Raw genomic sequence first — 53,406 nt, 5'->3', positions numbered from 1 at the left:
GTTGATAGGCCGGATATGGAAGCCAGGTAACTGGTGGAGTTGACCGGTACTAATAGGCCGAGGGCTTGTCCTCAGTTGCTCGCGTCCACTGTGTTGGTTCTGAAACCATGAACAACCGTACCGGTGTTTGGCCGGTGGCTGGTTGACTGTTTCATAGTGTTTCGGTGGTTATAGCGTGAGGGAAACGCCCGGTTACATTCCGAACCCGGAAGCTAAGCCTTACAGCGCCGATGGTACTGCAGGGGGGACCCTGTGGGAGAGTAGGACGCCGCCGAACAATCGTTGAGAAAACCCCGTGCCTTTCGGCACGGGGTTTTCTGCGTTCAGGCGTTCAAGGGCTGGCCGACCGCGAACTGACGGCGGTCGGTGGCCGCAGGTCAGAGTCGGCCGGCCGCTTTCAGGGCCAGGTATGCGTCCGCCAGTGCCGGGGCCAGTTCCTCGGGCCTCGCGTCCACGACCGTAACCCCGTGACGGCGGAGTTGTTCGGCGGTGCGGTGGCGTTCGGACTGGGCCTGGGCGGCAGCGGCTGCGTCGTACACCGAATCGATGTCTCCTCGGGACGCTGCCATGCGGGTGACGTGCGGGTCCGCTACTGACGCCACCAGGACTGTGTGGCGTTGGGTGAGCTGCGGCAGGACGGGGAGCAGGCCCTCCTCGACCGGGGCGGCGTCCAGCGTCGTGAGCAGGACGATCAGGGAGCGGCGGGGGGCCGTACGGAGGGCCGTGGCGGTCAGGCCGCGGGCGTCGGTTTCCACGAGTTCGGGTTCGAGGGTGGCCATGGCGTTGACCATGGCTGGAAGGACTTCTCCGGTCGGGCGGCCCTGGACCAGGGCGCGGACGCGGCGGTCGTAGGCGAGCAGGTCGACGCGGTCGCCGGCGCGTGAGGCGAGTGCCGCCAAAAGCAGGGCCGCGTCCATGGAGGCGTCGAGTCGGGGGGCGTCGTCCACGCGGCCTGCGGAGGTGCGGCCGCTGTCCAGGACCAGGAGGATGTGGCGGTCCCGTTCGGGGCGCCAGGTGCGTACGGCGACCGTCGATTGGCGGGCTGTGGCGCGCCAGTCGATGGAGCGGGTGTCGTCGCCGGGGACGTACTCGCGCAGGCTGTCGAACTCGGTGCCCTCGCCGCGCTGCAGGACGCTGGTGCGACCGTCGAGTTCGCGCAGGCGGGCCAGCTTCGACGGGAGGTGCTTGCGGCTGGTGAAGGGAGGCAGGACGCGTACGGTCCACGGGATCTTGTGGGCGCCCTGGCGTGCGAACAGGCCCAGGGGACCGTAGGAGCGAACGGTGACGCGGTCCGCCTGGTGGTCGCCGCGGCGGGTGGGGCGCAAGCGGGTCGTCACGCGGCGGCGTTCGCCGGCCGGGACGGTCAGGCGGTGGCGGGACGAGGTCTCCGCACCGGGCTGCCGGCTGCTCGGCGGCCAGGCGTCGCGGATGTCGGCGCGGAGAAGGCGGCCGGAGGGGTTGGTGACCGTGAGGGTCACGTCCGCCGTCTCGCCCAGTCGTGCCGAGGTGTCGCCGGAACGGGTCAGGATCAGGCGCCGTACGGGGGCCGCGAGGGCGAAGTCGCAGGCGCAGGCCAGGACGAGTGGACCGTTCACGGCGAGGATGCCCGTCCAGCCGGGTTCCCACAGGCCGACGGGGAGGGAGCCGAGGGCCGCGAGGAGCGCGGCGCGTCCGGTGAGAGCCATCAGCGGGGCACGGGGACGTGAGTGAGGATCGCGTTGATGACGGAGTCGGCCGTCACGCCCTCCATTTCGGCCTCGGGGCGGAGCTGGATCCGGTGCCGGAGGGTCGGCAGGGCCAGGGCTTTGACGTCGTCGGGGGTGACGTAGTCGCGGCCGGTGAGCCAGGCCCAGGCGCGTGAGGTGGACAGCAGGGCGGTGGCTCCGCGCGGGGAGACGCCGAGCGTGAGGGACGGCGATTCGCGGGTGGCGCGGCAGATGTCGACCACATAGGCGGTGATCTCCGGGGAGACCGTCGTCTTGGCGACCGCGGCGCGGGCGGCGTCGAGAACGGCCCGTCCCGCGACGGGGCGCACGCCGGCGGCGCGCAGGTCGCGCGGGTTGAAGCCCTCCGCGTGCCGGGTGAGGACGGCGATCTCGTCCTGGCGGGAGGGGAGGGGGATGGTGAGTTTCAGGAGGAAGCGGTCCAGCTGGGCTTCCGGGAGGGGATAGGTGCCCTCGTACTCGAGCGGGTTCTGGGTCGCGGCGACCAGGAACGGCTCGGGGAGCGGGCGTGGGGTGCCGTCAACGGTGACCTGGCGTTCCTCCATGGCCTCCAGGAGGGACGACTGGGTCTTGGGGGGCGTGCGGTTGATCTCGTCGGCCAGGAGGAGGTTGGTGAAGACCGGGCCGGGCTGGAAGGAGAACTCGGCGGTGCGGGTGTCGTAGACCAGGGAGCCGGTCACGTCGCTCGGCATCAGGTCGGCGGTGAACTGGACGCGCTTGGTGTCGAGCTCCAGGGCCGAGGCGAGGGCGCGGACGAGGAGGGTCTTGGCGACGCCGGGGACGCCTTCGAGCAGGACGTGACCGCGGCACAGCAGCGCCACCACGAGGCCGGTCACCGCGGGGTCCTGGCCGACCACGGCCTTGGCGATCTCGGCGCGCAGGGTTTCCAGGGCGGCCCGGGCGTCACCCGGGGTCCCGCTCTGCCCGGCGTTGTCAGTGGTCGGGTCCATCATGGACGGCGTACCTCTCTTTCGAGGGCGTCGAGTCGGTCGGCGAGGGTGATCAGGCCTGCGTCGTCACGGGGCGGCGGGCCGAAGAGGAGGGTGTGCAGGGCCTGATCGCCGCCGAGTTCGCCGTGGAGGCGGGCGGACAGGGCCGGGAGCAGGGTCTCGGGCGAGTGCGCCCGGGCGACGGGGACGCCTACGAGGGGGGCGAGGCGGGTGCGGGTGGCGGAGCGAAGAGCGGTGGACGCGCGGTCGCGGGCGTTCGCCTTGCGGTAGAGGCGGGCGCGGCCTTCGACGGTCTCGGAGGCGCGGATCGCGACGGGGAGTTTCTCGGGCACCAGGGGGCCCAGTCGGCGAGCCCGCCACAGGGCGGCGAGGGCTGCGGCGATGAAGAGCTGGAGCGTGCCCCAGAGCCAGCCCGGAGGGAGCAGTTCGAACAGGGTGCGTTCGTCGTCCTGGCCCGCGGCGGAGGCGTCGGCCAGTGAGGGGAGGTACCAGACCAGATGCGGGCGCGAGCCGAGGAGTTGCAGGGCGAGCGAGGCGTTGCCGTGCTCGTCGAGGCGGTCGTTGTAGAGGATGTCGGGCGCGCCGAGGACGACGGTGTCGCCGTCGCCGGTCGGGGAGGGGAGCCGGATCAGGGTGGCCAGGCGCTGGCTGGCGTAGCACTGGTCGGCGTCGGGGTGGGTGGTGTTGTAGCGCAGGCCGCCGGTGTCGGCGGTGCCCGCGCGCCGGGCGGCGGGCAGGTCGCAGCCGGGGGTGAGGGTGGACTCGAGGCTGGTGGCGGGGTCGGCGGTGACGCCGGGGGCGAGCTGTTCGACGGAGGAGCCGCCGGGGGCGACGAGCAGGGTGCGGCCGCCGGAATCGGCGGTGCCGGCGTGCAGAAGGGCCTGTTGAGGGCGTGTCAGCAGGTCGGGGGTGGCGATCAGGAGGGTGGTGTCCGGGGCGGCCGCGGCGCGTGCCTCGTCCAGGGTGGTGACCACGCGGGTGGACACGCCGCGGTCGGCGAGGAGTTCGGCGACGGCTCGGCTGCCCTGCGCCTCGGCGGAACGCGGGTCGAGGGTGCCGCGCTGGGCGTCGGAGCGGATCACGGCGAGGACGACGGCCCCCGCGAGGAGCACGGCGAAGGCGAGGGCGACGCCTCGCGCGCGGGTCCACGCCTGACGGACCGTGAGCGAGACCGAGGTGGTGGCGGGCTGGGCCTCGGTGGTCATCCGGTGGCTCCCGGGCGGGCGTTGTGGTCCGCGCTGCGGGCGTGGCTGCTGCTCGCGGCGGCGGTGAGCCGGGGCTTGGTGCGCTCCAGGTCGCGGTCGAGTTCGGTGATGCGGCGGTACGACTGTTCGTCCGCGGTGCGGCCACCGTATGTCACGTCGTCGAAGTCCCGGGCGGCGGCGCGGAGTCGGTCGGTGTGGGAGGGCAGGACGCGAGCGGCGTCGGCGGCCGCCTCGTCGGCGGTGCGGCCGGGGCGGGCGTCGAGCAGGGCGCGTTCCTCGAGGGAGCGGACGACGGCCCGCATGCGTTCCTGGAGGGCCTGGCTCCAGGAAGCCTGGGCGGCGTGGGCGTCGGCTGCGGCCCGGTGTTCCGCGGCGCTGCGGGGGCGGTCGTCGAACAGTGCGGGTGCGGAGGAGGCGGACCGGCGGTGCGGGGTGCCCAGCCGCCACCACAGGGCGGCCAGGACGGCGACCACCGCGAGGACGACGACGATCAGGCCCGCGGCGCCGCCGGGGGTCGCGGTCGCGGCGGCGCCGAACAGGTCGCCGACCCACTCCCAGAAGGCGTCGAGGGCTCGCTGGAGGAGGCCGGGGTCGTCCTCGTGGTACAGGCGCTTGGACAGCTCGCGGCGGGCCGCCTCGCGGGCGGGGTCGCGCGGAACGGTCAGCGGCGGCGCGTCGTCCGAGCCGTCGGCCGACAGCACCCACAGCGCCTGCGGTGCCGGGAGCACGAGCGTGGCGGACGCGTCGTGCGGCGGCCGTGTCGCCGCGGTGGCGCCCGGCAGCGCCTGCACCGCGGTGAGGACTCCCCCCGGCAGGATCACCGCATCAGCTCCCCGGGGTGGGACCGTAGCCCTGGACGCCGGCGGCCCGGGCCAGTTCGAGGTCGAGGGCCTCGCGGCGGATGCGCTGGTCGATGTAGAGCAGCACGGTCACGCCGGCTGTGATCGGGAAGGTGATCATGGAGCCGATCACCGAGCCGATCCCGGTGACGATGAGGAAGGTCCAGCTGAGGTGGCCGGTGCCCTCGATGAAGCCGTCGAGGCCCTCCGCGCCGAAGACCGCGGCGAGCACGGTGAAGGGGATGACGACGATCGCCGCGACGATGTTCGCGATGAGCGTGGCCAGCAGCTGGATGCCGAAGACGCGCCACCAGGAGCCGCGGACGAGCTTCGCGGAGCGGCTCATGGCCTTGCCGATGCCCTGCTTCTCCAGCATCAGTGCCGGGGAGGCCAGGGAGAAGCGGATCATCAGCCAGAGGGCGACGATCGCGCCGGTCAGGCCGCCCAGAACGGCCAGGGCGCCGCCTGCCGCGCCGCCGCCGCCCGCGAGCACCAGGAGGCCCGGCAGCGCGCCGACGAGGGTCACGCCGAACGCGATGAGCAGCAGCAGGACGATCAGGCCGAGCAGCTTCACCACGAGGGGGCGGGCGTCCTGCCAGGCCTCCTTGGTGGTCACCGGCTTGCCGAGGACCGCGCGGCTGGTGACGGTGGTGAGCAGCGCGGTCGCGGCGACCGTGCCGACGAGGGTGACGAGGAAGATGACGCCGTTGCCGAGCAGGACGTCGCCCAGGGCGCCGGCGAGTTCGTCGGTGGTGGCGCTCGGGTCGTTGAGTGCCTCGCTGCTGAGGGCGTCGTTGAGGAAGAAGCCCTGGAGCAGGATGACGGCGATCTGCATGACGACGGCGACGGTGAGGGAGATGCCGAGGACCGTGCGCCAGTAGGCGCGCATGGTGGAGACCGCGCCGTCGAGTATTTCACCGATGCCGAGCGGGCGGAGCGGGATCACGCCCGGCTTCGCGGCGGGAGGGGGACCGCCCCAGGGGCTGCCCCAGCCGCCGTAGGGGGCGCCTCCGGGGCCTCCGGGGCCGGCGGGGCCTCCAGGGCCTCCGGGACCGAAGCCGCCGGGTCCGCCGTGGGGTTGGTCGCCCCAGCCGGGGACCGGGGGCGGTGGGGGAGCCTGGCCGGGGCTCGCGGCGCCGGTGGGCGCGGACCACTGGGCAGGCGGCGGCTGCTCCTTGGACCACTGCGCGCCGGGGCCCTGTGGGTCGTGGGCCGGCTGCTCCGGCTGGCCCGGCCGATCCGCGGGCTGGGCGGGGCCGTGCCGGTCACCGGGACCGGACGTGCCGGACGGCTGCCCGTCGGACGGAGTGGATCCGGGCGAGGCCCAGCCCGGAGTGTCGTTCATCGTCGCTCCTTCACGGTGCCCGTCCGCAGGCGCGGCGGCAGGTTGGCAGACATCGTGCCATGGCGCGCTCCCCCGGGGCCCGGCCGAGGTCGGGGGTGCGCGCCTTCAATTGTCCGCCGTTCACGGGGCAGACTGACGACATGGCAGATCACTACGCGCGAAGCGGCGAGGACACATGGCCGAGTGACATACCCGCGATCCGCTGGGAGGAGCCGCCCGAGGGCCCGGTCGTGGTCCTGCTGGACCAGACCAGACTGCCCGCCGAAGAGGTCGAGCTGGTCTGCACGGACGCGTCCGCGCTGGTGGAGGCGATCCGTTCGCTCGCCGTGCGCGGGGCGCCGCTGCTCGGGATCGCGGGCGCGTACGGAGTCGCGCTCGCCGCCGCGCGGGGGTTCGACGTGGAGGAGGCGGCGACGGCGCTCGCGGGCGCCCGGCCCACCGCGGTGAACCTCTCCGTCGGCGTACGCCGGGCCCAGCAGGCGCATCAGGCGGCGCTGACCGGCGGCGGCACCCTCGGGCAGGCCGCCGGGGCGGCGCTGGCGGCGGCACGGCAGCTGCACCGTGAGGACGCGGAGGCCAGCGCCCGGATGGCGGAGCACGGGCTGGCGCTGCTGGACGAGCTGCTGCCCGGCGGCAACCACCGGATCCTCACCCACTGCAACACCGGCGCGCTGGTGTCGGGCGGGGAGGGGACCGCGTTCGCGGTGGCCCTCGCCGCGCACCGCCAGGGGCGGCTGAGGCGGCTGTGGGTGGACGAAACCCGTCCGCTGCTGCAGGGGGCGCGGCTCACCGCGTACGAGGCGGCGCGCAACGGTATGGCGTACACGCTGCTCACCGACAACGCGGCCGGTTCGCTGTTCGCGGCGGGAGAGGTCGACGCCGTGCTGATCGGCGCGGACCGGATCGCGGCGGACGGCTCGGTGGCGAACAAGGTGGGCAGTTATCCGCTGGCGGTGCTGGCGCGGTACCACCATGTGCCGTTCATCGTGGTGGCGCCGCTGACGACGGTCGACCCGGACACCGCCGACGGGGCGTCCATCGAGGTCGAGCAGCGGCCCGGGTTCGAGGTGACCGAGGTCGCGGTTCCGCAGGCGCCGGTGACCGGGGCCGGCGGCGGGGTGCCGGTGGCGCCGCTCGGGACGCAGGCCTACAACCCGGCGTTCGACGTGACGCCGCCGGAGCTGGTGACGGCGATCGTGACCGAGGAGGGCGTCGTCTCGCCGGTGACGGCGGAGGGCCTGGCCGAGCTGTGCGCGAGGTCGCGAGGGGCGGCGCCGGCCGGCGGATGACGGTGGCCGAGACCGTTCGCAGGGGGCCATGACGGGTGTGGGCAGACAGTGACGCCCTCGTACGACTATGGTCACGAGGCAGTGACCTGCCTCACCTGCGCCTTCGCCACCGTTATGAGAATGGGATGATGTCGTTTATGAAGGGAAGAGTCCTTGTCGTCGACGACGACACCGCACTGGCCGAGATGCTCGGCATTGTGCTGCGTGGTGAAGGTTTTGAGCCGTCTTTCGTAGCCGACGGCGACAAGGCGCTGGCCGCTTTCCGGGAGAGCAAGCCCGATCTGGTGCTGCTCGACCTGATGCTGCCCGGCCGTGATGGCATCGAGGTGTGCCGCCTGATCAGGGCGGAGTCCGGGGTGCCGATCGTGATGCTCACGGCCAAGAGCGACACCGTCGACGTCGTCGTGGGCCTGGAGTCGGGCGCGGACGACTACATCGTGAAGCCGTTCAAACCCAAGGAGCTGGTGGCCCGTATCCGGGCGCGGCTGCGCAGGTCGGAGGAGCCGGCGCCGGAGCAGCTCGCCATCGGCGATCTGGTCATCGACGTGGCCGGGCACTCCGTGAAGCGGGACGGGCAGTCGATCGCGCTGACGCCGCTGGAGTTCGACCTGCTGGTGGCGCTGGCCCGCAAGCCGTGGCAGGTGTTCACGCGCGAGGTGCTCCTGGAGCAGGTCTGGGGCTACCGGCACGCGGCGGACACGCGGCTGGTCAACGTCCATGTGCAGCGGCTGCGCTCCAAGGTCGAGAAGGACCCGGAGCGGCCGGAGATCGTGGTGACGGTCCGTGGTGTCGGATACAAGGCCGGGCCGAGCTGACATGACCGGGGACAGTGCCGCTTCGGCGCCCGGCCGGTCCGGGGCCCGCGCCGGGCGGCCTGTCGGCCGGAAGGCGGCGGGCTCCCGCTGGGGACGGTTCCCGGAGGGCGGCCTGCTGCAGGGCGGAGTGCAGGGCAGCCCGGTGTTCCGCCTGTTCATGCGGTGGGTGCGCCGCCCGCTGCTGCCCGTCATGCGGTTGTGGCGGCGCAACATCCAGCTCAAGGTCGTCGTCACGACCCTGCTGATGTCGCTGGGCGTGGTGCTGCTGCTGGGCTTCGTCGTCATCGGGCAGGTGCGCAACGGCCTGCTGGACGCCAAGGTGAAGGCGTCGCAGAGCCAGGCCACGGGCGGGTTCGCGGTGGCCAAGCAGGCGGCCGACGAGGCGGCGGGCGGGACCGCCGACGAGCCGGCGCCGGTGGACGGCCGCCCCTCCCAGAACGTCATCCAGTGGATGAGCGACCTCGTGTCCGACCTGTCCAGCGGCGGTCAGGGCGCTTTCGACGTGGTCACGCTCCCGGCGGGCGACGACAGCGGCAGCGGGCTCGGTCCGCGCGCCTCCGGCGGAGTGGACCCGAACAAGAGCGTGCCCGAGGACCTGCGGGCGCGGATCAACGCCAGCTCGGCCGCCGCGCAGAGCTACACGCGCATCATCTACAGCGGCGAGGCCAAGGAGGCCCAGCCGGCCCTGGTCATCGGCAAGACGGTCGACGACCCGAACGGCGACCCGTACCAGCTGTACTACCTCTTCCCGCTCACCCAGGAGGAGCGGTCCCTGAGCCTGGTCAAGGGGACGCTCGCGACGGCGGGGCTGTTCGTCGTCGTCCTGCTCGGGGCCATCGCCTGGCTGGTGGTGCGCCAGGTCGTCACGCCGGTGCGGATGGCGGCGGGGATCGCCGAGCGGCTGTCCGCCGGGCGGCTGCAGGAGCGGATGAAGGTCACCGGCGAGGATGACATCGCCCGCCTGGGCGAGGCGTTCAACAAGATGGCGCAGAACCTCCAGCTGAAGATCAGCCAGCTCGAGGACCTGTCGCGGATGCAGCGGCGGTTCGTGTCGGACGTGTCGCACGAGCTGCGGACGCCGCTGACGACCGTGCGGATGGCCGCCGACGTCATCCACGAGGCGCGCGAGGACTTCGATCCGGTGACCGCGCGGTCGGCGGAACTGCTCGCCGACCAGCTGGACCGCTTCGAGTCGCTCCTCGCCGACCTGCTGGAGATCAGCCGCTTCGACGCGGGAGCCGCCGCGCTGGAGGCGGAGCCGATAGACCTCCGAGAGGTCGTGCGACGCGTGGTCAGCGGGGCCGAGCCGCTCGCCGAGCGCAAGGGCTCGCGCATACGCGTCGTCGGCGATCAGCAGCCCGTCGTCGCCGAGGCCGACGCCCGGCGCGTCGAGCGGGTGCTGCGCAACCTCGTCGTCAACGCCGTCGAGCACGGCGAGGGCAAGGACGTCGTCGTCAGGCTCGCCGCGGCGGGCGGCGCGGTCGCCGTCGCGGTGCGCGACTACGGCGTCGGGCTCAAGCCCGGCGAGGCGACCCGTGTCTTCAGCCGCTTCTGGCGGGCCGACCCGGCCCGCGCGCGGACGACCGGCGGCACGGGCCTGGGGCTGTCCATCGCTTTGGAGGACGCGCGGCTGCACGGCGGCTGGCTGCAGGCGTGGGGCGAGCCGGGCGGCGGTTCGCAGTTCCGGCTGACGCTGCCGCGGACCGCGGACGAGCCGCTGCGGGGCTCGCCGATACCGCTGGAACCCAAGGACTCCCGACGCAACCGAGGACTGAACGAGGCCGGTGCGCCCCGCGGCGGCGAGAAGACCGCCACGGTGCCCGCGCAGCCCTCCGGCGGCCAGGGACCGGCCAGGGACCCGATAGGCGCCCGCACGGCGTCCGCCGCCCCCACGGCCGATCCGACAGCGCTGCCCGGCAACGGCGCGCGGGTGGTGCCGCGGCCCGCGGAGGCGGCGCGCAGAGCGGCTCCCTCCGGACCGGGGGACGCCCGCACCGAGGAGCGGAACGGACAAGGGGAGGCATTTCGTGGTCGCTGACCGCGAGAGGGGCGCCCGGCGCACGCCGGCGCGCGCGGTGGCGTACGCCGCCTGTGGCGCCGTACTGCTGGCGGGGTGCGCCTCGATGCCCGACCGCGGGGATCTGCGCGGGGTGGAGTCCACGCCCCGGCAGGACGCCCCGGTGCGCGTGTTCGCCGTGCCGCCCCGGGAGGACGCCTCGCCGTCGGAGATCGTGCGGGGCTTCCTGGAGGCGTTGACCAGCGACGATCTGCACTACGAGACGGCGAGGCAGTATCTGACCCCGGCCGCGGCGAAGCAGTGGCGGCCCGAGCTGTCCACCACCGTGCTCGCGGACGGGCCCGACGCCGACGCCGACTCGTACGCCGTCCGCGCGGAGGGCGTCGACTTCTCGTTCACGCTGACCGGCAGCAAGGTCGCGCTGGTGGACGAGCAGCAGTCGTACGTGCCGGCCGACGGCGAGTACAGCAAGCAGGTCCATCTCACGAAGGACGACAAGACCGGGCAGTGGCGCATCGACGGGCTGCCGCAGGGCGTGGTCCTCGGACAGTCGGACTTCCAGCGCAACTACGTGTCCGTCAACAAGTACTACTTCGCCTCCAACGGCACGGTCGTCGGGTCCGCGCAGCAGGCCGCCGTGGCGGATCCGGTGTACGTGCGGCGCGTGGACTCCATGACGCAGATGGTGCGTTCGGTGCTCAGGGGGCCCACGAGCTGGGTGGAGCCCGTGGTCCGGTCCAGCTTCCCTGCCGGTACGGCGCTGGAGAAGGGCGTCGCCACGCTGACGGAGGACGACCGGAGCAGGCTGACCGTGCCGCTGAACGGCAAGGCGGCGCGGGTCGGACCGGGCCGGTGCAACGAGATGGCCGCCCAGTTGCTCTTCACTCTCCAGGACCTCACCCCCGCGGTGGAGGAGGTCGAACTGCGGTCGGACGACCGGGAACTGTGCGTGCTCGACGCCGACGGTGCGGCCACCGTCGCCGCACACAGCACGGCCGGGCGCCCCGACTACCTGTACTTCCTCGACGGCGAGCACCAGTTGGTGCGGATCCCGGCCGGCAGCAAGGGCACGCGGGCCGAACCGGTGCCGGGGCGGTTCGGCGGGGGCGAGCAGGCCCTGCGGTCGGTGGCGGTGTCGCGCGACGAGCAGGCCGCGGCCGGCGTGACCCTCGACGGCTCGCGGCTGTACGTCGCCGAGCTGGTGTCGGGCGGTTCGCTCGGCGAGCCGGTGGTGCGCAGCACGGGCCGCACCGAGGCCGACCGGCTGACCACGCCCAGCTGGGACAGCCGGGGCGATCTGTGGGTCGCCGACCGTGATGACCGCAAGCCGCGGCTGCTGCTGCTCCGGCAGGGCAAGGGAGAGCCGCTGGAGGTGCGGGTGCCGGGGCTCGACGGGCGGATCAACTCGCTGCGGGTGGCCGCCGACGGGGTGCGGATCGCGCTGGTCGTGGAGAAGGACGGCAAGCAGTCCCTCCAGGTGGGGCGGATCGAGCGGGGCGCGGAGGACGAGCGGACCGGGGTGCAGCCGGTCTCGGTCCTGGACCTGCGGTCGGCCACGCCCGCGCTGGAGGAGGTGGCCGCCATGTCGTGGGCCGGGGACAGCCGGCTCGTGGTGGTCGGGCGGGAACACGAGGGCGTGCAGCAGCTGCGGTACGTCCAGGTCGACGGCTCCACGCCGGAAGGGCCCGCGCCCGACGCGCTGTCCGGCGTGGAGGAGATCGCCGCGGCGGAGGACGAGCGGCTTCCGCTGGTGGCGTACTCGGAGGACGGCATCGTGCGGCTGCCGGACGGGACGCAGTGGCAGAAGGTGGTCAAGGACGGGTCGGCACCGGTTTATCCCGGGTGATCGGCGCCGGCGCCCGGGTCGGCCGGGCGAGGACCGGGGCGGTGTTCGTCCGGTCCGGTGAGGGGGAGGCTCGGCGCAGGTGACGCGGCCGTTCCCGGCGCGTTTGTCGAGGCACGCCGGGGACGGCCGTTTTCGCTGGTCGCCGCGGTGGGGCGGCCTGTCGGCGAGGCGGCCGGAGTTTTCCACAGGCGGTTTCCACAGGGGTGGCAGGCCCGCGGCGGCCTTGGCACAGTGGTGGTCATGCGGGGGTGGTGGCGGGATCTCACCGACCTGGTGCTGCCGGCCGAGTGCGGAGGCTGCGGACGGCCGCGCACGGTGCTCTGCCCGGAGTGCCGTGCCGTCCTCACGGCCGCCGTGCCGCGCCGGGTGCGGCCGGCGCCGGAGCCGCCCGGGCTGCCGATGGTGCACGCGGCGGCCCGGTACGCCGACGAAACGCGGGCCCTGCTGCTGGCCCACAAGGAACGCGGCGCGCTCGCACTCGCCGGGCCGCTCGGCACGGCTTTGGCGGGCGCGGTGCGGGCCACGCTCGGCGGTGGCCGGGCGGGGACGGGCGGCGCGACCGTGCTGCTGGTTCCCGTGCCGTCCGGGCGCGGTGCGGTGCGGGCGCGCGGGCACGACCCGACACGGCGGATCGCGCTCGCGGCGGCCGGTGAGCTGCGGCGGACCGGGACACCGGCCCGGGTCGTCGCCGTGCTCCGGCAACGGCGGCCGGTCGCCGACCAGTCCGGGCTCGACTCCCGGCAGCGGCGGGCGAACCTCTCGGGCGCGCTGGGAGTGGCGGCCGCAGGCGCGGGACTGCTCGGCGGCGGCCCCGTGGTGCTCGTCGACGACCTGATGACGACGGGCGCGTCCCTCGCGGAGGCGGCGCGGGCGCTGCGGGCGGTCGGTGTCGGCGCGGCGGTGTACGAAGGAGCCGACCGGGAAAGGACTGGAGAACGGATGGCAGCGGCAATGGAGGGGAACACGGACCACACCATCCGTGCCGCCGTGATCGCGGCGTCACCGGATTCTTTGGAAATAAACCGGAACTGACTGCGAACTTGCATCGTTCCAGCTAGTGAGAGCCTTAATTCACCTGAACGGAGGTACGCGTCGCTAGAGGGTGACGACATCCGTCCGGGCGAGATATGTTCGGTTGTGAGGGAAAGCCGCAGGCCAAGCGCAGGTCGCACCTCGCATATCCGAATGCCGTCCCGCGGGATTCAGCACAATCACCCGGGACGGTGGGGTGGACATCCCGCCCGTGGGGGAGGAGGAGGTGGACGTCACCGAGTCCGAGGTTCCGGAATCCCCGGAACCTGGTGCACAAGGGAGATGCTCCGCCAGTGGAGCGGAGCGATCCGGGAACGGAGTTCTGCGTGGACATCGTCGTCAAGGGCCGCAAAACAGAGGTGCCCGAGCGGTTCCGCAAGCACGTGGCCGAGAAGCTGAAGCTGGAGAAGATCCAGAAGCTCGATGGCAAGGTGATCAGCCTCGACGTCGAGGTGTCCAAGGAGCCCAACCCCCGACAGGCCGACCGTTGCGACCGGGTGGAGATCACCCTCCGCTCCCGCGGTCCGGTGATCCGGGCGGAGGCGGCGGCCAGTGACCCGTACGCGGCACTCGACCTGGCGGCGGAGAAACTGGAGGCGCGGCTGCGCCGGCAGCACGACAAGCGCCACACGCGCCGGGGTCTGCGCCGGCTCACGGCGGCCGAGGTCCCCGACCACGTCCCGGGCGCGGCGACGCTCAACGGCAACGGCGGCATCGTCCCGGCCGAGGGGGCGGACGAGGTCCCGACCAAGAAGATCGGCTCGCTGGAGGTCAAGGGCGAAGGGCCGCTCGTCGTCCGCGAGAAGACCCACGTCGCGGCGCCGATGACGCTCGACCAGGCGCTCTACGAGATGGAACTGGTCGGGCACGACTTCTATCTCTTCGTCGACTCCGAGACCAAGGAGCCCAGCGTCGTCTACCGGCGCCACGCCTACGACTACGGCGTGATCCACCTCAGCACCGACACGATGGTCACCGAGGCGTCCCCCGACGCGGGCGGGACGCTGGGCGGCTGACGTCGCGGACGGCGGTCGAAGCGGTGCCCCTGGAGCGCCTGTGCGCCCCCAGGGGCACCGGCGTGCGACCGCTTCCGCACCGCTTGGTCACCGAGGTGCCGCCCGGACATGGAATCATGGCGGCAACGGCTCAACCGGTGGGCCGTTGCCTTGGGTTGGCGATGGCACAGGACCACGGGCCACAGCCTTCAGGGGGAGGAACGATGGCGGACAGCTTCGGACCGATGCATCACGGGGACGCCGACGTCGGCGCCGCCGGCATGGGCCCGGACGCGGACTCACCACGCAAGGAACCGATCCGGGTCCTGGTCGTGGACGACCATGCCCTGTTCCGCCGCGGACTGGAGATCGTGCTCGCGGCCGAGGAGGACATCCAGGTCGTGGGGGAGGCAGGGGACGGCGCCGAGGCCGTGGAGAAGGCGGCCGACCTGCTGCCCGACATCGTCCTGATGGACGTGCGCATGCCGAAGCGGGGCGGGATCGAGGCCTGCACCTCCATCAAGGAGGTGGCGCCGAGCGCGAAGATCATCATGCTGACGATCAGCGACGAGGAAGCCGATCTCTACGACGCCATCAAGGCGGGAGCCACCGGTTATCTCCTCAAGGAGATCTCCACCGACGAAGTGGCCACGGCGATTCGCGCGGTGGCCGACGGCCAGTCGCAGATCAGCCCATCCATGGCGTCGAAACTGCTCACCGAGTTCAAGTCGATGATCCAGCGCACGGACGAACGACGTCTGGTGCCCGCGCCCCGGCTCACCGACCGCGAACTCGAAGTGCTGAAACTGGTCGCCACGGGGATGAACAACCGGGACATCGCCAAGGAGTTGTTCATCTCCGAGAACACCGTGAAGAACCACGTGCGCAACATCCTGGAGAAACTGCAACTGCACTCCAGGATGGAAGCGGTGGTCTACGCGATGCGGGAGAAGATCCTCGAGATCCGGTGAGCGGCCCGTCAGGCCAGGGCCCGGGTGAGCTCCCTCGTGAGCGGCTCGCGCAGTTCGGGGGCGTCCACGCGCTCCACGCGCACGTTCGTGCAGTCCACCCAGCTCGCCGCCTCGATCAGCGCCTGCGCCACCGCCGGGACCGCCTTCGGCCCCTCCAGCGTGACCTGCCGGGCCACCAGCGTGCGGCCCTCGCGGGCGGGGTCCACCCGGCCGACCAGCCGGCCGCCGGCCAGGACCGGCATGGCGAAGTAGCCGTACACCCGCTTCGGCTTCGGGACGTAGGCCTCCAGCCGGTGGGTGAAACCGAAGATCCGCTCCGTGCGGGCCCGTTCCCAGATCAGCGAGTCGAACGGGGACAGCAGCGTCGTACGGTGCCGGCCGCGCGGGGGCGTCTCCAGGGCCGCCGGATCCGCCCAGGCCACCTTCCCCCACCCCTCGACCGTGACGGGCACCAGGCCCGAGTCGGCGATCACCGCGTCGACCTGCTCGGCCTTCAGCCGGTGGTAGTCGGCGATGTCCGCGCGGGTGCCGACGCCCAGGGACCGGCCGGCCAGCCGGACCAGCCGCAGCAGGCACTCGGCGTCGGACGGCTCCTCCCGCAGCAGGTCCGCGGGCACCGCGCGCTCGGCCAGGTCGTACACGCGCTTCCAGCCGCGGCGCTCCACGCAGACCACCTCGCCGTACATCAGCGCCCGCTCGACGGCGACCTTGGTGCCGGACCAGTCCCACCAGTCGCTCGTCTTCTTCGCCCCGCCCAGCTCGGTCGCGGTCAGCGGGCCCTCCGCGCGGAGCTGCTTGATCACCTGGTCGTAGACGCCGTCGGGCAGTTCGTGGTGCCACTGCGGGCGGTTGCGGTAGGCGCGGCGGCGGAAGGCGAAGTGCGGCCACTCCTCGATCGGCAGGATGCACGCGGCGTGCGACCAGTACTCGAAGGCGTGCGGCGGGGAGGCGGGCCCCTCGGCGGGCGACTTCCAGTAGGCGTTCTCCACCGCCTTGCGGCCGACGGCGCCGAGGCGGGCGTAGGGGACCAGCTCGTGGGAGCGGGCGAGGACCGAGATGGTGTCGAGCTGCACCGCGCCGAGGTGGCGGAGTATCCCGCGGACGCCGGAGCGGCGGTCCGGGGCGCCGAGGAAGCCCTGGGCGCGCAGGGCGATGCGGCGGGCCTCGGCCGCGGAGAGCTGGGTGGGACGCGCGGTCGTCATGCCCTCGAAGATAGGGGCTGCCACTGACAACCGGTCCGCTGCCACCGACGACCGGTCCCCGCCGCAGAGTTGGCCGGTGTCACGGCCGGCCCGGCAGATACGGGGCCGTCGAGGGCAGGCCCAGGTCCGAGGGGAGCAGCGAGGCCACCCAGCAGTCGCGCAGGACGCCCTTGTTGTTGATGGCCGAGCGCAAGGTGCCCTCCAGGGTGAAGCCGGCCCGGGTCGCCACCGCGCGGGAGGCGGTGTTGCCGACCTCCGCGCGCCACTCCACGCGGTCGACGGACAGCTCGGTGAAGGCCCACCGGCAGGCGGCGACGGTGGCCTCGGTGATGTAACCGCGGCCACGGTGCTCCTTGGCGGCCCAGAAGCCGACCTCGGCGGTGCCCAGGGAGCGCATGGTCAGGCCGAGCATGCCGGTCAGGTCGCCGCCGGGCAGGAAGACGCCGAAGGTGAACATCGAGGCGCTCGCCCAGCCGTCGGGGGCGAGCTGTCCGGTGAAGCTCTCCGCGTGCTCGGGCAGGTAGGGCGAGGGGACGGTGGTCCAGCGCTGGATGTCGGGGTCCTGACACGCCGTGCAGACGGCGTCCGTGTCCTCGGGGCCGACGGTGCGCAGGCGCAGACGGGCGGTGGTGATCGTGACGGGCTCCATCGCCCGATTCTGCTCGCGACCGCGGCGACACGCCATCCGTTTTGCCGCTGCGCGACCGTCCGGTCACCCTCCGCGAATTCGCCGGCGCGGCGCGGCACCATCCGCAACCCCGGGCCGTTGTCCGGGTGAAGGCAGAACCGAGAACCGATCTGCGGCGGTGGGCGTCGTCGTCCCGCAGGGCCTCCCGGCGCGGCGGGGTCCTCGCATACGATGGCCGTTGCTCAGTACGTCAAAGGAAACCGACCGTCCCAGGCCCGACCGGCAAGGAGACCAACCCCCGTGTCCGTCCTCTCGAAGATCATGCGTGCAGGCGAAGGCAAGATCCTGCGCAAGCTGCACCGCATCGCGGACCAGGTCAACTCCATCGAAGAGGACTTCATCGACCTCTCCGACGCCGAGCTGCGGGCCCTCACCGACGAGTACAAGCAGCGGTACGCCGATGGTGAGAGTCTGGACGACCTGCTGCCGGAGGCCTTCGCCACCGTGCGGGAGGCCGCCAAGCGCGTCCTCGGACAGCGGCACTACGACGTCCAGATGATGGGCGGCGCCGCCCTGCACATGGGCTACGTCGCCGAGATGAAGACCGGTGAGGGCAAGACCCTGGTCGGCACCCTGCCGGCGTATCTCAACGCGCTGTCGGGCGACGGCGTGCACCTCATCACGGTCAACGACTACCTGGCCGAGCGCGACTCCGAGATGATGGGCCGCGTCCACAAGTTCCTGGGCCTGAGCGTCGGCTGCATCCTCGCCAACATGACGCCGGCCCAGCGCCGCGAGCAGTACGCCTGCGACATCACGTACGGCACGAACAACGAGTTCGGCTTCGACTACCTGCGCGACAACATGGCGTGGTCCAAGGAGGAGCTGGTCCAGCGCGGCCACAACTTCGCCATCGTCGACGAGGTCGACTCCATCCTCATCGACGAGGCCCGTACGCCGCTGATCATCTCCGGCCCGGCCGACCAGGCCACCAAGTGGTACGGCGACTTCGCCAAGCTGGTCAAGCGCCTCAAGCGCGGTGAGGCCGGCCAGCCCCTCAAGGGCATCGAGGAGACCGGCGACTACGACGTCGACGAGAAGAAGCGCACGGTCGCCATCCACGAGTCCGGCGTCAGCAAGGTCGAGGACTGGCTGGGCATCGACAACCTCTACGAGTCGGTCAACACCCCGCTCGTCGGCTATCTGAACAACGCCATCAAGGCGAAGGAACTGTTCAAGAAGGACAAGGACTACGTCGTCATCGACGGCGAGGTCATGATCGTCGACGAGCACACCGGCCGTATCCTCGCGGGCCGCCGCTACAACGAGGGCATGCACCAGGCGATCGAGGCGAAGGAAGGGGTGCCGATCAAGGACGAGAACCAGACCCTCGCCACGATCACCCTGCAGAACTTCTTCCGCCTCTACGGCAAGCTCTCCGGCATGACCGGTACGGCGATGACCGAGGCCGCCGAGTTCCACCAGATCTACAAGCTCGGCGTGGTCCCGATCCCGACGAACAGGCCGATGATCCGCAAGGACCAGTCGGACCTGATCTACCGCACCGAGGTGGCGAAGTTCGAGGCGGTCGTCGACGACATCGCCGAGAAGCACGAGAAGGGCCAGCCGATCCTGGTCGGCACCACCTCGGTCGAGAAGTCCGAGTACCTCTCGCAGCAGCTGTCCAAGCGCGGCATCCAGCACGAGGTGCTCAACGCCAAGCAGCACGACCGTGAGGCGCAGATCGTCGCCCAGGCCGGCCGCAAGGGCGCCGTGACCGTCGCGACGAACATGGCCGGCCGCGGTACCGACATCAAGCTCGGCGGCAACCCCGAGGACCTCGCCGAGGCCGAGCTGCGCCAGCGCGGGCTCGACCCCGAGGAGCACATCGAGGAGTGGGCCGCCGCCCTCCCGGCCGCCCTGGAGCGGGCCGAGCAGGCGGTCAAGGCCGAGAAGGAGGAGGTCGAGGCGCTCGGCGGCCTGTACGTGCTGGGCACCGAGCGGCACGAGTCGCGCCGTATCGACAACCAGCTGCGCGGTCGTTCCGGCCGTCAGGGCGACCCCGGCGAGTCCCGCTTCTACCTCTCCCTCGGCGACGACCTGATGCGGCTGTTCAAGGCCCAGATGGTCGAGCGCGTGATGTCCATGGCGAACGTCCCGGACGACGTGCCGATCGAGAACAAGATGGTCACGCGCGCGATCGCGTCCGCCCAGTCCCAGGTCGAGCAGCAGAACTTCGAGACCCGCAAGAACGTCCTCAAGTACGACGAGGTGCTCAACCGCCAGCGCGAGGTCATCTACGGCGAGCGCCGCCGCGTCCTGGAGGGCGAGGACCTGCACGAGCAGATCCAGCACTTCATGGACGACACGATCGACGCGTACATCGCCGCGGAGACCGCCGAGGGCTTCGCCGAGGAGTGGGACCTGGACCGCCTGTGGGGCGCGTTCAAGCAGCTCTACCCGTGCGGCGTCACCATCGAGGAGCTGGAGGAGGCGGCCGGCGACCGGGCCGGGCTCACCGCCGACTTCATCTCCGAGTCCATCAAGGACGACATCCACCAGCAGTACGCGGCGCGTGAGGCGCAGCTCGGCTCGGAGATCATGCGCGAGCTGGAGCGCCGGGTCGTGCTGTCGGTCCTGGACCGCAAGTGGCGCGAGCACCTCTACGAGATGGACTACCTCCAGGAGGGCATCGGCCTGCGCGCGATGGCCCAGAAGGACCCGCTGGTCGAGTACCAGCGCGAGGGCTTCGACATGTTCCAGGCCATGATGGACGGCATCAAGGAGGAGTCCGTCGGCTACCTGTTCAACCTGGAGGTCCAGGTCGAGCAGCAGGTCGAGGAGGTCCCGGTCGAGGACGCCGCGCCGAGCCTGGAGAAGCAGGACGCGGTGCCGGCGCAGGCGGGCACCCCGCGCCCGGAGATCCGCGCGAAGGGCCTGGAGGCCCCGCAGCGGCGGAACCTGCACTTCACCGCGCCGACCGTCGACGGTGAGGGCGGCACCATCGAGGGCGAGTTCGCGGACGAGGAGCCGGTGCGTTCGTCCGCCGACGGCCTGACCCGTGCCGAGCGCCGCAAGCAGGCCAAGGGCGGGCGTCGCCGCAAGAAGTAGGCGGTGGGGATGCGTTGAGGGCCGGGTCACCTTCGGGTGGCCCGGCCCTTCGCCGTGACGGCGGCCGGGTACGGCCGGACCGGGTCGGGTGTGCGGACCGGGGGCTGCTCCCGGGGGTGCGGGGCCGGGGGCAGCCCCCGGGTCTGTGGGCCGGGGGCTGCCCCCGGGTCTGTGGGGCCGGGGGCTGCCCGCGCGGCCCTGGCCGTTCGGTGACCCGGGTTCTAGTCGGGTTCCGTGGGGCGGGGGCCGCCCGCTTCCACCGCCGTGCAGCGCCAGCGCAGGTCGCGGCCGAGTTCCAGGCGGAAGGCCAGGGCGCGCAGCCGGTCGCCGGCGCCGATGCGGGCGAAGGCCTCGATGGCGCCCGGGCGGGGCTCGAAGTAGCCGATGTCGCGGACGACCGGGCGGGCGCCGCGGGTGCGCAGGGGCCCGCGTTCGGCGAGCCGGGCCAGTTCGTCGTAGGCGCGTCCGGCGGTGTGGCGCAGCATGCAGTGCACGGGGCGCTGGCCGCTGAGGACCAGCACGAGACGGTCGGCGAAGACGTCGGTGGGGCGGGGTTGGGGGACGGCGACGGGGTGGCGGGGCGACTGGGAGGGGACTCGGAGCGGCGCGGCGGCGGGGTGGGGCGGTGCGTGGCGGGGTGGCGTGGAACCGGCCGGGGGCGGGGCGGGCGTCGGTGCGGGTCCCGGCCCGGCCGGCATCGCCGTCGTACGGGTCGCCTGGGTCGCCGTACGGGACGCCGGGGCCGTTGTGCCGGGGGTGGCGCGGGAAGGCCCCCTGCCGGGCGTGGGCGGGCGGCCCGTACCGGGCGGGTACGGGCGGTTCCTGCCGGGCGCGCCGACGGGAACCGCGGCGGGCGTGCCGGGGCCCGGGCGGGGCGCCTCGGATGGCGGTGCCTCGGGAAGGGGCGCCTCGCGGGTCCGGGACGAGCCCCGGACGGCGGGGCGTGGGGTGGTGCTGCCCGGGCGGCGGGGATCCCGGCGGGTCGGAGGGCGGGTGCCGGGGGAGGGGCGGAGGCGGGTCATGACCTTGTTCATCGGGGCCCCGTTCGGTGCGGCCGGTTGTACCGGTCGGTAACTTGCGGTCGGAGATCTTGTACGGGGACGAGGGCCGCGGCCGCAAGGCGGGAGGGAGCCGGGCGGAGGACCGGCCAGGTTCACTTATTCGGGTGATATCGAGCGATCGAGCCCAGGTCGGGGGCGTGTACGGGGTGAATTCGCCGCCCGCGGGTTGACCTGGACGGGGGTGCCGGGTACGCCCCGAAGGGGGACCCCCGCACGTATCCTGAAGGCCGTCCAGAGGTCTTTCGGAGCCCTCCGACCACGAGAAAGCGGCCAGCCCATGCGCGTCTACGTCCCCCTGACCCTCTCCGGTCTCGCCGAGGCGTACAGGACCGGCGAGGTGGGCGCCGGGCCGCTCGTCGCGTACGCCGTCACGCCCGCGTTGCGCGAGTGGTACCTCTCCGACGACATCGAGGAGCTGGAGTACGCGGCGCTCAGCAGGGCCGCGCTGGCCTCCCTGCGGCTGCTCGCCGCCGACCCGGACGCACCGCGGCGGCGGGTCGTCGTCGCCGTCGACGTGCCGGACGGCGCCGCTGCCGCCGACCCCGACCGGGGCCTCGACCCGGCCGCGCTCGGCGAGGTGCGGGTCAAGGGCCCCGTACCGCTGGCCAAGGCGGCGGCGGTGCACGTCGACGCGGACGAGGCGGAGGCGGACGTGACGGCCGCCGCGCAGGCGCTGGAGGCGGCGGACGCCGGGGACGACGACGCCCAGTTCGTGGTGGACGGGGCCGACGACCACGAGCTGCTGTGGTTCGCGACGCAGGAGATCCCGAACCTGGTGGGGCAGGACGGCTGAGTCCGGCCGTCACTGATTGTCAGCGGCGGCGGGTACGGTTTTCGGCATGGGGAAGCAGCAGACCGCGCACATCGTCTGGGACTGGAACGGCACCTTGTTCCACGACAATGACGCGATCATCGGGGCGACGAACGCGGCGTTCGCCGAGCTGGGACTGGATCCGATCACGATGGAGCAGTACCGGGCGCTGTACTGCGTGCCGGTGCCGAAGTTCTACGAACGGCTGATGGGCCGGCTGCCCACGGACGCCGAGTGGGAGGTCATGGACGCGATCTTCCACCGGCATTACAGCGAGCACCGGGTGCGGTGCGGGCTGACCGAGGGCGCGGCCGAGCTGCTGGCGCGGTGGCGGTCGGCGGGGCGCAGCCAGTCGCTCCTCAGCATGTACGGGCACGAGGACCTGGTCCCGCTGGTGCGCGGCTTCGGCATCGAGACCCACTTCATACGCGTCGACGGGCGTACCGGGCCGTCCGGCGGCAGCAAGGCCGAGCACATGGTGCGGCACCTGGAGGCGCTCGCGGAAGCCGTGCGCCCCGAGCGGACCGTGGTGATCGGGGACGCCGCGGACGACGCGGTCGCGGCCCTGCACGTCGGCGCGCAGGCCGTCCTTTACACCGGGGGCTCGCACAGCCGGGCGAGCCTGGAGGTCGTGGGCGTGCCGGTCGTGGACAGCCTGGCCGAGGCGGTCGACGAGGCGGGAAGACTCGCGGCGGCGGCCTGAGAGCCGGACGGAGCCGTCACGGGACGCGGCAGGACGCCGACCCCGCAACGGCTCCCGCCCGGTCCGTCGGGTCCCGGGTTCGCCGGGTCCCGGGTCCGTCGGGTCACGGGTTCGCCGGGGCCTTCTCCCGCAGGACCTTCAGGAACTCCCGCATCCACGCCGGATGGTCCGGCCAGGCGCGGGAGGACACCAGGGCGCCGTCCACCACGGCCTCCGTGTCCTGGAAGGTGGCGCCGGCGGCCTGCATGTCGAGTTCGAGAGCCGGGTACGCGGTGACCCGTCGGCCGCGCAGGCCGTCGGACGCCGCGGTCAGGAGCGGGCCGTGGCAGATCTGGGCGACGGGTTTGTCGGCGTCGAAGAAGGACTTGAGGATCTTGCGGAGTTCGGGATCGTTGCGCAGGTACTCCGGGGCGCGGCCCCCGGGGATCACGACGGCGGCGTACTGGCCGGGGTCGACCTCGGAGAAGGCGAGATCGGCGGGCCAGGTGTAGCCGGGCTTCTCGGTGTAGGTGTCGAAGCCCTCTTCGAAGTCGTGCACGACGAACCGCAGCGTCTTGCGGGTGGGAGCCGCGATGTGGACTTCGTAGCCCTCTTCGAGGAGGCGCTGGTAGGGGTAGAGGACCTCCAGCGACTCTGCTGCGTCGCCGGTGACGATGAGGATTTTGGCGGTCATGGGGGCAACGTGCACCGGACGGCGGACCCTGCCAAGGGGACGCGCGGGAACGCGTCGTGATCCGGCGCCGTGCGGGCTCCGTCCCGGACCCCGTCTCTGTGCAGAGTGTCAAAGTTCGGACCCCTGTTTTGTACACATACGGCTCATGACGCGCGCCCGGAGGGGAGAGATAGCCTTGTGGCGTGATCAGCGCGATAGCTCGCGGGGACATCGGTGTCCCCGCCCCGCGCCCGGGACGCACGGACCACATCCGTGACCGGGCGGCAGTCGCTGGTCCTCGCGGGCGGGCCGGGGACGCGAAGCGCCCCGCAGTGGCGCGCACACCCCGTTCGGGGGCGCCGGAATTGGCTGAAAACCCACCGCTCATCTCCCTTTGCGGCATAGCGTCGGTGAGGACCGGACACCCCGTGTCACGGCGTGACGCCGGAAGGCCGGAGACCGTACTTCCTTCTACGTCACGCAACGGCGCGCGACAGGAGCCAGAGGACAATGCAGACCAAGCTGGACGAAGCAAAGGCCGAGCTGCTCGAGAGGGCCGCCCGGGTAGCTGAGAACAGCCCGGTCGGGGGGTATCTACCGACTGGGACGACCGAGGGCGGCACTCCGGACGCGGACGCCGTGCTCGCGTTCCTCCAGCGCTACTACCTGCACACCGCGCCCGAGGACCTCACCGACCGCGACCCGGTCGACGTCTTCGGCGCCGCCCACTCCCACTACCGGCTGGCCGAGAACCGCCCCCAGGGCACGGCCAACGTGCGGGTGCACACCCCGACGGTCGAGGAGAACGGCTGGACGTGCAGCCACTCCGTCGTGGAGGTCGTCACCGACGACATGCCCTTCCTGGTCGACTCGGTCACCAACGAGCTGACCCGGCAGGGCCGCGGCATCCACGTCGTCATCCACCCCCAGGTGGTCGTCCGCCGGGACGTCACGGGCAGGCTGGTCGAGCTGCTCACCACGCGCCCGACCGGGGACCTCCCGCACGATGCGCACGTCGAGTCCTGGATCCACGTCGAGATCGACCGCGAGACCGACCGCTCCGACCTCAAGCAGATCGGCGCCGACCTGCTGCGCGTGCTGTCCGACGTCCGCGAGGCCGTCGAGGACTGGGGCAAGATGCGCGAGGCGGCCCTGCGGATCGCCGAGGGGCTGCCCGGCGAGCCGGTCGCCGCCGACCTGCCCGGCGAGGAGATCGAGGAGGCCCGCGAGCTGCTGCGCTGGCTGGCCGACGACCACTTCACCTTCCTCGGCTACCGCGAGTACCAGCTGCGCGACGACGACTCGCTGGCCGCCGTCCCCGGCACCGGCCTCGGCATACTGCGCGCCGATCCCCACCACGCCGGCGGCGAGAGCCACCCGGTCAGCCCGTCCTTCGAGCGGCTGCCCGCCGACGCCCGCGCCAAGGCCCGCGAGCACAAGCTGCTCGTGCTGACCAAGGCCAACAGCCGGGCCACCGTGCACCGGCCGTCGTACCTGGACTACATCGGCGTCAAGAAGTTCGACGAGCAGGGCAACGTCGTCGGCGAGCGGCGCTTCCTGGGGCTGTTCTCCTCCGCCGCCTACACCGAGTCCGTCCGGCGCGTCCCGGTCATCCGGCGCAAGGTTGGCGAGGTGCTCAGCCGCGCCGGGTTCTCGCCCAACAGCCACGACGGCCGCGACCTGCTGCAGATCCTGGAGACCTACCCGCGCGACGAGCTGTTCCAGACGCCGGTCGGCGAGCTCCAGGCCATCGTCACCTCCGTGCTCTACCTCCAGGAGCGCCGCCGGCTGCGGCTGTACCTGCGTCAGGACGAGTACGGCCGCTACTACTCCGCCCTCGTCTACCTCCCGCGCGACCGCTACACCACCGGCGTCCGGCTGCGGATCATCGACATCCTCAAGGAGGAACTGGGCGGTATCAGCGTCGACTTCACCGCCTGGAACACCGAGTCGATCCTGTCCCGGCTGCACTTCGTCGTCCGCGTCCCGCAGGGCACCGAACTGCCCCAGCTGTCCGACGCCGACAAGGAGCGCATCGAGGCCCGTCTGGTCGAGGCCGCCCGCTCCTGGGCGGACGGCTACACCGAGGCGCTGAACGCCGAGTTCGGCGAGGAGCGCGCCGCCGAACTGCTGCGCCGCTACGGCAACGCCTTCGCCGAGGGCTACAAGGCCGACCACTCGCCGCGCGCCGCGGTCGCCGACCTCGCCCAGCTGGAACGGCTCGGCGAGCACAACGACTTCGCGCTCAGCCTGTACGAGCCGGTGGGCGCCGCCCACGACGAGCGCCGCTTCAAGATCTACCGCAAGGGCGACGCCGTCTCCCTGTCCGCCGTCCTGCCGGTGCTGAACCGGCTCGGCGTCGAGGTGATCGACGAGCGGCCGTACGAACTGCGCTGCGCCGACCGCAGCGTCGCCTGGATCTACGACTTCGGCCTGCGCATGCCCAAGCCGCAGGGCGCCGCCGGGGACTACTCGGGCGACGACGCGCGCGAGCGGTTCCAGGAGGCCTTCGCCGCCACCTGGACCGGCAAGGCCGAGAACGACGGCTTCAACGCCCTGGTGCTCGGCGCCGGGCTGACCTGGCGGCAGGCGATGGTCCTGCGGGCGTACGCGAAGTACCTGCGCCAGGCAGGATCGACGTTCAGCCAGGACTACATGGAGGACACCCTCCGCAACAACGTCCACACCACCCGGCTGCTCGTCTCCCTGTTCGAGGCGCGGATGTCGCCCGAGCGGCAGAGCGCCGGACGGGAGATCGTCGACGCCCTGCTGGAGGAGCTGGACGCGGCCCTCGACCAGGTCGCCTCGCTGGACGAGGACCGCATCCTGCGGTCGTTCCTCACCGTCATCAAGGCGACCCTGCGGACCAACTTCTTCCAGGAGGCCTCGGGCGGCAGGCCGCACGACTACGTCTCCATGAAGTTCGACCCGCGGGCCATCCCCGACCTGCCCGCGCCCCGGCCGGCGTTCGAGATCTGGGTGTACTCCCCGCGCGTCGAGGGCGTGCACCTGCGGTTCGGCAAGGTCGCGCGCGGCGGACTGCGCTGGTCCGACCGGCGAGAGGACTTCCGCACCGAGATCCTCGGCCTGGTCAAGGCGCAGATGGTGAAGAACACCGTCATCGTCCCGGTCGGCGCCAAGGGCGGCTTCGTCGCCAAGCAGCTCCCGGACCCGTCCGTGGACCGCGACGCCTGGATGGCGGAGGGCGTCGCCGCCTACCGGACGTTCATCTCCGCCCTGCTCGACATCACCGACAACATGGTCGCCGGCGAGGTCGTGCCCCCGCCGGACGTCGTCCGGCACGACGAGGACGACACCTATCTCGTCGTCGCCGCCGACAAGGGCACCGCGACCTTCTCCGACATCGCCAACGAGGTCGCCCAGTCGTACAACTTCTGGCTCGGGGACGCCTTCGCCTCCGGCGGCTCGGCCGGCTACGACCACAAGGGCATGGGCATCACCGCGCGCGGCGCCTGGGAGTCCGTCAAGCGGCACTTCCGCGAGCTGGGCACGGACACCCAGAGCGAGGACTTCACCGTCGTCGGCATCGGCGACATGTCCGGCGACGTCTTCGGCAACGGCATGCTCCTCAGCGAGCACATCCGCCTGGTCGCCGCCTTCGACCACCGGCACATCTTCATCGACCCGACCCCGGACGCGGCCGTCTCCTACGCCGAGCGCCGCCGGCTGTTCGAACTGCCGCGCAGTTCCTGGGCCGACTACGACACCGCCCTGCTGTCGCCCGGCGGCGGGGTCTTCCCCCGCTCCGCCAAGTCCATCCCGGTCAACGCCCACGTCCGCCAGGCCCTCGGCATCGAGGACGGCGTCACCAAGCTGACCCCGGCCGACCTGATGAAGGCCATCCTCAAGGCGCCGGTCGACCTGCTGTGGAACGGCGGCATCGGCACCTACGTCAAGTCGAGCGCGGAGTCCAACGCCGACGTCGGCGACAAGGCCAACGACGCCATCCGCGTGGACGGCCAGGACCTGCGCGTCAAGGTCGTCGGCGAGGGCGGCAACCTGGGCCTGACCCAGCTCGGCCGGATCGAGTTCGCGCTGCAGGGCGGGCGGATCAACACCGACGCCATCGACAACAGCGCGGGCGTGGACACCTCCGACCACGAGGTGAACATCAAGATCCTGCTCAACGGCCTGGTCACCGAGGGCGACATGACGGTCAAGCAGCGCAACAAGCTGCTCGCCGAGATGACCGACGAGGTCGGCCGGCTGGTCCTGCGCAACAACTACGCGCAGAACACGGCCATCGCCAACGCCCTCGCCCAGTCCGCGGACATGCTCCACGCCCAGCAGCGCTTCATGCGCCACCTGGTCCGGGAGGGCCACCTCGACCGGGCGCTGGAGTTCCTGCCGACCGACCGCCAGATCCGCGAACGCCTCGGCTCCGGGCAGGGCCTGACCGGCCCCGAGACGGCCGTCCTGCTGGCGTACACGAAGATCACGGTCGCCGAGGAACTGCTGCACACCTCGCTGCCGGACGACCCCTACCTGCAGGGCCTGCTCCACGCGTACTTCCCGAGCGCGCTGCGCGAGCGGTTCCCGGAGCAGATCGACGGTCACCCGCTGCGCCGCGAGATCGTCACGACGGTGCTGGTCAACGACACGGTCAACACGGGCGGCACGAGCTTTCTGCACCGGCTGCGCGAGGAGACCGGAGCCTCGCTGGAGGAGATCGTCCGGGCGCAGACCGCGGCCCGCGCGATCTTCCACTCCGCCGCCGTGTGGGACGGCGTCGAGTCGCTCGACAACAAGGTGGCGGCCGACGTCCAGACCAGGATCAGGCTGCACTCCCGCCGCCTGGTGGAGCGGGGCACCCGCTGGCTGCTCAACAACCGGCCGCAGCCGCTGGAGATCGCCGAGACGGTGGAGTTCTTCGGCGAGCGCGTCGAACAGGTCTGGTCGCAGCTGCCGAAGCTGCTGCGCGGCGCGGACCTGCAGTGGTGGCAGAAGATCCACGACGAGCTGACCGGGGCCGGCGTCCCGGACGAGCAGGCCACCCGCGTGGCCGGGTTCTCCTCCGCCTTCCCGGCGCTCGACATCGTCTCGGTGGCCGACCGCACGGGCCGTGAGCCGATGGACGTCGCCGAGGTCTACTACGACCTCGCCGACCGCCTCGGCATCGCTCAGCTGATGGACCGGATCATCGAGCTGCCCCGTGCCGACCGCTGGCAGTCCATGGCCCGCGCCGCCATCCGCGAGGACCTCTTCGCCGCCCACGCGGCCCTGACGTCCGACGTGCTGGCGGTGGGCAACGGCACGTCGACGCCGGAGCAGCGGTTCCAGCTCTGGCAGCGGAAGAACGCCGCGATCCTGAGCCGGGCCCGCACCACCCTGGAGGAGATCCAGAACTCGGACGCGTTCGACCTCGCCAACCTGTCGGTGGCGATGCGGACGATGCGGTCGCTGCTGCGGGCGCACTCGTAGGGGCACGCCGTACGGCGGTTCGCAGCAGCACACCGTACGGCGGCTCTGTCGGGGCCTTGTGCGAAGGGCGCCCCGGGCCGGAATCCCCGGCTCGGGGCGCCCTTCGCCCTTCGCCCTACGGCCGTCGGGCGCGTCAGGCGGGTGAGGCGGTCGCGGGCGGCGTCTTGCGCCGGGGGGCTGGCGGGCGCCCCGGCGTCTTGTCGCCGGTGAAGGCCTCGTACTCCTTCATGACCTCCTCCGTGGGCCCGTCCATGCGCAGTTCGCCGCGCTCCAGCCACAGCACGCGCTCGCAGGTGTCGCGGATGGACTTGTTGTTGTGGCTGACCAGGAAGACCGTGCCGGCCTGGCCGCGCAGCTCCCGGATGCGGGCCTCGGAGCGCCGGCGGAAGGAGCCGTCGCCGGTGGCGAGGGCCTCGTCGATGAGCAGCACGTCGTGGTCCTTGGCGGCGGCGATGGAGAATCGCAGCCGGGCCGCCATGCCGGAGGAGTAGGTGCGCATCGGCAGGGTGATGAAGTCGCCCTTGTCGTTGATCCCGGAGAAGTCGACGATCTCCCGGTAGCGCGCCCGGATCTGCTCCCGGCTCATGCCCATCGCGAGCCCGCCCAGGTGGACGTTGCGCTCGCCGGTCAGGTCGTTCATCAGGGCGGCGTTGACGCCGAGCAGGGAGGGCTGCCCGCCGGTGTAGATGCGGCCGCGCTCCACCGGCAGCAGGCCCGCGACGGCCTTGAGCAGCGTCGACTTGCCGGAGCCGTTGGTGCCGATCAGCCCGATCGCCTCGCCCTTGTACGCGACGAAGGAGACGTCCCGCACGGCGTGCACGGTGCGTACGCCGGCCGCCCTCTCGGCCTTCTCGCGGCGCAGGATGCGGTTGAGCGCGGCGGTGGCGGAGCCGCGTCCGGCGCCGGTGCCGTTGACGCGGTAGACGATGTCCACGTGGTCCGCGATGACGGTGGGGACCCTGTCGCCCCGGGGGTTCTCAGCCACGGCCGTACATCTCCTCGGCCTTCCAGAAGTAGAGGAAGCCGCCGACTCCGGCGAGCAGTGCCCAGCCGGTGGCCAGCGCCCAGACGTGCGGAGGCAGCTGGCTCGCGTGGAAGCTGTCGATCAGCGCGAAGCGCATCAGGTCGATGTAGAGGGCGGCGGGGTTGGCCTGGAGCACGGTGCCCACCCAGGACGGCCAGTCGGTGTGCTTGCTGAGCACATGCTCGATGCTCCACATCACGCCCGACGCGTACATCCAGGTCCGCAGCACGAACGGCATCAGCTGGGCGATGTCCGGCGTCTTCGCGCCGACCCGCGCGAGAACCATGGACAGGCCGGTGTTGAAGACGAACTGGAGCACCAGCGCCGGGACGGCCAGCAGCCAGGAGGCGGCGACGGGCACGCCGAACACGAGCAGGATGACGACGAGGGTCGCCATCGAGAACATCAGCTGCTGGAGCTGCTGGAGGCACAGGGCGATCGGCAGCGAGGCCCGCGGGAAGTGCAGGGCGCGCACGAGGCCGAGGTTCCCGGAGATCGCGCGGGTGCCCGACAGGAGCGACGTCTGGGTGAACGTCCAGATGAACACGCCCGTGACCAGGAACGGCACGTAGTCCGGCACGCCGTTCTTGGTCTGCAGCAGCACGCCGAAGATCAGATAGAAGACCGCCGCGTTGAGCAGCGGGGTCATCACCTGCCAGATCTGGCCCAGCTTGGCCTGGCTGTACTGGGCGGTGAGCTTGGCGGTCGAGAAGGCGGTGATGAAGTGGCGGCGCTCCCACAGCCGGCGCAGGTACTGGGGCAGGGTCGGGCGGGCGCCGCTGACCGTGAGGCCGTGGCGGGCGGCGAGGGCCGCGAGGTCGTCGTAGGCCGGGGTAGGGGCCACGGCCGTGGTCGAGGCCGTGGTCGTGGCCGACGGGGTCGTCGTCGGGGGCGGTGTGTCGAGGACCTGGCTCACATCCGCTGCTTTCGGTCGGGGGGTGGGGGCGGGCGGTGCGGCGTCCGGCGTTCTCCGGGGTCTCCCTCGCGGCCATACGACGGGACGGCACCGTATCGTCGCAACGCGAGCGTAGGCCGAGCGGGCGTCGGAACGCAACCGTTTCGTCGTCACGGCCTATGCTGTGGGGCATGACCACGAACGCCGACGGACCGCCGCCGCGCCCGCGCCGCCGCCCCGCGGGGGCGGCCGTGCTGCGCGAGGACGTGACCGAGGCGATCCGGGCGGCCGTGTTCGAGGAACTCGCGGCGGTCGGCTACGCGCGCATGTCGATCGAGGGCATCGCCCGCCGGGCCGGCGTGGGCAAGACGGCGGTGTACCGCCGCTGGCGCTCCAAGCTGCACCTGGTGCTCGACGTCGTCTCCGCCCTCGCGGTGCAGGGACTGCCCGCGCCGGACACGGGCTCGCTGGAGGGCGATCTGCGGCTGCTGTACGAGGTGACGTCACGGGCGCTGCGGCACCCGGTCGCCTCGCAGATCATCCCCGACCTCCAGGCGGAGGCGGCCCGCAACCCGGAGATCGCCGAGGCGCTCCAGAAGGCGGTGCGCGAGGGGCAGGACGGCGTCGCCAGCACGATCGTGGCGGCGGCGCAGCGCCGGGGCGAGGTCCGGCAGGGCATCGACGGAGACCTCGCCCTCGACCTGATCTCCGGGCCGCTGTACTGGCGGTCGGTGGTGATCCGGGGCGGGAAGCTGCCCAAGGGCTATCTGGCGTCGCTGACGCGGGCCACGGCGGGGGCGCTCAAGGCGCTGTGAGGGCGGGCCCGGTGGGCGGGTGCCGAGTGCCCGCCCCGAGTGCCCGCACCGGGGACTTGCCCCGGGGACTCGGCCCGGGGACTGGGCCAGGGGCTTCACCGCCGCTTCGGTTCACTGCCGCCTCAGTTCACCGCCGCCCCGGGATGCAGCCGCACCCAGCCCTCCCACGCCGATGTGATCATGTCCTCGACGTCGTACCGGGCCTTCCAGCCCAGCTCGGCGGCGATGCGGTCGGCGTCGGCGACGACGCGGGGCGGGTCGCCGGGGCGGCGCGGGGTGACGGTCGGGGCGCGGTGGTGGCCGGTCACGGCGTTGATGCGGTCGATCATCTCCCGCACCGAGACGCCCTCCCCGCGCCCGACGTTCAGGGTGAGGTCGCGGCCGGGGGCGGAGCGCAGGGCGCGGGCCACGGCGACGTGGGCCTCGGCGAGGTCCACCACATGGATGTAGTCCCGGATGCAGGTGCCGTCGGGGGTGGGGTAGTCGTCGCCGAAGATGCGCGGCGAGGCGCCCTCGGTGAGCTTCTCGAAGACCATCGGCACGAGGTTGAAGACGCCGGTGTCGGCCAGCGCGGGGGCCGCGGCGCCCGCCACGTTGAAGTAGCGCAGGGACGCGGTCGCCAGCCCGGTCGCCCGGCCCGTGGCCCGCACCAGCCACTCGCCGGCCAGCTTGGTCTCGCCGTACGGGCTCATCGGCGCGCACGGCGTCTCCTCGGTGACCGGCGCGCCCGCGCGCGTGGCGTCCGGCGTCCCGTACACGGCGGCCGAGGAGGAGAACACGAACGTGGCCACGTCGGCCTCCGTCACCGCCTCCAGCAGGACGCGCAGGCCCTCGACGTTCTCCCGGTAGTAGTGCAGCGGGCGGTCCACCGACTCGCCGACCTGCTTCTTCGCCGCCAGATGGACCACGCCGGTGATGCCGTGGCGGGTGAGCGCCCGCCGCAGCAGCGTGCCGTCCAGGGTCGAGCCGACGACCAGCGGGACACCGTCCGGCACCCGGTCGGCGACGCCGGTCGACAGGTCGTCGTACACGACCGTCCGCTCGCCCGCCTCGGTCATCGCCCGGACGACGTGCGCCCCGATGTATCCGGCCCCGCCGGTGATCAGCCAGGTCATCTGAGGCCGTCCCCTCGTGTCGCGCCTTTCGTGCCGCTCACAGTGAAGCAGGCCGCGGGGAGGGTCCGCAGGTCCGCTGGATCGCGGGTCTGCCGGGCCGCGAGTCGGCTGGGACGCGGGTCTTCCGGGAGGTGGGTCTGCCGGGGCGAGGGTCGGCTGGGACGCGGGTCTCCCCGACCGAGGGCTGTCCCGGTCGCGGGTCCTACCGGGAGGCCTCCGCCGCCACCGCCGCGTCGAGGGCGGTGGTGAGGCGGTCCAGGCGGGCCCGCAGTTCGCCGATCTCGTCGACGTCGCAGCCGGTCGCCGCGACGATCCGGCGCGGCACCTCCAGCGCACGCTCGCGCATCGCCGCGCCCTCCTCCGTCAGCCGCACCTCGACCGAGCGTTCGTCGCGGGTGCTGCGCTCACGGCGTACCAGCCCGGCCGATTCCAGCCGCTTGAGCAGCGGGGAGAGCGTGCCGGAGTCGAGGCGCAGATGTTCGCCCAGCCGCTTCACCGGCAGATCGCCGTGCTCCCACAGCACGAGCATCACCAGGTACTGCGGATAGGTGAGGCCGAGGTCCTTGAGCAGGACGCGGTAGACGCCGCCGAAGGCGCGCGAGGCGGCGTTCAGCGAGAAGCAGATCTGCTGGTCGAGTCTCAGCCAGTCGGCGGTGGGGGCGGTCATGGCTCCAGGGTAGCCGGGGTCGTCCCTGCCCGCCATTTAGTTGTGCGCAACTCAATTGTGTGCTCTACTCGTGTCCGTACTCGCCCGGCGGCCCGGTCCGACCGACCCGCCGCCGGGACACGACACGAGAGGGATGGTTTTCCATGGACGCGCTCTACACCGCCGTCGCCACCGCGACCCACGGCCGCGAGGGCCGCGCCGTCTCCTCCGACGGCAAGCTGGACCTTCAGCTGGGCATCCCCGTGGAGATGGGCGGCAACGGCCAGGGCACCAACCCCGAACAGCTCTTCGCCGCCGGCTACTCCGCCTGTTTCGCCAGCGCCCTCGGTCTCGTCGGCCGGCAGGCCAAGGTCGACGTCAGCGACGCCGCCGTGACCGCCGAGGTCGGCATCGGCAAGGACGGTCAGGGCTTCGGGCTCGCGGTCACCCTGCGCGTGGAGCTGCCCGAGGGCCTCGACGAGGCGACCGGCCGCAAGCTGGTCGACGCCGCTCACCAGGTCTGCCCGTACTCCAACGCCACGCGCGGGAACGTCCCGGTCGAGATCGTCGTGGAGTAGTCCGGGCCCGGCCGCGGATCAGACGGAGCGCATGGACCGGGCGGCGGTCGCCACGGCGCGGTACGCGTACCGCGCCGGTTTCCCGCCCGGGCCCGCCGTCCGTGCGGCCAGCCGGTCGGCCGCGCGCAGCGCCGGGTACGCCCCGGCCGCCAGCAGCCGCCGCCGTACGTCGGGGGCGCGGTGGCCGACGGGGCGGTGGCGGCGGTACAGGGCGCGCGCCCGGTGGAAGAAGATGCGGCGCTCGCGCGGGGACGTCACGCCGGGCAGCGCCCTCAGTACCGCGGCGAACAGCTGGTCGAACAGCGCGTACGACCGCCCGGCGGACAGTTCCTCGGCGGCGGCCCAGGACAGCACCAGCTCCACCTGGTCCAGCAGGGCGAACCGGTCGCCGGGGCCCCGCCCGGCCGGCCCGCGCCGTACGACGGCCGAGTCCAGCACCGCCAGCCGCCCGGCCAGGACCGTCACCAGCCCGCCCCAGCCGACGTCGGCGAAGTCGCCGTACGGGAAGGCGAGCTGGTGGACGGTGAGGAAGCCGCGCCGGTAGGCCGCGCCGCACACCGGGCGGTTCACGGCCGTGAGGTGCGGGGCCGCGTCCGGGGCGAAGGCGGCGGCCGGGGCCGGCGGAAGGGGGTGGGGGCGCGGCCCCGTCCCCTCCCGTTCGTACTCGAAGTGCAGGACGTCGACCGGGCCCGTCTGTCGCAGCCGTGCGTCCAGTGCCGCCAGCGCCCCCGGGAGCAGCAGGTCGCCGCCGTCGAGGAACAGCAGATGGGCGCCGGCCGCCTCCCGCATCCCCGTCGTGCGCGCCGCGCCCGCACCGGCGCGGGGCGGGCAGTGGGCCGCCCGTACCCGGCCGTCGCGCTCGGCGAGGGCGGCGACCAGACGTCCGGAGGGGGTTCCGGGCTCGTCGCACACCGCGATCAGCTCGACGTCGCCGAACGGCTGGGCGAGGACGGAGTCCAGGGTCCGGGCCGCCGGGCCGCCGGGGGCGTCGTGCGCCGGCACGACGACGCTGAAACGGGGCATGCGGGTTCCTCCGTTTCCTCGGGCCGGGTACGACGGGCTGCTGTGCCGCCGCGTCGTGTGCTGCTGTGCTGCCGTGTTGCTGTGCCGCCGTGCTGCTGTCGGGTGGAGACGGCCGCTGCCAGGTGAAACGGCGCAGTCCGCTTTCGGTGACGGTGAAATGACCGGAAGGTTGCGAAATGGTGGCCCGGAGTGGTGAGTCCCGCACTGATGTTCCCGCCGAACAACCGAAGGGGCGGGCCGTCGCCGGTCCGCCCCTTCCCCGCCGTGACGCCGCTACTTGACCGCCCCCGCCATCACGCCGGACACGAACTGCCGCTGGAACGCGAAGAACACCGCCAGCGGGACCACCATGGAGATGAACGCGCCGGGCGCCAGCACGTCGATGTTGTTGCCGAACTGCCGAACCTGCGTCTGCAGCGCGACCGTGATCGGCTGGTTGCCGGAGTCGGAGAACACCAGAGCCACCAGCATGTCGTTCCACACCCACAGGAACTGGAAGATGCCCAGGCTCGCGATGGCCGGCCCGCCCAGCGGCATCACCACCCGCGTGAACAGGCGCAGTTCGCCCGCGCCGTCCAGCCGGGCCGCCTCCAGCAGCTCGCGCGGGATCTCCGCGAAGAAGTTCCGCAGCAGGAACACCGCGAACGGCAGACCGAACCCGACGTGGAACAGGACCACGCCGAGGATCGAGCCGAACAGACCGATGTTGCCGAACAGTTCGGCGATCGGGATCAGCGCCACCTGCACCGGCACCACCAGCAGCCCCACCACGCCCAGGAACCACCAGTCGCGGCCCGGGAACTCCATCCAGGCGAACGCGTAGCCCGCGAGCGCGCCGATGACCACGACCAGCACGGTCGCCGGGACCGTGATCAGCACCGTGTTCACCAGGGAGTCGGTGATGTCGCCGTTCTCCAGCAGCTTCTCGTAGCTGTCGAAGGTGAGCTTCGCCGGCTCGGTGAACACCGTCCACCAGCCGCTCTCGTTCATGTCGGACGGCGTGCGCAGCGAGGACAGCAGCAGTCCGATCGTCGGCAGCAGCCAGAACAGGCCGACGGCGACCAGGAAGAACTGGATCAGACCCCCGCCGGCCTTCTCGACGAGGCGTGCGCCCAGGGGCCGTTTCACCGTGCCGGGCTCCGTCGTCATCGCCGCACCTCCCGCCTGAGCCTGCGGATGTTGAACCACATCACCGGGAGCACCAGGAGCAGCAGGAACACCGCGATGGCGCTGGCGATGCCCGGCTGGTCCTCGGAGAAGCCCTTGCGGTAAAGCTCCAGCGCGAGGACGTTGGCGTCGTCCTGCGAGGAGCCCGGCGCGATGATGAACACCAGGTCGAAGACCTTCAGCACATTGATCATCAAAGTGACCGTGACGACCGCGAGGACCGGTGCCAGCAGCGGCACCGTGATCCGCCGGAACACCTGCCACTCGTTGGCTCCGTCGACCCGCGCCGCCTCCAGCAGCTCCCGCGGCATCCCCGCGAGCCCGGCCGCGATCAGCACCATCGCGAACCCGGCCCACATCCAGATGTACGAGCCGATGATCGCCGGGGTGACCAGGGACGGGCCGAGCCAGTCCAGGCCGTTGTACGCCTCCTTGAAGTTGCTCGCCGGCAGTCTCAGCAGGGCGCCGTCGGCCTCGGCCGACAGGGAGAACGTGCCGTCGTCGGCCGCCGTGGCCGTCTCCACCACCTTGCCGTCCTTGACGGCCTCGATCTTCATGCCGGGATAGCCCAGCTCGTCGGCGTCGACGCCGTTCAGCGTGCCGACGCCCTTGCCACGGGTGAAGTCCTGCCAGGTCGTGCCCGTGATCCGGTCCGGCTCCGGCTTCGGCGCCGCCGCCCGCTTCGCGTCGTCCGGCATCAGGTCCGGGGCCACGCCGACCAGCGGCAGCACGACCGGGTCGCCGGCGCTCACCGGGGACCGGGTGATGTACGCGCCCCCGCCGGCCGGCTCCAGCGGCGACTCGCGCCCCGGGTGCGCCTTCGGGAACGCCGACGCCTGCGCGAAGGTGTCGTGCACGCCCACCCACACCGCGTTGGCGACGCCCTTGTCCGGGTCCTGGTCGTACACCAGACGGAAGATGATGCCCGCGGCGAGCATCGAGATCGCCATCGGCATGAAGACGATCAGTTTGAACGCCGTGCCCCAGCGGACCCGCTCGGTCAGCACCGCGAAGATCAGGCCGAGCGCGGTGGCGACCGTCGGCGCGAACACCACCCACACGATGTTGTTCTTCAGGGCGGTGCGGATTCCGTCGTCCGAGAAGAGGGCGCGGTAGTTGTCGAGCCCGGCGAAACCGTCGCCGGACTGGTCGTAGAAGCTGCGAAAGACCGAGTACCCGATCGGGTAGACCACGAGCGCGCCGAGCAGGACCAGGGCGGGCAGCAGGAACAGCGCCGCCACGGTCCTGCGGGTGGCGGTCACGCTCCTGCGCGACCTGGGGCCTTTTGGGGCGGCAGGGGCGGCGAGGGCCCCTGCCGTGGTGTCCGACTTCATCGCCGGCTCAGTGCCCGTAGGCCGCGGCCGCGTCGGCCTCCAGCCGGCGCTGGGTTCCCGCGACGTCCTTCGGGTTCTTCAGGAAGTCCTGCAGCGCCTTCCACTCGCCCTTGCCGGGTGTGCCGCCGAAGGCCTGCGGGGCCTGGTCGGACATGTCGAAGCGGAAGTCGTCGCCGGCCGCGACGAGCGCCTCGGCCATCTTGCGCTGCACGTCGTTCGGGTACACCGACGGGTCCACGTTCTTGTTCGGCGACAGGTAGCCGCCGAGCTTCGCCTGGACGGCCGCCGCGTCCGGGGACGCCAGGAAGGTGGCCAGGGCCTGGGACGCCTTGGAGTCCTCCAGGATCACCGCCGCGTCGCCGCCGGAGACCACCGGCGCGGTGTCGCCGACCGCCGGGAACGGGAACACCTTGGCGTCCGTGCCGACCTCGGCGTCCGTCTCCGCGATGTTGACCTGCACGAAGTCGCCCTCGAAGACCATGCCCGCCTTCGGCTGGTCGCCCCCGGTGAAGGTCTGGGTGACCGACGCCGGGAACTCCGTCTGCAGGGCGCCGCTCGCACCGCCCGCCACGTAGTCGGCCTTGCCCCAGATCTCGGCGAGGGTGGTCAGCGCCTCCTTCACGGAGGGGTCCGTCCACTTGATCTCGTGCTTGGCGAGCTGGTCGTACTTCTCCGGACCCGCCTGCGACAGATAGACGTTCTCGAACCAGTCGGTGAGCGTCCAGCCGTCCGCGCCGCCGACCGAGAACGGCGTGACGCCGGAGTCGTAGACGGTCTGCGCGGCGGTCAGCAGTTCGTCCCAGGTCTTGGGCTCGGTGGCGCCCGCGTTCTCGAAGACCTGGGCGTTGTACCAGATCAGGGACTTGTTGGCGGCCTTGTAGTAGACGCCGTACTGCTCGCCGTCCACCTTGCCGAGGTCCTGCCAGCCCTGCGAGTAGTTCTTGGCCAGTTGCTCCTTCGCCTCCGCGCCGACCGGCTTGGCCCAGCCCTTCTCCACCGCCTGACGGATCGCGCCGACCTGCGGCAGCATCGCGACGTCCGGTGGGGCGCCGCCCGCGATCTTCGAGCCGAGGAAGTTGATGATCGGGTCCTGGGCGGGCACGAAGGCGACCTTCGCGCCCGTGCGCTTCTCGAACTCGGCCAGGACCTTCTTGAAGTTCTCCTGCTCCGGCCCGGTCCAGACGGCGGCGACCTCCAGGGTCTCGCCGTCGAGCTTGGGAAGGGTGACGGTCGCGGCGGTCTCCTTGCCGCCGCCTCCGCCCTCGTCGCCGCTGTCGTCGTCGTCACCGCCGCAGGCGCTCAGCGAGAACGCGAGCGCTCCCGCGAGTACGGCTGCCGCGGCCCTACCGGCCGCCCTGCGGGTCCTTGTCCGGCTGCTGGTGCTGCTGTCGCTGTACATCACGGCCCCGTTCTTCCGTTCCTCGTCGAACGTTCGAGCGCTGCTCCGTGGCCTCTGGTCTACGCCGGGTGCGAGGGGTCGGCAAGAGCGCCTGCCGTGTACAGCGAATGATCGTTAGCGCGTCGTGACGTGCGTTGTGGGCGGTTTCGGGAGGGGCGGGGAGGGTAGGGCGCGGGCGGTTGCCGGGGCGTCCGGGCGTGCCTGATCAGGGATGCGGCGCGGTTGTACCCCGGGTGCGGCTGCGGCTGCCGGGACGCGGCGCGCCGCTGCGGCCGGGGGGCGTGGGAGCCGCGTGCCGCGCGGTGGCTTCGGGGGTGGTGCGGAAGCGGTGAGGGGGCGCGCGCCCTTGGTCGGGAAGGCCGGGGCGCAGCCGATCGCCCCGCCCCCCGTGCGCGACCCCCGTCCTCAGCCCCCTACAGCAGCGACGGCACCTTCGGGGCCGCGACCTCCCGGGCGGCCCGCTCCAGGGCGCTGGCCAGGAGGGCCAGGTCCGTGGGGCCGTTGCCCAGCTCCCGGACCGGCCGGCGGGTCGGGGGGTCGCCCATGCGGTGCCACTCCAGGGGGACGACCGTCGGGCGCAGGGTCGCCGTCCGCGGGATGCGGCCCGTGACCCGGCCGCCCTGGAACGGGGTGACCCGGCCGTCGCCCGCGGTCAGGCGCCCGCGTCCCGCCGGGGGTTCGTCGGGGCCGGTGGCCGGCGGGTCGAGCGTGACGCGCAGGGCGGCCCGGCGCACCGGCTCCGTCTCCGCCGTACGGCCGCCCGGGCCCGTCGCCGCCACGAGGTGGACGCCGAGCCGCTCGCCCTCCCGCGCCACCGCCTCCAGCGCCCGCACGACCGACCCGGCCGCGGGCCGACCGGGGGAGCCCAGCGGCGGCGAGACCAGGGCGTCCAGGTCGTCGACCACCACGACCAGCCGGGGCAGCGGCGGCGCCTCCACGGGACGCCGGCTCGCCGCGGGCCGCAGCTTCAGCGTGGAACTGGGCGGTGTGTCGATGTCGCCCGCCCCGCCCGAGGCGCCCGCGCGCTGGGCGACCATCCGGTCCGCCACCGCGCGCCCGGTGTGCCACTCGGCGAAGTCCGACCGGCCGAGCAGCTCCGCCCGGCGCTTCAGCTCCGCCGCCAGGGACTGCGCGAACTCCCGCATCCGCACCGGGTCGTTGGCCGGCAGGTGCGTCGAGACGTGCGGCACGTCCGTGCAGACCCGCAGCCCCTCGCCGTGACCGCTGCCCGCCCCGACGCCGTCCCTGCCGTCCATCAGGACGATGCCCAGCCGGTCCGGCCGCTCGGCGGCGGCGAGCGAGGCGACGACCGCGCGCAGCAGTTCGGTGCGCCCGCTGCCGGGCGGGCCCTCGACCAGCAGGTGCGGGCCGTCGGCGACGAGGTCGGCGGCGACCGGCCCGCGCGGCCCGGCGCCGAGGACGGCGCACGCCCTTCCGCCGAGCGCCTCGGCGTCGTCCGCCGCGTCCGCCCAGCGCGCCATCAGCGAGGCCGGGGTGGCGCGGGCGAGGCCCAGTTCGTCGAGCAGCCGTGCGGCCTGGGGCAGCGGGGCGGACACGCGGGAGTGCCGCTCGCCCGGGGCGGCGTCCGTCCGTAGCGGGGCCAGCGCGCGGGCGAACCGCTCGGCCCAGGCGGGCGAGACGGCGTCCACCGTGCCGACGGTGCCGTTGCCGACCGGGCCCGGCCGGTCGCCGGGCGCCACGCCCGCGCGGGCGATCCGCAGCAGCCGCAGCGCCGTGGCCACGTCGCCGCTGAGCAGTGCCGCCGCCCCGCAGCCGCGGAACGCCGGGGCCGCCTCGCAGGCCGCCTCGTAGGTGTCGGTCACGGGCGACGCCGGCGACGCGGGAGCCGTCTCCGCCAGGCAGACCACATGGACGCCCGCCCGTGGTCCCTCGGCCACCAGCCGCGTCACGGCCTCCCGCAGACCGGCCCCGCCGGGGTCGCCGTCCACGACGACGACCGTGTACGGGCCGGGGAAGGGGGAGCCGTCCCGGCCGGGGCCCGCCGCCTCGCCCGGGGCGTCGGCACGGGCCCAGGAGGGGCGGCGGGGCGGACCGGCGGTGGCCGCGCGGTCGGCGCCGGGGTCCGGGGTCCGGTCCGGCGCCCCGTCCGCTATGTGGTCGTCGAGGCGGCGCAGCAGTTCTTCCGTGCGGGCGGCGGCCTGCTCGCGGTCGTAGGCGAGCAGCAGCCGGCAGTCCTGGCCGTGGCCCGGCCGCACATGCGGGAGCCAGCCCAGCCAGCCCCACTCGGCGACCCGCTCCTCCAGCGGCCGGGAGCGGTCCGTGCTGATCAGGACCACTTCCAGGGCGTCCGGGGAGTGCAGGGCCGCGAGCTGGGCCACCACCGCGCGGGCCAGCCCGGACAGCCGGGGGCGCGGCCCGGCCAGGCCCAGCGCGCCGACCTCGCGCAGGTCGGCGGTCACCGGCACCGCGGGCAGCAGTCCCGAGCCGTCGGGCGCCGCCCGGTCGGCCGTGCCGAGCCGCACCGTGAGCGCCTCGGGATGGCCCGGGGCGCGCTCCCACAGGCGCGGGCCGGGGCCGAGCACCGTCAGCAGCAGCGCCGAGGGGTCGGGCCACCGCTCGGGCGCCTCGGGACGGGCGGGCGGCTCGTCGGCCGCGCCGGCCACCGGTCCGGGGACCTCGGCGGCAGCCGGGCCGGCCGGGTCCGGCTCGGCACGCGCGCCCGTCAGCCGCCGCGCCCAGGCCGTGAGCCCACGTCTGCGCACGCCCTGCGGGACGTCGGTGCCGGACAGGGGGGTGCCCTGGCGGCGGCCCCCGGCGTCGGAGGAGCCGAGGGCGAGACTGCCGCCGCCGTGGGTGGTGTCCCCGGAGGGAGGACCGGGGGGAACCGCCGGTCCGGCAGCGCCGGGGCGGCTCTCCACGTGCGGGGCCCGGCCCTGCTCCGGCACCAGCGCCGACCGCGCGGGGGAGTGCGTGGAGTGCTCCGCCCACGCGTCGGGGCCGTGGGGGCCGGCGGTGGCGTCCGGGACGGGCCGCGCGCCCAGGTCGGCGTCGCCGTACGCGTGCCCGGTCCGGTCGGAGGGGCCCGCCTGCGGCACGTCGGCGCCGGTGGCGGCTTCCCGCTCGGCCGCCGGGGACACCCGTACGTGGCCCTCGCCGTCCGGAGCCGTCGGCACGCGCGCCCCGGGGCCTCCGGGCGGGGCCAGACGCAGGGTGGACTCGCCGATCCGCAGCAGCGCGCCCGGCGCGAAACGCAGCGGGCGGGCGCCGACGCGCGCGCCGTCCAGGGTGGTGCCGTTGGTGGAGCCGAGGTCGGCGACCGTGACCCGGCCGTCGGCGGCGAGCGTCACGGCGCAGTGCAGCCGGGAGACGTCCGGGTCGTCGAGGGGGACGTCGGCGTCGGCGGAGCGGCCGATGTGGACCTGCCCGCCGTGCAGCAGATGGACGCCGCCCGCGTCGGGACCGGCGACCACATGGAGCCGCGCCGGGGCGTCGTCCACCTCGGGATGCGGCTCGGGATCGACCGGGCCGCCCACCGCCAGCACCGCGCCGTCCAGCAGCGGGGGCTCGCCCAGCGTGCAGCGCTGCGTGTCCAGGCGCTCGGCGCCGGCGTAGAGCACCACGTGCCCGCTCGGGGACGGTCCGCCGTCCCCGGAGACCGCCGAGGCCAGCGCCGCGGCCACCGCCGACAGGGCCGTGCCGGCGGGCGCCGTGACCAGCACGTCCCGGCTCGCGGCGCGCCCCCGTGCCTCCGCGGGCGGGCCCAGCGGGTCTACGACGGTCAGCCGGATCTGCATCGCCGTCAGCGTCCCTTCTGCACGGGCGCCCGCGCACCGGGCCGAGGCCGCACGCGGTCCCCCACCGCGGACTTCCCCCACCACCGCACGAGCACGTCGGCCAGTACTGGAGGCATCCTCGCACCTGCCACCGACAACGCGCCCGCCTCCCCTCCGCGAATGATCTTCATTGGTCGGCTCTGCCCGTAAAAATGCCTGACCACGACGCCACCGCTGTCCACTTGAGAACCGTTGGGGACCGATCACGTCCGGGTCCGGCAACCAAAGGGACCGGGTCGGGCGTCTTTCCTGTGACCGCGTTCGGCAGCCGGGGTCATGGGCGGCGGCACTACAGTGGGTCGGAACCCCGTAGCACAGTGGGCCAGGCAAGCAAGCAGCAGGGAGCGCATGACGTGCGGCCGGTAGGCAGCAAGTACTTCCTCGAGGAGCCGCTCGGACGCGGCGCCACGGGGACCGTCTGGCGAGCCCGCCAGCGGGAGACCGCGGGCGCCGAGGCGGCCGTGCCGGGGCAGCCCGGGGAAACCGTCGCGATCAAGGTCCTCAAGGAGGAGCTGGCCGGCGATCCGGACGTCGTGATGCGGTTCCTGCGGGAGCGCTCCGTCCTGCTCCGGCTGACCCACCCGAACATCGTCAGGGTCCGCGACCTGGTCGTCGAGGGCGAGCTGCTCGCCCTCGTCATGGACCTCGTCGACGGCCCCGACCTGCACCGCCACCTGCGCGAGAACGGGCCGTTCACCCCGGTCGCCGCCGCCCTGCTCACCGCGCAGATCGCCGACGCGCTGGCCGCCAGCCACGCCGACGGCGTCGTCCACCGCGACCTGAAGCCCGCCAACGTCCTGCTCAAGCGGAACGGCGACGAGCTGCACCCGATGCTGACCGACTTCGGCATCGCCCGCCTCGCCGACTCCCCGGGCCTCACCCGCACCCACGAGTTCGTCGGCACGCCCGCGTACGTCGCACCGGAGTCCGCCGAGGGCCGCCCGCAGACCTCCGCCGTCGACATCTACGGCGCCGGAATCCTGCTGTACGAGCTGGTCACCGGCCGCCCGCCGTTCTCCGGCAGCTCCGCCCTCGAAGTCCTCCACCAGCACCTGAGCGCCGAGCCGCGCCGCCCCTCCACCGTCCCGGAACCCCTGTGGACGGTCATCGAGCGCTGCCTGCGCAAGAACCCCGACGAACGGCCCGGCGCCCAGAACCTCGCCCGCGCCCTGCGGGTCGTCGCCGAGGGCGTCGGCGTGCACGCCAACTCCGCGCAGATCGCCGCCGCCGAGAACGTCGCAGCGCTCCTCGCGCCCGACCCCGCGCCCGCGGCCGTCCCCGGCACGCCCGGCGCCGCCGACCCGACGCAGGTCCTGCCGCGCGGCGCGTCCGGAGCCCACGACCCCAACGCCGCGACCAGCGTCCTGCCGCACACCGCGGGCCCGGCGGGCGCCGCCGACCCCACCGCCGTACTGCCGCACACCGGGGCGGCCGACCCGACCGCCGTCCTGCCGCAGAACCAGCAGGGACAGCAGAACCAGCAGGGCGAGCCCGGGCAGCAGGGTGAGCAGCCGCACCCCTGGCAGACCCAGCTGCGCGCCGCGCGGGACCGCAACGAGCAGACGCAGATCCAGTACCTCGACCCCGCCGAGGACCCGCTGCGCCGCCGCCCCCAGCGGCAGGTCGCCCGGCCGCAGCAGCAGCCGCGCCCCCAGCAGCCGCAGCAGCGCCCCCAGCAGGGCCCGCCGCCCGGTTACGGCTACCAGCAGCAGCAGCAGCCGCAGCAGTACGCCCCCCAGCGCCGGCAGCCGCAGCCCCAGCAGCCTCAGCGGTACGCCCCGCCGCCCGCCCCCGCCGCGCCGCGGCGGCCGGCGCCGGAGCCCAGGCAGCCGCGGCAGCGCAGCGCCAATCCGATGCGCATCCCGGGGCTGGGTTGCCTCAAGGGGTGCCTGGTCACGGTCGTCATCCTGGTCGTCGCCAGTTGGCTGGTCTGGGAGCTGAGCCCGCTGCAGGACTGGATCGGCACCGGCAAGGGGTACTGGGAGCAGATCGGCGACTGGTTCACCACGGCCACCGACTGGATCGGGGAGCTGGGCGGGAACTCCGGCAGCGACTCTCCCACGATCGACGATGTTGGAGATTTGTCGACACCTGGCGGGTGATTTCCGCCTCCCCGGTGAAGGTTGGCTCTCCGGACGCGTAGTTTTGGCGACAACACGCGTCTGTAGGAGCAGTCTTGGCACGGAAGATCGGCAGCCGGTACACCGCGAACCAGATCCTGGGTCGGGGCAGCGCCGGCACGGTGTGGCTGGGCGAGGGCCCCGAGGGGCCCGTCGCCATCAAACTGCTGCGCGAGGATCTCGCATCCGACCAGGAGCTCGTCGGACGCTTCGTCCAGGAGCGCACGGCACTGTTGGGACTCGAGCATCCCCATGTCGTCTCGGTCCGCGACCTGGTCGTCGACGGCAACGACCTCGCGCTGGTCATGGACCTGATCCGCGGCACCGACCTGCGCACCCGGTTGGAACGGGAGCGGCGGCTGGCTCCCGAGGCGGCGGTCGCGATCGTCGCCGACGTCGCGGAGGGGCTCGCCGCGGCGCACGCGGCCGGGGTCGTGCACCGGGACGTGAAGCCCGAGAACGTCCTGCTCGACATGCAGGGCCCGCTCGGGCCGGGAGGCTCGCACCGGGCGCTGCTGACGGACTTCGGGATCGCCAAACTGATCGACACCCCGCAGCGGACGCGGGCCACGAAGGTCATCGGCACGCCGGACTACCTGGCGCCGGAGATCGTCGAGGGCCTGCCGCCGCGGGCCGCCGTCGACATCTACGCGCTGGCGACGGTCCTGTACGAGCTGCTGGCCGGGTTCACGCCGTTCGGCGGCGGGCACCCCGGCGCCGTACTGCGCCGCCACGTCACGGAGACGGTGGTCCCGCTGCCGGGCATCCCGGACGAGCTGTGGCAGCTGATCGTCCAGTGCCTCGCCAAGGCCCCCGCGTCCCGGCTGCGCGCCTCCGAGCTGGCCGCCCGGCTGCGCGAGCAGCTCCCGGCCCTCGCCGGGATGCCCCCGCTGGACGTGGACGAGCCCGACGACGCCGAGCCCGCGGAGGAGCCGGCCGAGGCGACGCCGGGCGAGGCGGAGACGCCGGCGCGGGTACGGCGGGGCGCGGTGCCGCTGGTGCCGGGCGCGCGGCCGGACTCCAACCGCGACACGCACACGTCGATGCGGGTCCCCGCCCCCGACGAGCTGTCCGGCGGCGCCCACGGCACCGCCCGCGCCCCCCGCGCCGCGGGCGCCCCCCGCCCCGGCTCGGCCCGCAACCGCGCCGCGACCCGGCGCCGCCGCCTCGCCCTCGCGGCGGCGACCGCGGCCGTCCTGGCGATGGCGGGCCTCGGCACCTGGCTGGCCACCGCGGACGACGAGGCGCGGACGCCGCCCCAGGACACGAAGAACTCCTCCACGAGCCCCTGAACCCGGGGCGCCACGCCCTATGCCCGCGCGCGCTCTGCGCCCGCGCTCCACGCCCGCGAGGGCGGGGACGAACGCCGTGACGCGCCCCGTGAGGCCGTGACGCGTGCCGTGACGGACGCGGTGGCGTCGCGGTAAGACACGCGGTGAGGCAACGCGGTGAGGCAACGCGGTGAGGCATATGGCGCAGGTCACGTGCGGCGGAGCGGGCGGGAGGGCCCCCCGCCCCGCACCCGGCGCTGCCTTTCCGGCGGAGCCGTTACGCTGGGAGCGTGGCAGTCGTCGATGTATCCGAAGAGCTCAAGTCCCTCTCCTCGACCATGGAGTCGATCGAGGCCGTTCTGGACCTCGACAAGCTGAGGGCAGACGTCGCCGTGCTCGAGGAGCAGGCGGCCGCGCCGTCCCTCTGGGACAACCCGGACGAGGCGCAGAAGATCACCAGCAAGCTCTCCCACCTCCAGGCCGAGGTGAGGAAGGCGGAGGCCCTGCGCGGCCGGATCGACGATCTCGCCGTCCTCTTCGAGATGGCCGAGGAGGAGGACGACCCGGACGCCCGCGCCGAGGCCGAGTCCGAGCTGGCCGCCGTCAAGAAGGCGCTGGACGAGATGGAGGTCCGGACGCTGCTCAGCGGCGAGTACGACTCCCGCGAGGCGCTCGTGAACATCCGCGCCGAGGCGGGCGGCGTCGACGCGGCCGACTTCGCCGAGAAGCTCCAGCGGATGTACCTGCGCTGGGCCGAGCAGCGCGGCTACAAGACCGAGCTGATCGAGACGTCGTACGCCGAAGAGGCCGGCATCAAGTCGACCACCTTCGCCGTCCAGGCGCCCTACGCCTACGGCACCCTCTCCGTCGAGCAGGGCACCCACCGCCTCGTGCGCATCTCGCCCTTCGACAACCAGGGCCGCCGTCAGACGTCCTTCGCCGGCGTCGAGGTGCTCCCCGTGGTCGAGCAGTCCGACCACGTCGAGATCGACGAGTCCGAGCTGCGCATCGACGTCTACCGGTCCTCCGGCCCCGGCGGCCAGGGCGTCAACACCACCGACTCCGCGGTGCGCATCACCCACCTGCCCACCGGCATCGTCGTCTCCTGCCAGAACGAGCGGTCGCAGATCCAGAACAAGGCCACGGCGATGAACGTCCTCCAGGCCAAGCTGCTGGAGCGCCGCCGGCAGGAGGAACAGGCCAAGATGGACGCCCTCAAGGGCGACGGCGGCAACTCCTGGGGCAACCAGATGCGTTCCTACGTCCTGCACCCGTACCAGATGGTCAAGGACCTGCGCACGGAGCACGAGGTCGGCAACCCCGAGGCCGTGTTCAACGGCGAGATCGACGGCTTCCTGGAGGCCGGAATTCGCTGGCGCAAGCAGCAGGAGAAGTAGCGGAAACCGTTTTGTCGACAAGGTAACTGCCGCCCTGTGGGCGGCAGTTACCTTTTGTGTACGGTCCGCACGGGATCTGCGTCACACTCGCACATCGCCGCGCCCGGCATTGACCCCGTATCAGGACATCGCGTACGCAACGGCCTTGACGCCTTCTTGAAAAGTGGGAAGGGTGAAGCTCGGCATGCGTATCTTCGGGGCGCATGTGAACCGGGGGGCTTTCCGATACGGCTGCTACCTCCGTCGATCACGGCCCCGAGCGCGGCCCTCATCGACGACTGGCTACTGGGGGTAGCAAACATATGACGAAGAAGATGCGGATCCGCGTCGCGCGTGTCGCGGCCGGCGCCGTGATCGCCGCGGGCGCGTCGCTGACCGCCGCCGGCGCCGCCTCCGCGCTCGACCTCGGCATCGGCGTCAGCGTGAACGACGGGGATTACAAGGACCCCTGCGACATCAGCGTCGATCCGGAGTGTGACGACGACACCAGTGGTGGCGCTGACGGTGGTGCCGATGGCGGTGCCGACGGCGGCGCGGACGGTGGCGCTGATGGCGGTGCTGACGGTGGCGCTGACGGCGGTGCTGACGGTGGCGCTGACGGTGGTGCCGATGGTGGCGCTGACGGCGGTGCCGATGGTGGCGCTGACGGCGGTGCCGATGGTGGCGCTGATGGCGGCGCTGATGGCGGTGCCGATGGCGGCGCTGACGGTGGTGCCGATGGTGGCGCTGACGGCGGTGCCGATGGTGGCGCTGACGGCGGCGCCGACGGGGGTGCTGATGGTGGTGCTGACGGCGGTGCTGACGGTGGTGCCGATGGTGGCGCTGACGGCGGTGCGGACGGCGGTTCCGGCAACGGCGGCGGCAACGGCGGCGGCAACGGCAACGGCGGCGGCAACGGCAACGGCGGCGCGGGCAGCGTCGGCGGCACCGACAACACCGACCCCGACGGCGGCAGCAACGACGCCGTGCAGGGCGAGGCCGAGTCGGCCCTGACCGACACCGGCACCGAGGCCACCCCGCAGGGCGGCGGCGAGGAGCTGGCCGAGACCGGCGCCGCGCAGACCACCTTCCTGCTGGTCGGCGCCGCGACGATGATCGCCGGCGGCATCGGCTTCCGCGTCCTGCCGCGTCTGATGGACGGCCGTGGAGGCGCGGCCGCCTAGGCGGCTGTACACAACCCCACCACGCGACGAGGGCCCGGAGCAGCCTGCTCCGGGCCCTCGCCCACGTCGTAAGCCGGCTGGTGGCCCCGCCGCAGGCGCTACGCGCTCTGGTGCGCCAGGAACGCCACCGCCGCGATCAGCACCGCCAGCAGGGCGATCAGCGTCATCGGGTTCAGCGAGGCGAAGGGGTTCTCCTGCTGCAACCGCTCGCGGTTGGCCCGGCATACCGGGCAACGGCCCTCGGCCACGGGCGCGGCACAGTTCGCGCACACCAGTCGGTCGTACGTCATGTGCCCTCCTCGCACCGGGACCGGTTCATCTCCACAACGCTCGCGGTCACCCGAACGTTCCCCCTCCACTGTGCCAGGTTCCGCCGCGACGGGCTCGGGGACCGGGGGAGCGCCCGTTTGACATTCTCGGACAAAACGGGCAAGGGGCGCGCAACCTCCTACGGCGACTGCGGTTGCGCACCCGCTTCGCGTATGGTCACGCTCATCTACCCCCGGCGACCCGTGGTGCATCCGTGATCCGATTCGACAACGTCTCCAAGGTCTACCCCAAGCAGAACCGCCCCGCACTCAGGGATGTGTCCCTGGAAGTGGAGAAGGGCGAGTTCGTGTTCCTCGTGGGGTCCTCCGGCTCCGGAAAGTCCACCTTCCTGCGGCTGATCCTCCGCGAGGAGCGGGCCAGCCACGGACAGGTGCACGTTCTGGGCAAGGACCTCGCCCGTCTGTCCAACTGGAAGGTGCCGCACATGCGCCGCCAGCTGGGGACGGTGTTCCAGGACTTCCGGCTGCTGCCGAACAAGACGGTGGCGGAGAACGTCGCCTTCGCGCAGGAGGTCATCGGCAAGTCGCGCGGCGAGATCCGCAAGTCCGTGCCGCAGGTGCTGGAGCTGGTCGGGCTCGGCGGGAAGGAGGACCGCATGCCGGGCGAGCTGTCCGGCGGTGAGCAGCAGCGCGTCGCCATCGCGCGGGCCTTCGTCAACCGGCCCAAGCTGCTGATCGCCGACGAGCCCACCGGCAACCTCGACCCGCAGACGTCCGTCGGCATCATGAAGCTGCTCGACCGCATCAACCGGACGGGCACCACCGTGGTCATGGCGACGCACGACCAGAACATCGTGGACCAGATGCGCAAGCGCGTCATCGAGCTGGAGAAGGGCCGCCTCGTCCGCGACCAGGCCCGCGGCGTGTACGGCTACCAGCACTGACCGCGCCCCGACCCCGCAGACGTCCCGGAAAGGCTTGAAACAGACGCCATGCGCGCCCAGTTCGTTCTGTCGGAGATCGGTGTCGGTCTCCGCCGCAATCTGACGATGACCTTCGCGGTCGTCGTCTCCGTCGCCCTCTCCCTGGCCCTGTTCGGCGGTTCGCTGCTGATGCAGGACCAGGTGAGCACCATGAAGGGCTACTGGTACGACAAGGTCAACGTCTCGATCTTCCTGTGCAACAAGAGCGACGCCGACTCCGACCCGAACTGCGTCGAGGGCGCGGTCACCGGGGAGCAGAAGGAGGAGATCCTCGCCGAGCTCAAGGGCATGGAGGTCGTGGACACGGTCACGTACGAGTCGCAGGACCAGGCGTACAAGCACTACAAGGAGCAGTTCGGCGACTCCCCGCTGGCCAGCTCCCTCACGCCGGACCAGATGCAGGAGTCGTACCGCGTCAAGCTGAAGGACCCGGAGAAGTACCAGGTCATCGCCAGCAAGTTCAACGCCCGGGACGGCGTGCAGTCCGTGCAGGACCAGAAGGGCATCCTGGACAACCTCTTCGGGCTGCTGAACGGCATGAAGTGGGCCGCCCGGGCGATCATGGCGCTGATGCTGGTCGTCGCGCTGATGCTGATCGTCAACACGGTGCGCGTCTCGGCGTTCAGCCGACGGCGTGAGACCGGCATCATGCGCCTGGTCGGCGCGTCCGGCTTCTACATCCAGGCGCCGTTCATCGCCGAGGCGGCGGTCGCGGGGCTCATCGGCGGCGTGGTCGCCTGCGGCTTCCTGGTGACCGGGCGGTACTTCATCATCGACAACGGCCTGTCCCTGTCCGAGAAGCTGAACCTGATCAACTTCATCGGCTGGGACGCCGTCCTGACGAAGCTTCCGCTGATCCTCGCCACCAGCCTGCTCATGCCGGCGCTGGCCGCGTTCTTCGCTCTGCGCAAGTACCTGAAGGTGTGACACATGCCAAGAGGGCCGTACGGTCAACCGGCCGTACGGCCCTTCGCCTTGTCCTAGACTCACCGGCATGTCAGGCCGTGAGCTGTTCTGTCCGCCCCGCCGCGTCCGCCGCGGGGTCGCCCTGACATTGGTCTTCGGCTGCGTCCTCGTCGCCGGCGCCGCGACCGGATCGCTGCCGACCAGCGACCGGAAACCCACCCCCGGCCAGACCCGCACCTCCGCCTCCGCGGCCCGCCCGGACGCGGTCGCCGAGGCCGCCGCCGAGGCCCTGGCCGAGGGGAAGTCCCCGATGGAGGCCGCCGAGCGGGCGGTCAGCCGCAGCGGGGACCGCTGGGACGCGGTCTACTCCCAGGGCGAGTACGAGGAGTTCCAGGAGGCCCTCGACGGCGCGTACACCGGCGTCGGCCTCACCGCCCGGCGCGAGCGGGACGGCCGTATCGAGGTGACCGGCGTCGCCGCCGGCTCGCCCGCGGCCGCCGCCGGGATCCGGCCGGGCGACCGGTTGCGCAGCGTCGACGGGCACCGCGTCGACGGGCGCCCGGTCGCCGAGGTCGTCTCCCTCCTGCGCGGCGACGCCCAGGACGCGGCGGCCGGCACGACCGTCCGGCTCGGCCTCCAGCGGGGCGAGCGCGAGTGGACCGAGAGCCTGCGCCGGGCCCGGCTGTCCACCGGCTCCGTGACCGTCCGGCGGCTGCCGGGCGGGGCCACCGTGATCAGGATCGGCGCCTTCACCAAGGGCTCCGGCGACGCCGTGCGCACCGCCGTACGGAGGGACGCGCCCGGCGCCGGCGTCATCCTCGACCTGCGCGGCAACTCCGGCGGCCTGGTCACCGAGGCCGTCACCGCCGCCTCCGCCTTCCTCGACGGCGGCCTGGTCGCCACCTACGACGTCGAGGGCGACCAGCGCGCCCTGCACGCCGAACCCGGCGGCGACACCGCGACACCGCTGGTCACGCTGGTCGACGGCGGCACGATGAGCGCGGCCGAACTGCTCACCGGCGCCCTCCAGGACCGGGGCCGGGCCGTCGTCGTCGGCTCCCGCACCTTCGGCAAGGGCTCCGTGCAGATGCCGAGCCGGCTGCCCGACGGCTCCGTCGCCGAGCTGACCGTCGGCCACTACCGCACCCCGGCCGGGCGCACCGTCGACGGGCAGGGCATCACCCCCGACCTGGAGGCGGACGAGCGGGCGCTGGAGCGGGCGGAGACCGTCCTCGACGGCCTCGGGGACTCGCAGTAGACCGTCGCTCCTCCCGGGCGCCGCGTTAATCGGCTTCCCCCGCACCCCCCGCGTAGTGCGAAAATGGGCGGCACTATGGCTAAGGAAAAAGGGCGCAAGCTGATCGCGCAGAACAAGAAGGCGCGGCACGACTACCACATCCTCGACACCTACGAGGCCGGACTGGTCCTCACCGGCACCGAGGTGAAGTCGCTGCGCCAGGGGCGGGCCTCGCTGGTGGACGGCTTCGTCCAGCTCGACGGGCACGAGGCGTGGCTGTACAACGTGCACGTGCCCGAGTACAGCCAGGGCACCTGGACCAACCACAGCGCCCGGCGCAAGCGCAAGCTGCTGCTGCACCGCCTGGAGATCGACAAGCTGGAGTCCAAGTCCCAGGAGACCGGTCACACGATCGTGCCGCTCTCCCTGTACTTCAAGGACGGCCGGGCCAAGGTCGAGATCGCGCTGGCGAAGGGCAAGAAGGAGTACGACAAGCGCCAGACGCTCCGCGAGAAGCAGGACCGGCGCGAGGCCGAGCGGGCGATGTCGGCGGTCCGCCGCAAGCAGCGGGCCTGAGCCGCCGCGAGCAGGGGCCGCTGGGGCCGGGCCGCCGCGGGCAGGGGGCCGGGCCGCCCGGAATACGCTGGCATCGACCCGCGTTGTTCACGTACGATGGCACCTGCACCTCACAGCGGGTGCGCACCTTGAGAAATCAACATGGGGATGATCGGTTTCGACAGCGGCTGTCGAAGCAGGGGAAGCGTGTCGAGGAAGCGGCCATGATCTCGTAAACCACAGGCCGAAAAAAATAATCGCCAACACCAAGCGCGATTCCTTCGCCCTCGCTGCCTAAGTAGCGACTTGCGAAGTGTCAGCCCGGGGCTGTTCCCGACCCGGATCCTGGCATCAGCTAGGGAACTAAACCTTGATCCCGGTCACGGGGTGAAGAGGGAAACCAAACAGTGACTGAGCCCGTCGGAGACTTGTCCGCGTGATCTCCGGGGCCGAGAAAAGCACAGCGGACTGCACACGGAGAAGCCCTGGTTCCGCACCGTTGGACGCGGGTTCGATTCCCGCCATCTCCACTCCACCCCATGTGGGCGAAGGCCCCGCCGCTGAAGCGGCGGGGCCTTCGTCATGCCGTCACCCCACCCGGAACTCCGCCACCCGCACCCCCTCGCTCACCACCAGGTACACATCCGCCCTCCCCCGGGCCGCCTCCGTCAGCTGTGCCGTCACCGTCTCGTACGTGTACGGCGACGGCGTGCCGTTCGCCGTGGCCGTGCCGGCGACGGGGCCGGTCGGGGAGTGGAGGCGGAGTTCGATCGTGCCGCGGGGGCCGGCGACCCGGGCAGTGAGGTCCGTGCCGGTCACACGGGCGTCCTTGAACTTCAGCCACGCCCCGTCCCGTGACGCCGACACCGCCGTGCCGCGTTCCTTCGACTCGTCCACCAGGCGTACGGCCTCGTAGTCGTCGAAGTTCTCCGCGCGCGTCGGGCGGGACAGGTCGCGGGGCGGGATGGTCTCGCCGTGGACGTGCCAGGAGGCGCGGACGCGGATGTCCGTGGCGGAGGCGCCGGCCAGGATGTCGTAGGCGCCGCTCTCCACCACCCACTTGGAGCGGGTCACGTC

General features: G+C 72.6%; 41 protein-coding genes, 1 rRNA gene and 1 other RNA gene (1 of these 43 running past the window's edge). 23 read left to right on the top strand and 20 right to left on the bottom strand.

Annotated elements, in window-relative coordinates:
* The first annotated feature begins 160 nt into the window (after window positions 1-160).
* Window positions 161-277 (top strand): 5S ribosomal RNA (gene rrf, locus ACZ6KF_RS04060).
* Window positions 278-377: 100 nt separating this feature from the next.
* On the opposite strand, the gene ACZ6KF_RS04055 is transcribed toward rrf, so the two are convergent.
* Genes ACZ6KF_RS04055 through ACZ6KF_RS04035 form a run of 5 tightly spaced genes read right to left on the bottom strand, consistent with a single transcriptional unit; the run spans window position 378 to window position 6,063 of the window.
* On the bottom strand, window positions 378-1,685 hold the full coding sequence (locus ACZ6KF_RS04055; protein ID WP_469237183.1) for a DUF58 domain-containing protein: 1,308 nt from the start codon (window positions 1,683-1,685) through the stop codon (window positions 378-380).
* The gene (locus tag ACZ6KF_RS04050) at window positions 1,685-2,674 is read right to left on the bottom strand and encodes an AAA family ATPase (protein WP_469160185.1); all 990 of its coding nucleotides are present in this window, start codon (window positions 2,672-2,674) and stop codon (window positions 1,685-1,687) included. The genes ACZ6KF_RS04055 and ACZ6KF_RS04050 overlap by 1 nt, the downstream gene beginning before the upstream one ends.
* Complete coding sequence (locus ACZ6KF_RS04045; RefSeq protein WP_469237182.1) at window positions 2,674-3,879, bottom strand: DUF4350 domain-containing protein; 1,206 nt, start codon at window positions 3,877-3,879, stop codon at window positions 2,674-2,676. Before ACZ6KF_RS04045 ends, ACZ6KF_RS04050 begins: the two co-directional genes overlap by 1 nt.
* Window positions 3,876-4,700 (bottom strand): DUF4129 domain-containing protein, encoded by an 825-nt coding sequence (locus ACZ6KF_RS04040; RefSeq protein WP_469237179.1) that lies wholly within the window; start codon window positions 4,698-4,700, stop codon window positions 3,876-3,878. The genes ACZ6KF_RS04045 and ACZ6KF_RS04040 overlap by 4 nt, the downstream gene beginning before the upstream one ends.
* A 4-nt stretch (window positions 4,701-4,704) precedes the next feature.
* Window positions 4,705-6,063, bottom strand: a complete 1,359-nt coding sequence (locus ACZ6KF_RS04035; protein ID WP_469237178.1) for a glycerophosphoryl diester phosphodiesterase membrane domain-containing protein — start codon at window positions 6,061-6,063, stop codon at window positions 4,705-4,707.
* Window positions 6,064-6,203: 140 nt separating this feature from the next.
* On the opposite strand from ACZ6KF_RS04035, the gene mtnA reads away from it, so the two are divergent.
* The 7 genes from mtnA to ACZ6KF_RS04000 all read left to right on the top strand — a co-directional run bounded on the left by mtnA (window position 6,204) and on the right by ACZ6KF_RS04000 (window position 15,028).
* On the top strand, window positions 6,204-7,352 hold the full coding sequence (mtnA, locus tag ACZ6KF_RS04030) for an S-methyl-5-thioribose-1-phosphate isomerase (protein ID WP_356627143.1): 1,149 nt from the start codon (window positions 6,204-6,206) through the stop codon (window positions 7,350-7,352).
* 125 nt (window positions 7,353-7,477) lie between these two features.
* On the top strand, window positions 7,478-8,167 hold the full coding sequence (gene mtrA / locus ACZ6KF_RS04025) for a two-component system response regulator MtrA (RefSeq protein ID WP_187284748.1): 690 nt from the start codon (window positions 7,478-7,480) through the stop codon (window positions 8,165-8,167).
* Between the two features lies 1 nt (window position 8,168).
* Window positions 8,169-10,205 (top strand): MtrAB system histidine kinase MtrB, encoded by a 2,037-nt coding sequence (gene mtrB, locus ACZ6KF_RS04020; protein WP_469160152.1) that lies wholly within the window; start codon window positions 8,169-8,171, stop codon window positions 10,203-10,205.
* Window positions 10,195-12,030, top strand: a complete 1,836-nt coding sequence (locus ACZ6KF_RS04015) for an LpqB family beta-propeller domain-containing protein (protein WP_469160153.1) — start codon at window positions 10,195-10,197, stop codon at window positions 12,028-12,030. The genes mtrB and ACZ6KF_RS04015 overlap by 11 nt, the downstream gene beginning before the upstream one ends.
* Before the next feature lie 240 nt (window positions 12,031-12,270).
* Window positions 12,271-13,062, top strand: a complete 792-nt coding sequence (locus ACZ6KF_RS04010; RefSeq protein ID WP_469178839.1) for a ComF family protein — start codon at window positions 12,271-12,273, stop codon at window positions 13,060-13,062.
* 326 nt (window positions 13,063-13,388) lie between these two features.
* The gene (gene hpf, locus ACZ6KF_RS04005; protein ID WP_469160155.1) at window positions 13,389-14,078 is read left to right on the top strand and encodes a ribosome hibernation-promoting factor, HPF/YfiA family; all 690 of its coding nucleotides are present in this window, start codon (window positions 13,389-13,391) and stop codon (window positions 14,076-14,078) included.
* A gap of 203 nt (window positions 14,079-14,281) precedes the next feature.
* On the top strand, window positions 14,282-15,028 hold the full coding sequence (locus ACZ6KF_RS04000; protein WP_356627148.1) for a response regulator transcription factor: 747 nt from the start codon (window positions 14,282-14,284) through the stop codon (window positions 15,026-15,028).
* Between the two features lie 8 nt (window positions 15,029-15,036).
* Here the strand turns inward: ACZ6KF_RS04000 and ACZ6KF_RS03995 are convergent, their stop codons facing one another.
* Entirely contained in the window at window positions 15,037-16,230 is a 1,194-nt protein-coding gene (locus tag ACZ6KF_RS03995; RefSeq protein ID WP_469237176.1) for a winged helix-turn-helix domain-containing protein, read from the bottom strand.
* 79 nt (window positions 16,231-16,309) lie between these two features.
* Window positions 16,310-16,879: a GNAT family N-acetyltransferase gene (locus tag ACZ6KF_RS03990; protein ID WP_356627150.1), complete on the bottom strand. Its 570-nt coding sequence runs from the start codon at window positions 16,877-16,879 to the stop codon at window positions 16,310-16,312.
* A 279-nt stretch (window positions 16,880-17,158) separates the two neighbouring features.
* Between ACZ6KF_RS03990 and secA the strand changes: the two genes are divergently transcribed.
* Window positions 17,159-19,969 carry a preprotein translocase subunit SecA gene (gene secA, locus ACZ6KF_RS03985; protein ID WP_356627151.1) on the top strand — a complete coding sequence of 937 codons (2,811 nt, stop codon included), beginning with the start codon at window positions 17,159-17,161 and terminating at the stop codon, window positions 19,967-19,969.
* Between the two features lie 221 nt (window positions 19,970-20,190).
* On the opposite strand, the gene ACZ6KF_RS03980 is transcribed toward secA, so the two are convergent.
* Window positions 20,191-20,667 carry an Rv3235 family protein gene (locus ACZ6KF_RS03980; protein ID WP_469237174.1) on the bottom strand — a complete coding sequence of 159 codons (477 nt, stop codon included), beginning with the start codon at window positions 20,665-20,667 and terminating at the stop codon, window positions 20,191-20,193.
* A gap of 640 nt (window positions 20,668-21,307) precedes the next feature.
* Between ACZ6KF_RS03980 and ACZ6KF_RS03975 the strand changes: the two genes are divergently transcribed.
* Together ACZ6KF_RS03975 and ACZ6KF_RS03970 are read left to right on the top strand one after the other, a co-directional pair.
* On the top strand, window positions 21,308-21,823 hold the full coding sequence (locus ACZ6KF_RS03975; protein WP_469237172.1) for a DUF6912 family protein: 516 nt from the start codon (window positions 21,308-21,310) through the stop codon (window positions 21,821-21,823).
* A 46-nt stretch (window positions 21,824-21,869) separates the two neighbouring features.
* Window positions 21,870-22,544 (top strand): HAD family hydrolase, encoded by a 675-nt coding sequence (locus tag ACZ6KF_RS03970; protein WP_356627154.1) that lies wholly within the window; start codon window positions 21,870-21,872, stop codon window positions 22,542-22,544.
* Window positions 22,545-22,647: 103 nt separating this feature from the next.
* Here the strand turns inward: ACZ6KF_RS03970 and ACZ6KF_RS03965 are convergent, their stop codons facing one another.
* A complete protein-coding gene (locus tag ACZ6KF_RS03965) occupies window positions 22,648-23,217 on the bottom strand; it encodes a DJ-1/PfpI family protein (RefSeq protein WP_356627155.1) in 570 nt (189 codons plus the stop codon).
* Between the two features lie 489 nt (window positions 23,218-23,706).
* Between ACZ6KF_RS03965 and ACZ6KF_RS03960 the strand changes: the two genes are divergently transcribed.
* Window positions 23,707-28,638, top strand: coding sequence for an NAD-glutamate dehydrogenase (locus ACZ6KF_RS03960; RefSeq protein WP_469237171.1), 4,932 nt, complete (start codon window positions 23,707-23,709; stop codon window positions 28,636-28,638).
* 133 nt (window positions 28,639-28,771) lie between these two features.
* Here ACZ6KF_RS03960 and ACZ6KF_RS03955 read toward each other — a convergent pair whose 3' ends face one another.
* Both ACZ6KF_RS03955 and ACZ6KF_RS03950 read right to left on the bottom strand, forming a co-directional pair.
* Complete coding sequence (locus ACZ6KF_RS03955) at window positions 28,772-29,623, bottom strand: ABC transporter ATP-binding protein (RefSeq protein ID WP_469160161.1); 852 nt, start codon at window positions 29,621-29,623, stop codon at window positions 28,772-28,774.
* Window positions 29,616-30,578, bottom strand: a complete 963-nt coding sequence (locus ACZ6KF_RS03950) for an ABC transporter permease (RefSeq protein ID WP_469160162.1) — start codon at window positions 30,576-30,578, stop codon at window positions 29,616-29,618. The genes ACZ6KF_RS03955 and ACZ6KF_RS03950 overlap by 8 nt, the downstream gene beginning before the upstream one ends.
* Before the next feature lie 170 nt (window positions 30,579-30,748).
* Here ACZ6KF_RS03950 and ACZ6KF_RS03945 point away from each other — a divergent pair, with 170 nt between their 5' ends.
* Window positions 30,749-31,372 (top strand): TetR/AcrR family transcriptional regulator, encoded by a 624-nt coding sequence (locus ACZ6KF_RS03945; protein ID WP_356627159.1) that lies wholly within the window; start codon window positions 30,749-30,751, stop codon window positions 31,370-31,372.
* Between the two features lie 122 nt (window positions 31,373-31,494).
* Here ACZ6KF_RS03945 and galE read toward each other — a convergent pair whose 3' ends face one another.
* Window positions 31,495-32,487: a UDP-glucose 4-epimerase GalE gene (gene galE, locus ACZ6KF_RS03940; RefSeq protein WP_356627160.1), complete on the bottom strand. Its 993-nt coding sequence runs from the start codon at window positions 32,485-32,487 to the stop codon at window positions 31,495-31,497.
* 202 nt (window positions 32,488-32,689) lie between these two features.
* Complete coding sequence (locus ACZ6KF_RS03935; RefSeq protein ID WP_356627161.1) at window positions 32,690-33,154, bottom strand: MarR family winged helix-turn-helix transcriptional regulator; 465 nt, start codon at window positions 33,152-33,154, stop codon at window positions 32,690-32,692.
* A gap of 143 nt (window positions 33,155-33,297) precedes the next feature.
* On the opposite strand from ACZ6KF_RS03935, the gene ACZ6KF_RS03930 reads away from it, so the two are divergent.
* Window positions 33,298-33,711 (top strand): organic hydroperoxide resistance protein, encoded by a 414-nt coding sequence (locus tag ACZ6KF_RS03930; RefSeq protein ID WP_356627163.1) that lies wholly within the window; start codon window positions 33,298-33,300, stop codon window positions 33,709-33,711.
* Between the two features lie 18 nt (window positions 33,712-33,729).
* Here ACZ6KF_RS03930 and ACZ6KF_RS03925 read toward each other — a convergent pair whose 3' ends face one another.
* The 5 genes from ACZ6KF_RS03925 to ACZ6KF_RS03905 form a co-directional block, all read right to left on the bottom strand.
* Window positions 33,730-34,734 carry a glycosyltransferase family 2 protein gene (locus ACZ6KF_RS03925; protein ID WP_469237168.1) on the bottom strand — a complete coding sequence of 335 codons (1,005 nt, stop codon included), beginning with the start codon at window positions 34,732-34,734 and terminating at the stop codon, window positions 33,730-33,732.
* A gap of 273 nt (window positions 34,735-35,007) precedes the next feature.
* Complete coding sequence (locus tag ACZ6KF_RS03920) at window positions 35,008-35,883, bottom strand: carbohydrate ABC transporter permease (protein ID WP_356627166.1); 876 nt, start codon at window positions 35,881-35,883, stop codon at window positions 35,008-35,010.
* A complete protein-coding gene (locus ACZ6KF_RS03915; protein ID WP_469237166.1) occupies window positions 35,880-37,235 on the bottom strand; it encodes a carbohydrate ABC transporter permease in 1,356 nt (451 codons plus the stop codon). Before ACZ6KF_RS03915 ends, ACZ6KF_RS03920 begins: the two co-directional genes overlap by 4 nt.
* A 7-nt stretch (window positions 37,236-37,242) precedes the next feature.
* The gene (locus ACZ6KF_RS03910; protein WP_356627168.1) at window positions 37,243-38,634 is read right to left on the bottom strand and encodes an ABC transporter substrate-binding protein; all 1,392 of its coding nucleotides are present in this window, start codon (window positions 38,632-38,634) and stop codon (window positions 37,243-37,245) included.
* Between the two features lie 413 nt (window positions 38,635-39,047).
* The gene (locus ACZ6KF_RS03905) at window positions 39,048-42,389 is read right to left on the bottom strand and encodes an FHA domain-containing protein (RefSeq protein ID WP_469178824.1); all 3,342 of its coding nucleotides are present in this window, start codon (window positions 42,387-42,389) and stop codon (window positions 39,048-39,050) included.
* Between the two features lie 392 nt (window positions 42,390-42,781).
* Between ACZ6KF_RS03905 and ACZ6KF_RS03900 the strand changes: the two genes are divergently transcribed.
* The 4 genes from ACZ6KF_RS03900 to ACZ6KF_RS03885 all read left to right on the top strand — a co-directional run bounded on the left by ACZ6KF_RS03900 (window position 42,782) and on the right by ACZ6KF_RS03885 (window position 48,379).
* Entirely contained in the window at window positions 42,782-44,530 is a 1,749-nt protein-coding gene (locus tag ACZ6KF_RS03900; protein ID WP_469237165.1) for a serine/threonine-protein kinase, read from the top strand.
* A 74-nt stretch (window positions 44,531-44,604) separates the two neighbouring features.
* Window positions 44,605-45,840, top strand: coding sequence for a serine/threonine-protein kinase (locus tag ACZ6KF_RS03895; RefSeq protein ID WP_469237163.1), 1,236 nt, complete (start codon window positions 44,605-44,607; stop codon window positions 45,838-45,840).
* 269 nt (window positions 45,841-46,109) lie between these two features.
* Window positions 46,110-47,216, top strand: coding sequence for a peptide chain release factor 2 (gene prfB / locus ACZ6KF_RS03890; protein WP_356627172.1), 1,107 nt, complete (start codon window positions 46,110-46,112; stop codon window positions 47,214-47,216).
* Between the two features lie 302 nt (window positions 47,217-47,518).
* Entirely contained in the window at window positions 47,519-48,379 is an 861-nt protein-coding gene (locus ACZ6KF_RS03885) for an LPXTG cell wall anchor domain-containing protein (RefSeq protein ID WP_469237160.1), read from the top strand.
* Window positions 48,380-48,477: 98 nt separating this feature from the next.
* Here the strand turns inward: ACZ6KF_RS03885 and ACZ6KF_RS03880 are convergent, their stop codons facing one another.
* Window positions 48,478-48,669 carry a hypothetical protein gene (locus ACZ6KF_RS03880; RefSeq protein WP_356627174.1) on the bottom strand — a complete coding sequence of 64 codons (192 nt, stop codon included), beginning with the start codon at window positions 48,667-48,669 and terminating at the stop codon, window positions 48,478-48,480.
* 233 nt (window positions 48,670-48,902) lie between these two features.
* On the opposite strand from ACZ6KF_RS03880, the gene ftsE reads away from it, so the two are divergent.
* The 5 genes from ftsE (at window position 48,903) to ssrA (ending at window position 52,862) form a co-directional block, all read left to right on the top strand.
* A complete protein-coding gene (gene ftsE / locus ACZ6KF_RS03875; protein WP_103784254.1) occupies window positions 48,903-49,592 on the top strand; it encodes a cell division ATP-binding protein FtsE in 690 nt (229 codons plus the stop codon).
* Between the two features lie 48 nt (window positions 49,593-49,640).
* Window positions 49,641-50,558, top strand: a complete 918-nt coding sequence (gene ftsX / locus ACZ6KF_RS03870) for a permease-like cell division protein FtsX (protein ID WP_356627175.1) — start codon at window positions 49,641-49,643, stop codon at window positions 50,556-50,558.
* A gap of 67 nt (window positions 50,559-50,625) precedes the next feature.
* Entirely contained in the window at window positions 50,626-51,795 is a 1,170-nt protein-coding gene (locus ACZ6KF_RS03865; protein ID WP_356627176.1) for a S41 family peptidase, read from the top strand.
* 75 nt (window positions 51,796-51,870) lie between these two features.
* On the top strand, window positions 51,871-52,350 hold the full coding sequence (gene smpB, locus ACZ6KF_RS03860) for an SsrA-binding protein SmpB (protein WP_356627177.1): 480 nt from the start codon (window positions 51,871-51,873) through the stop codon (window positions 52,348-52,350).
* 143 nt (window positions 52,351-52,493) lie between these two features.
* Window positions 52,494-52,862: a transfer-messenger RNA gene (gene ssrA / locus ACZ6KF_RS03855) on the top strand.
* Window positions 52,863-52,917: 55 nt separating this feature from the next.
* Here the strand turns inward: ssrA and ACZ6KF_RS03850 are convergent.
* Window positions 52,918-53,406, bottom strand: partial view of a glycoside hydrolase family 3 protein gene (locus ACZ6KF_RS03850; protein ID WP_469237158.1) — the final stretch only. The gene runs 2,409 nt beyond the window's last position; the window shows 489 of its 2,898 coding nt (coding positions 2,410-2,898); its start codon lies off the right edge, out of view — the gene reads right to left on this strand; its stop codon occupies window positions 52,918-52,920.

Source organism: Streptomyces sp. NPDC046379 (assembly GCF_055587785.1).
This window is presented reverse-complemented; position numbering and strand designations above follow the sequence as displayed.

Coding starts and splice junctions, on each gene's coding strand:
- ACZ6KF_RS03885 (WP_469237160.1), top strand. CDS start 47,519: ATGACGAAGAAGATGCGGATCCGCGTCGCGCGTGTCGCGGCCGGCGCC.
- smpB (WP_356627177.1), top strand. CDS start 51,871: ATGGCTAAGGAAAAAGGGCGCAAGCTGATCGCGCAGAACAAGAAGGCG.
- ACZ6KF_RS03965 (WP_356627155.1), bottom strand. CDS start 23,217: ATGACCGCCAAAATCCTCATCGTCACCGGCGACGCAGCAGAGTCGCTG.
- ACZ6KF_RS03995 (WP_469237176.1), bottom strand. CDS start 16,230: ATGACGACCGCGCGTCCCACCCAGCTCTCCGCGGCCGAGGCCCGCCGC.
- ACZ6KF_RS04050 (WP_469160185.1), bottom strand. CDS start 2,674: ATGGACCCGACCACTGACAACGCCGGGCAGAGCGGGACCCCGGGTGAC.
- ACZ6KF_RS04035 (WP_469237178.1), bottom strand. CDS start 6,063: ATGAACGACACTCCGGGCTGGGCCTCGCCCGGATCCACTCCGTCCGAC.
- mtnA (WP_356627143.1), top strand. CDS start 6,204: ATGGCAGATCACTACGCGCGAAGCGGCGAGGACACATGGCCGAGTGAC.
- ACZ6KF_RS03905 (WP_469178824.1), bottom strand. CDS start 42,389: ATGCAGATCCGGCTGACCGTCGTAGACCCGCTGGGCCCGCCCGCGGAG.
- ftsX (WP_356627175.1), top strand. CDS start 49,641: ATGCGCGCCCAGTTCGTTCTGTCGGAGATCGGTGTCGGTCTCCGCCGC.
- ACZ6KF_RS03945 (WP_356627159.1), top strand. CDS start 30,749: ATGACCACGAACGCCGACGGACCGCCGCCGCGCCCGCGCCGCCGCCCC.
- ACZ6KF_RS04055 (WP_469237183.1), bottom strand. CDS start 1,685: ATGGCTCTCACCGGACGCGCCGCGCTCCTCGCGGCCCTCGGCTCCCTC.
- ACZ6KF_RS04045 (WP_469237182.1), bottom strand. CDS start 3,879: ATGACCACCGAGGCCCAGCCCGCCACCACCTCGGTCTCGCTCACGGTC.
- ACZ6KF_RS03975 (WP_469237172.1), top strand. CDS start 21,308: ATGCGCGTCTACGTCCCCCTGACCCTCTCCGGTCTCGCCGAGGCGTAC.
- ACZ6KF_RS03930 (WP_356627163.1), top strand. CDS start 33,298: ATGGACGCGCTCTACACCGCCGTCGCCACCGCGACCCACGGCCGCGAG.
- ACZ6KF_RS03990 (WP_356627150.1), bottom strand. CDS start 16,879: ATGGAGCCCGTCACGATCACCACCGCCCGTCTGCGCCTGCGCACCGTC.
- ACZ6KF_RS04010 (WP_469178839.1), top strand. CDS start 12,271: ATGCGGGGGTGGTGGCGGGATCTCACCGACCTGGTGCTGCCGGCCGAG.
- ACZ6KF_RS04000 (WP_356627148.1), top strand. CDS start 14,282: ATGGCGGACAGCTTCGGACCGATGCATCACGGGGACGCCGACGTCGGC.
- ACZ6KF_RS03980 (WP_469237174.1), bottom strand. CDS start 20,667: ATGCCGGCCGGGCCGGGACCCGCACCGACGCCCGCCCCGCCCCCGGCC.
- galE (WP_356627160.1), bottom strand. CDS start 32,487: ATGACCTGGCTGATCACCGGCGGGGCCGGATACATCGGGGCGCACGTC.
- mtrB (WP_469160152.1), top strand. CDS start 8,169: ATGACCGGGGACAGTGCCGCTTCGGCGCCCGGCCGGTCCGGGGCCCGC.
- ACZ6KF_RS03880 (WP_356627174.1), bottom strand. CDS start 48,669: ATGACGTACGACCGACTGGTGTGCGCGAACTGTGCCGCGCCCGTGGCC.
- ACZ6KF_RS03960 (WP_469237171.1), top strand. CDS start 23,707: ATGCAGACCAAGCTGGACGAAGCAAAGGCCGAGCTGCTCGAGAGGGCC.
- mtrA (WP_187284748.1), top strand. CDS start 7,478: ATGATGTCGTTTATGAAGGGAAGAGTCCTTGTCGTCGACGACGACACC.
- ACZ6KF_RS03935 (WP_356627161.1), bottom strand. CDS start 33,154: ATGACCGCCCCCACCGCCGACTGGCTGAGACTCGACCAGCAGATCTGC.
- ACZ6KF_RS03920 (WP_356627166.1), bottom strand. CDS start 35,883: ATGACGACGGAGCCCGGCACGGTGAAACGGCCCCTGGGCGCACGCCTC.
- ACZ6KF_RS03925 (WP_469237168.1), bottom strand. CDS start 34,734: ATGCCCCGTTTCAGCGTCGTCGTGCCGGCGCACGACGCCCCCGGCGGC.
- ACZ6KF_RS03970 (WP_356627154.1), top strand. CDS start 21,870: ATGGGGAAGCAGCAGACCGCGCACATCGTCTGGGACTGGAACGGCACC.
- ACZ6KF_RS03910 (WP_356627168.1), bottom strand. CDS start 38,634: ATGTACAGCGACAGCAGCACCAGCAGCCGGACAAGGACCCGCAGGGCG.
- ACZ6KF_RS03865 (WP_356627176.1), top strand. CDS start 50,626: ATGTCAGGCCGTGAGCTGTTCTGTCCGCCCCGCCGCGTCCGCCGCGGG.
- ACZ6KF_RS03915 (WP_469237166.1), bottom strand. CDS start 37,235: ATGAAGTCGGACACCACGGCAGGGGCCCTCGCCGCCCCTGCCGCCCCA.